This is a genomic window from Tunturiibacter psychrotolerans (genome assembly GCF_051013365.1).
In the GTDB taxonomy this organism is placed as follows: Bacteria; Acidobacteriota; Terriglobia; order Terriglobales; family Acidobacteriaceae; genus Edaphobacter; species Edaphobacter psychrotolerans_A.
This window is the reverse complement of the sequence record NZ_CP132941.1, coordinates 1,494,997-1,552,667: the sequence shown is the minus strand read 5'-3', so window position 1 is coordinate 1,552,667 and position 57,671 is coordinate 1,494,997. Positions and strand designations below refer to the sequence as shown.

Here is a 57,671-nt window from a genome sequence, read left to right as displayed (position 1 = left end):
ACAGTTGCAAACGCCGATCACGAATACGAAGAGAGCCTGTTGGCGTTCTGGAACGCAAAAGCTGAGTTCGAGAAAGCTCTGGGAGAAGAATAAAACAATGACTCGCTTTGTCATGCCGAGTCGCCGTAGGTTTGCAGCTCTTGCGAGTTATCTCGCTCTCGTTGTCACCGCCTGCAAACAGGAAACTCCCACGGCAGCACCTCTGCTGCCTGTGCATACGGCAGAAGTGCAATCAATATCCGCCGACTCCGGCACAAAATACTCCGCCAACATCGTTCCGTACGCACAAGTGGATCTGTCGTTCAAGTCAAACGGCTACGTAGAGCGCATCCATCAAGTTAAGAATCCAAGCGGCGGCATCAGGAATGTCGATCAGGGTGATCGCATTGCACAGGGAACAGTGCTTGCCGTGGTCAGCCAGCAGGACTACATCGATAAACTTCAGCTGGCAGAGGCTCAACTTGCGCGGGGGCAAGCCGAACAAGAAAAAGCCAAGCTTAGCTTCGATCGTGTCTCCTCCCTGTACTCGACGCAAAGCGCTACCAAACCTGACTACGATTCAGCCAAAGCACAGCTGGACAGCACGAATGCCTCGGTCTCAGGCGCGCACGCGCAGGTCAGTGAGGCGAAGGTGGCTCTAGACTATTGCTCCCTTCGAGCCCCTTTCAACGGGTGGCTGGTAAAGCGCAGCGTCGATATCGGAAGCCTCGTTGGCCCAATCACCAATGGCTTTACTCTGGCCGATACCAGCTCGGTCAAGGCTGTCTTCGGTGTACCCGATATCCTCATCAGCCGCGTCAGACTGGGCCAACATCTGGTCGTCTCCACCGACGCACTACCGCACACCGTGGATGGCCGCGTCAGTGCGATCTCTCCAGCTGCCGATCAGAAGAGCCGCGTGTTCTCCGTCGAAGTCACAATCCCAAATCCGAAAGATGAGTTGAAGTCTGGCATGATCGCCTCGCTCAGCCTCGACGGCGGGAGACTGCAACAGTCCGCTCTGGTCGTGCCGCTGGCCGCGGTCATCCGCGATCCCGCGCATGCAAATGGCTTCGCCGTCATGATCGCAGACGGCAGTGGAGATCTCGTGTCGGCGCACTTGCAATCGGTGGATCTCGGCGACACCTCTGGGAACATGATCGTCGTGAAGGGGGGACTCACCTCCGGACAGAGAGTCATAACCACGGGCGTCACACTGGTCAGAAATGGTGATACGGTTCGCGTCATACCGTAGCCAGCACATCGAGTTGGAATAGCAATCAAGGGTGCACGAATGCTATGAGTCACAAGTCTGAAGCCGAATACATCGCTCATACCCACAACACGGCGCGCTTCTTCGTGGAGAACCGGCAACTCTCGCTGGTCATTCTCATCGCGCTCTGCTTGTGGGGTTGGTACAGCTTCCAGCACATGACAAAACGCAAAGACCCGAAGATTCCCGTGCGTGTAGCCGTAGCGTACACACAATGGCCCGGCGCCACCGCGCAGGAGGTCGAACAACTCGTCACTCGGCAAATTGAGCAGACCATGGCGCAGAACTCCTTCCTCAAGCCACCATCTGCCTCCGACTTCAGCATTCGCTCCTTCAGCTTTCCTAATCTTTCGATGGTCTACGTTCAACTCGACGACCAGGTGAGTGATCCCAAAAAACAGTTCACCGACATGAATCTGAAGCTGAACGCGCTCAACAGCAGCTTGCCACAGGGTGCAGGCCCCATTCAGTTCAACAGCGACTTCGGCGACACGGCGGCTCTAATGCTCACCGTTGCTAGTCCCCCAGCGAATGAGGTCGAGGTCGCTTTGCGTGCGAGGTCCATTCGCAGCGCGATCGTGAAAACACGTGCCGCTGAACCACAAAAGTCGCCACAGCCGCGAGTAACCATCGTCAACGCATTCCCCCTCTCAATCTCCGCTTCCTTGATGCGCGACTCTTTTGTCTCGTTTATCCAGTCTGCTGTACAGACGAGAATGATCTCCGATCCCCACTTCTTCGAAGGCAGCGGCTTTATCGGCGTTGATGTCGGCACCGTTCTCACTGACGGAGAACTGCGCAAAGGCGGCGACCAATTGGTATTGGAGAAGCTGCATCGCTCCGAGATCCATCCCGACGCGTGGCCCGCCGTCTTCATCCGCAACCCCGACGACGCGGAAGCGCGACTCTCTGCGGTGGCAGGTGACAGGTACTCGTATCGCGAGCTCGATGACTTCACCGACCTGATAAGCAGGACACTGCAGGGGGCCCACGAGGTCGCGAAGATTGAGCGCAAGGGTGTGCTACCTGAACAGATCTATCTTGATTACTCGCAGGAGAGGCTAGCCCAATATGGCATGACTCCCTCCAAACTTAAGGACATATTGGGCGCTCGTAACACGACGCTGCCTGGTGGCCAGCTTGAGGTCGGCCCCTCCAGCATTCAAATCGATCCTTCCGGAAAGTTCACTGACCCGAGTCAAATCGGCGATGTTATCGTCGGGTCTTCTTCATCCGCCGCGCAGAGTCCGGTCTACCTTCGCGATTTAGTGAATATCTCTCGCGCCTATCAGAGCCCCGCGCGCTATCTGAACTACCTCTCCTGGGCAGACAAGCAGGGCCAGTGGCACCGCAGTCGCGCCATCACTATTGCGGTTCAGGTGAAAGACGGCGAACAGATAGACGCCTTTGGCCGCAGCGTGTCCGACAAGCTCGCCGCCGTAAAGCAATATCTCCCCGAAGATCTCGTCTTCGCCCGGACTTCCGATCAGCCCCTGCAGGTAAAGGAAAACATCAGCCTCTTCATGGATTCACTCTATGAAGCCGTCGTCCTCGTCGTGCTGGTGTCGTGGATTGGCTTCTGGGAGTGGCGCTCCGCGTTGCTGATGGCCATTGCCATTCCTATTACTCTGGCCATGACCTTCGGTGCTTTGTATCTCATCGGTATTGATATCCAGCAAGTTTCAGTAGCCACTCTTATCATCGCGCTTGGGCTCTTAGTCGACGACCCTGTGATAGCCGGCGACTCCATTAAGCACGCCCTCGCCGAAGGCCATCCAAGCCTAATAGCTGCGTGGCTTGGCCCTACCAAACTTGCCACCGCTATCGTGTACGCAACCGTCACAAACATCGTGGCGTACCTGCCCTTCCTCATGATCACCGGCAGCACCGGTGAATTTCTCTTCAGCCTCCCCATTGTCATGACGGTGGCGCTGGTCGCATCGCGTCTCGTTTCGATGACGTTTCTTCCAGTGCTCGGGTATTACCTGCTACGTCCTGAAAAATCGGCCGAGAAATCTCTGGAGGAACAGCGCAAGCACGGCTTCTTCGGCGCCTACGCGCGTGTCGCGAAATACTCCATTGAGCATCGTTGGAAGTTCTTCTTCGCCTCCCTCGTGTTCCTTGCCGCCGGGATCTTCATCTTTTCGAGGCTTAGTACCTCCTTCTTCCCAGAGGATGTGCAGTACTGGTCTTACATCGACGTCTGGTTGCCGAATGATGCCAACCTCGGAACCACTAACGCGACCGCGTTTAAGGCGGAGCAGATCATTCGCGAGCAGGCCGCGCGCTTCACCAAAGAGCACGAGCATGAGCTGAAACAGCATGACCTGCTTCGGTATGTCACTACTTTCGTCGGCGGAGGTGGTCCTCGTTTCTGGTTCTCTGCCTCTCCGCAAGGCCAGCAATTGAACTATGCACAGATCCTGATTGAACTCCGCGACAAAGAGATGACGCCGGAGTTCATCAGGAAGCTACAGCCCGTACTGACCTCTTCTATTCCGGGAGCGCATCTGGATGCGCGTCAGTTGCTGACAAATCCCATGGATTATCCCATTGAAATTCGTGTCTCCAGTACCGCGGACCTGAGCGCGCAACAGGAGATCGAAGACACTCGCAAGCTGCAGGCTGTCGCATCCAAAGTGGAAAATATCTTGCGTTCGATCCCAATTGCGGAGCGCACCCGCAACGAGTGGGAGCAGCCGAATGCGCAGATTGCTCTCACCATCGATCCTGACCGCGCCAACCTCGCCGGGATCACCAACATGGACGTAGCGAACTCTTCGACTGCAGGCATCAGCGGGACGACTGTCGGCGTCCTGCAGGAAGGGCAGAAGCAGATTCCGATCATAGCCCGCCTGCGTATGAATGAGCGTGCACAGCTCTCGGACATTCAGGATCTCTACATCTACGGTTCGCAGGACAACAACAAGATTCGGCTTGCACAGATTTCAGACATCAACCACGATCTGGTGACCGGGCGCATCGTCCGTCTGGAGCAGTTCCGCACCATCAATGTGCGCAGCTTTCCTGTCGCGGGACATTTGAGTTCCGAAGTCTTGAAAGTCGCCATGCCAAAGTTGCGCGAGCTCAAAGCATCGCTGCCACCCGGCTACAAAATTCAGATTGGAGGCGAATACGACAAGACAAAGAACGCTTTCCGCAACCTCGCCATGGTGATGGTGATCTCAGTTGCGTTAGTCTTCCTGGCCCTCGTCTTCCAGTTCAAGAACGCCATCAAACCCGTGCTGGTCTTGGCCGCTGCGCCCTACGGGATGATCGGCGCCTTCGCTGCACTATGGATCATGGGTGAACCCTTCGGATTTATGGCGTTCCTTGGAGTCGCCAGCCTCGTCGGCGTCATCGTCAGCCACTCCATCGTTCTCTTCGACTTCATTGAAGAGCGACGCATCGCCGGAGACAACTTCGAGCTCGCTCTAATCGACGCGGGAATCCTTCGACTTCGTCCCGTGTTGATCACCGTGTTCGCAACTGTGTTGGCACTCGTGCCCCTGGCTATGCATGGTGGCCCGCTTTGGAAGCCACTCTGCTACGCGCAGATAGGAGGGCTCCTAGTCGCGACCGTGGTTACGAAGCTCCAGGTGCCGGTGATGTATGCAATCTTTGTACTCGATCTCAAAATATTAAAGTGGGATGTGACCAAGAAAGAATCCGCCGCTCAAACTACTAATGCCTAACTTCTTTTACAGCCAGATCACAGGCAGGAGCCACAAATGAAAATCCCGACTCTTCTTGTTCTTTTGCTGTCATGTATCGCCGCGCCCCTGTCCGTTCTCAGCCAGGAAAGTCCGAAGTCCTCTGACGCTTCCACGCCGCAGATTCTACGGGAATACGATCAGGCCATCGACCAGGTCGCGGAACGGGCTATGCAGTCAGTTGTCAAAATCGAAGTCACAGGTTTTGGCAAACCCGAAAGCAGCAGCGACGAGGAAGACGACCAGGCTCTGCGACGACAACGCGCGATTGGGTCAGGCGTCATCGTCGATCCCGACGGTTACATTGTCACGAACAATCACGTCGTCGCGGGAGCCCTGCGTATTCGCGTGATCGTCTCCCCAGCAACGGTGGAGTTAGTTACGGGTCATACCCAACTCTCGAATCCTCAGCGCGTATACGAAGCCAAATTGATCGGCACAAACCGCTACGCTGACCTCGCCGTGGTGAAGATCGAGGCTCATGACCTGCCTGCTCTCAACTTACCCGAGTTGTTCAGTGTCCGCTTAGGAGAAACCGTTCTTGCCATCGGAGCACCACAGGGGCTTGATCACACCGTTACCAAAGGGATCGTGAGCGCCGTAGGGAGACAGCCCGATCTCGATCGCCCCATGGTCTACGTGCAAACCGATGCGCCCATTAATCCCGGCAACAGTGGTGGTCCGCTCGTCGACCGCGACGGAAATCTGGTCGGTCTTAATACATTCATCTATAGTTCTGGAGGCGGCAGCGAGGGCCTCGGCTTTGCTATTCCCGAGCCAGTCGTTCGCTTCGTCTATCATGAATTGAAAGCTCATGGATTTGTACTTGCTGTCACCATTGGAGCGCATGCGCAAACCATCACCCCTGATCTAGCTGCTGGACTGAAGCTGCCTCAGGACCATGGTGTCATCGTCTCCGATATTGACACAGGTGGCCCCGCGGCAAAGGCAGGATTGCGGCCCGGCGATATTGTGGAGCGCATCGACGGCGTCCTTATCGACTCGTTTCCAAAGTACACCGCCTTCCTCTATCTTCACAAACGAGAAACATCGCTTCGCATGGACGTCCTGCGTGACGGCAAGCCTGTGGCGCTTTCTATCACGCCAATCGATTCGCTTCCGTTGGTGGATAGCCTATCGGACCTTGCAAATCCGAGGAAAGACCTGATCCCGTCTCTCGGCATCTTTGTGATCGATCTCAACGACGTCATTGCTGCGGCGTTGCCCGGCCTGCGTTCAAAACATGGAGTAGTCGTCGCTGGCGTCTTATCTGGAGAACCAGCGACCCTCTCGAATCTCGACACTGGCGACGTCATCCTCTCCATGAATGGCAAGTCGCTCAGGACTTCCGACGAGTTGCGAAAGCAACTTGCTGATCTCAAACCAGGCGATTCGGTGGCCTTCCAGGTGGAACGTCAATCGCTTGTTCAGTATGTCGCCTTCGAGGTCGAATGAATTCTTGAGAGCTTCAAAGCAGGATTCTCGAGGAGGTTAGGACGGTTTCACCGACTGCTTTTCAGCCGTCGACGAGCATGAGTAGGCCTAATAAAACGACATGGCTTTAGCGCCCCCTAAACCAGACGTGGGTCTATTTGCGGACAAGATATTCCAAAAACGTGGTGCGACGGCTGGCAGATTATGTAATCTCTTGCTTATTGAGTTGTTTTTTTGGGTCAATTCCCTGGCCCTTTGCATTTCTGCCTCTCAGAAAGAGGAATCGACTTCGCTAACAGTCAAATACTGCGAACATTTCGAGGAACATGAAACCTTCGCCTTACACTTCCTCCTTCAAAATGCATCGATCGAATACCCTTCTCGTGTTCGTGAGCGTGGTTCTCTCTGCCTGCAATTCGAGTAATGTTCCTCTCAAGCCAAACGTTCAAATTACGCTAGTGCCCGCTGCTAATCCTGGAGGTCCGGTAGAGCTGGACTTTATCGAAGGGCTAGCGAACGGCGCCAAACCTGGTCAGCAGATCGTACTTTACGCACGCAGCGGTATTTGGTGGATTCAACCATTTGCGAATCAGCCCTTTACGAAAATTCAACCCGATTCGACGTGGAGAAACTCGACCCATCTCGGCACAGATTACGCAGCGATACTAGTTGAGCCCGGTTTTCATCCCGCAACAAAGCTTACAACTTTGCCCGCAGAAGGCAACGGCGTAGTTGCAATTGCTACTGCGACGGGCAAGCCTGTAGCCCCTATTGTTTCTAAGGTCATTCACTTTAGTGGATATGACTGGAGAGTGCGTAACGCGGCGAGCGACCGGGGAGGGCAACCTAACTCTTATGATCCGTCGAATGTGTGGACCGATAAGAACGGCTATCTGCACCTTCGAATGGAGGAGCATGACGGCATATGGACATGTGCGGAGGTAAGCCTGACCCGCAGTCTGGGTTATGGTTCGTACATCTTTGTCGTTCAAGATATCAGTCATTTTGGCCCATCTGCCGCTCTGGGGTTGTATACGAATGATGACTTTCGACCGGATGACATTCGAAATGAACTTGACATCGAATTGAGCCGTTGGGGTATCGCAGACAACAAGAATGCGCAATATGTTGTCCAACCTTTTTATATCCCTGAAAACGTCTCTCGATTCATGGCCCCTGCCGGAGTGCTAACTCACATGTTACGTTGGGAGTCCGGGCGCGCTTCCTTTAAGACTGTCCGCGGATCGGTGATAGGCCCCAGAACGGCGACCGTCAGTGAACACGTCTTTACGTCGGGGGTTCCGACTCCCGCCAAAGAAACGGCTCACATGGGCTTGTACAGTTATCGTCATTCGCAGAGCCCATCCCAACAACCGGTCGAGGTTGTGATTGAAAAATTCGAATTTCTGCCGTGAAAACATGGTGCTGAGGCATCGACTACGTACGGGACTTGTAAGTGGAATCGCGCTCTTGTGTCTTGTGAATGCTGCTTTTGGATTAGACCCGACCCGGAGAATCTCACAGTACGTACATGACAAGTGGGGCGAGGACAAAGGATTCCTTGGAGGAAGGATTTACGCCATCCGCCAATCGTCCGATGGTTATTTGTGGATTGGAACCGAAAGAGGTCTGGTTCGATTCGACGGGTTCAAGTTCACTCTGATTCAGCGACCAGTTCCGAACTCGCCTCCGATTAGTCCCGTGCGCGGCCTCGCTACAGACGCAAGCGGGAACCTCTGGATTCGTCTCGAAGGCCCCCGCATGCTTCTTTATCATGACGGCAAGTTCGAAGATCCATACACCCGGTTTGATCTTCAGGACATCACCTTTACGTCGATCGTTTCCGACTACGAGGGTCGCGTCATTCTGCCCGGGCTCGGGGAGCGGACCTTCCGATACGAGGGTGGGCGCCTGGAGACGATAGTCGGCGCAGAGCAAAGTCCCGGTAATGTCATCTCACTAGCTGTGACGCGAGACCAGAGTATCTGGCTCGGTACACAAGATAACGGTCTCTTTCGCCTCAGCCAAGGGCACTTTTCCAAAGTTGCTAAAGAGCTCAAGGATTCGAAGATCAATGCCCTTCTACCCGCAGAGACTGGCGGCTTGTGGATTGGAACTGATAACGGAATTCGTTTGTGGGAGGGTGGCGGACTGACCAATCTCAACCTTCCTTCCTCGCTTAAGCAGCTCCAGATTCTGGCGATGGCAAGAGACTCGGACGCAAACGTGTGGATTGGAACGAACCATGGCATCGTGCGCATCACTCCATCCGGCGCTGTTTCACTCGACCAACTCAATCCAAAACCTGGGTTCGAAGTAACAGCAATCTATGAAGACCTCGACGGAGATATTTGGTTCGGCGGCTCGCGAGGAGTCGAGCGACTTCGAAATGGGATGCTTACAACGTATTCGACTTCTGACGGTCTTCCGTCAAGCGGCATTGACTCAGTCGACGCCGACTCCACGGGGCGGATCTGGTTTGCGCCACCCTCCGGTGGTCTTTACTGGATGAAGGAGGGACAAGTTGGCCATATAACCGTCGACGGACTGGAACACGATGTTGTGTATTCCATCAGCAGCGGTGACGGTGAAGTCTGCGTTGGCCGGCAACATGGCGGCCTCACGGTGCTGACCGAAAGGGGCGATTCCTTTACTGCCCGCAGCTACACACAGGCGGACGGCCTTGCGCAGAACAGCGTTTATTCTGTGCACCGTGATCGCGATGGGACGATCTGGGCTGGGACTGTGAGCGCTGGCGTCAGCAGATTGCAGGGTGGGAAATTTACGAATTATTCGGACTCCAGTGGACTCCCAGCAAATGCTGTTTATTCCATAGTCGAGAGTTTCGATGGGACAACATGGTTGGCTACCCCAAGCGGTCTGGCCTCGTTCGCGAATGGACACTGGACCAACTACACAGCCAGTGATGGCTTGCCATCGTCAATGGTAAGAACCGTCTTTGAAGACACAAAGCATGTGCTCTGGATCGTAACGTCCGACGGCCTGGCGTTCGTATCCTCCGGAAAGATCAAAGTTCCAGCGAGGCTGCCGGAGGCATTACGGGAGCAAATCTTCGGAGTTGCGGAAGACGGCATGGGTTCGCTCTGGTTCACCACACCAGATCACGTACTTCGGGTGAACCAGGAGAGACTTCTGAGCAGTTCGCTCTCTGACACAGATATTCAAAGCTACGGAATCGACGACGGCCTCTTGGGGTTAGAAGGAGTGGGTCGCGACCGCTCCATAGTGACCGATCGTCAAGGCCGGATATGGATCTCACGTAAGCCGGGTTTGTCCATGGCCGATCCGATGATCTTCTCCAAAAATTCGGGTCCAGCCGCAGTTCGAATCGAATCCATGTTTGCTGGCGGAAGTCAGGTGAATCCGCAGACCCCCATCAAGATTCCCCCTAGAGTCCAGAGCATTACATTGAACTATGGGAGCACGAACCTAGCTGTGCCGGAACGCATCCGCTTTCGCTATAAGCTCGATGGCTCCGATCAAGGTTGGAGCGACACCGTTGCTTCAAGGCAGGTTGTCTATAAAAACCTCGGTCCTGGGGCATATCTTTTCCGCATTATTGCCTCTAACAGCGTCGGTCTTTGGAATGGCCCGGAGACTGCTGTCGCTTTCGTCATCGAACCCGCGTTCTGGCAAACGTTGTGGTTTCGAGTGGCTTGTCTTGCGGGGTGTTGCCTGACCATCCTCGCCATTTATCGGTTGCACATTCATCAATTGACGAAACGATTGAATGTTGGTTTCCAAGAACGGCTCGCCGAACGTACGCGGATTGCGCAGGAATTGCATGACACGCTGCTGCAAGGCGTTCTGAGCGCCTCTCTCCAGCTTGATGTAGCTGAAGACCAGCTCCCAGAGGATTCTCCAGCTAAACCTCTCTTGAAACGGATTCTGCAACTGATGCATACAGTCACTGAAGAAGGTAGAAATACGCTCCGCGGGCTCCGCGCAACCGAATCGGGCAACCAAAGCCTTGAGACTGCCTTCTCGCGATTGCGACAGGAGTTCCCCCTCGACGGCAAAACTGACTATCGCGTTATCGTTGAAAGTGGAACGCGTCCATTGCGGCCGCTGATTCGCGATGAAGTCTACCGCATTGGCCGCGAGGCTGTTTTGAATGCTTTTATGCACGCGCACGCGAACCGTATCGAAGTCGAAGTAGAATATGCGAGCAGACATCTTAGAGTATTGGTGCGCGACGATGGCCGTGGAATCGATCCTCAGGTGCTGCATTCAGGTCTTGAGGGGCACTGGGGACTCGTGGGCATCCGAGAGCGGTCCAAAAGAATTGGCGCGAATCTAAGACTTCGGAGCCGTATTGGCGCAGGAACTGAGGTGGACGTGACCGTTCCTGGCTCGATCGCATTCGAAAAAGATTCGAATGATCCTATATCGCGCTGGTTCCGTTGGCTTAGCCGAGAACGACTCGAGATGCCGAAGCATGACAAAGAGAAGCGAGTACATAAATGAACGCTCCCCCCAGGATTCGAGTCTTCTGCGTTGACGATCATCCTCTCATGAGGGAAGGTATTGCGACTGTCATCAGAAATGAACCCGACATGCAATTGATTGCAGAAGCATCAACTGGACACGATGCCATTCAGGGATTTCGTGAACATCGGCCCGACGTAACACTTATGGATATTCGGATGCCGGATATGGGGGGCATCGATGCATTGCTCGCCATTCGCACAGAGTTCACGAATGCCCGTGTGATCATGCTCACAACGTTTGAAGGAGACGCCGAGATTCAACGCGCACTGGAGGCGGGAGCGCAAGGCTACATGCTCAAAAGCATGCCCCGAAAACAGCTCGTAGATATGATCCGCAAGGTGCATGCGGGGCAGAAACACATCCCTATCGAGGTTGCAGTTCATCTCATGGAGCATCTTGGGGCTGAAACGTTGAGCAAGCGAGAGGTTGAGGTCCTGCAGAAGGTTGCCGGAGGAAATCGAAACAGCGACATTGCAGCACTCCTTTTCATCTCTGAGGAGACAGTAAAGGGACATATTAAGCACATCATGGAGAAGCTTGGTGCAAGCGATCGTACCGAGGCTGTCGCTATCGGAATTAGGCGCGGGATCATACATCTCTAGGTCCACCCTTACTCCAGAGACAAAGTACGAAGAGGCTGCGGTAGTCCCAGAAAAGCACTCGATCTGGGGGTCCAATTCGCGGCGAAAGAAGCTAGTCTCTTGCTGGCACGTTTGTGCCCCGAGGAGGCATTCGCTGCAACGACTCTTTTCCAGCTTCCCGGAGGGTTGGCCAGGCATCGGCCTCATCTTCCTGCGGCTTACGGTTGCAGTTAATGCGATCATTTGCGGAATTGACGCGATCGATGGGCCCAACAGCCACTCGATCAGCGTTTGGGTAGTTGGATCGCTTGCAATCGCTGTTGGATCGGCCATTTTCGTTGGCTTTCTTACACCTGCCGCAACCGCCATGGCGACAGTTGGTTATCTCATGAGGGGCGCTTCGCCGTTTTTGATGACGGAAGCGAACAACCACATCAGTGAGTTAGCTGCTTTCAATCTGGCTGCGATATCCGCCGCGCTTGTCTTGCTTGGCCCCGGCGCCCTTTCACTTGATGCGCGGCTCTTCGGTCGTCGCGAAATAATCATTCCTGAGGGCCGCGTTGACCTCGTCGATGATTCCCGGGAAGATCCCACACTTCATTGAGATTGAACGCAACAGTTGTGCACACCCTTGAGGTATTAAATCCTCCCTCAATAGTGGTGTCGGATGCACCCCAGTCACTAGCGTTGAAAATACCTTCCTTCGCGGGATGCAATCATCAGAGTCTTCCGTCATAGTCACTTCAACAGGATCGAGCACGGAAGACGGATCAGCGGACGGCTCTCGGATGAGGCTTGGTATGCGGCATCGTAAAGGTGCTTCCTAAATGATCTCGGCAAATCTATTGCAATAAGACAGTAGACGGGTTACTAATCTCGACCCCACGCAGTTTCATGATTGCTTTGTAGCCGATCTGCTTGTTGAGTCGGCTGTCTTTCGGGCCTCGAACGGTGGCATGCCGTCGGAGCGGGGAGCCAAACAATGGAAATCGCAGGCGCTTGTCCTTCGATGTATGTCTCCAGATCATGGGGGGAACGGTGAGAACACACCTTAGGAAATCAAAGATTTCAGAACACGGCAATATTCTTGTGTTTGATAAGGGCGTTGGTCTGGACCTGCGAAACGAACCGCAGCGGCCTGCATCACGCCAACTGATAGAGACAGAGAGGATGTCGGCAATCGGCAGGATGGCATGCTCGCTATCCCACGATATGCGCCACTCGCTCACCGCGATCTATGCGAATGCCGAGTTCCTCGAGCGCAGCGATCTATGTGCGAGCGTGCGAGATAATCTGCTGCTCGAAATTCAAGAACAAGTGCTCGAGATGACGGAGCGCATTGATTCCTTACTGCAATTCGGAAGAAGCGGACGGAAAAACCCGTTTGTCCATGCGAGCGTTTCCTCGGTTGTTGAGAAAGCCGTTGCGGCAGTGAAGTTCCATCCAGATGGGCGGGACGTGTCCATCACAGTTGGCGAATTCCCGCCGGCGGAAGCAGATATCGATGCGAGGAATCTTGAAAGTGCCATTTATAATTTGCTGCTCAATGCCTGCCAAGCTGCGGCACGCTCAACTCACGTGCCTGAGGTGAAGGTCCACCTTAGGGAAGTCGATGAACGGATCTACGTCACAATCCTAGACAATGGCCCCGGGATACCTGCCTCTGTCCGGAGGACGTTGTTCGAGCCGTTCGTGACCGCAGGAAAACCCAATGGAACAGGCCTGGGGCTCACCATTGCTCGTCGAGTAGCTGAAGAGCACGGTGGTAGCGTCTGCCTTGAGGAATCGAATCGAGACAGAACGGTATTCGCACTGAGTCTGACGACGAATAAATCGGGACCTTTAGATCTCATTGTTGTAACGCCTACTCTCTCCGATGAGAAGATCAGCGGTTCCTTTCGGGGCATAGAGGCTGGCAACGACAAGCTCGACGGAATAGTTGCGCCAACCTCAACCGGTGACTAGGGCACAAATCGAAGGCTGTCATGCAAGTAGACAGAAGCTCCCGACTGATCTAAAGGGAGAGTGCCTTGATCAATTCAGTACCGGACTCTGATTACGGTTGAGAACGAATTGGCAGCTTTTGTCTCGGCATCACGGCCGAGCAGAGATCCTCGAAGTTAGCGCAGCCGAGGATATCGTTATACCGTTCGCGTTAGGGATTACCACTTTGAAATTCTGGGCGCAGAAAGTATGCGTCCAGTTGCATCTGTGCGTTTTTTCAGCCCTTTCATCCCGGAACGCTTGCAGATCGCCTACTGCTAGTCCAGGAAGTAAGATCGAAAGGATTGCGTGGACCGATGCTCTTCCCATGAGTCCTTCGCAAGAGACTGGAGCGTTTTGGTCGCTTCCTTCGTTGCGAGATCAAACTCTCGCACAGAATGCGCCTGAGCCTCAGATGGTTCTCGATTAACACGGTAGTACCGGTCCTTGAGCAGGGTGCGGCACTGTGCCTCGGCAAGTACTTCCTGAGCAGACAGAGTCGACTGGAAAAGCTCTCTTCTCAGCATCCACGAGATCGTGGACGGACTGCCGGACGTGTCCAAAGCTGCACCTTTTCTCCGCGAGGCAGTTCCCATCCCGAGGACGTAAAGATCCCGCAGGGGCCAACCAAGAGTCCCACACGCTTCGCTGACGGCAAGAACCTCTGGGGCGTTTGCAATGATACCGCCGTCAATCAGAGTCTGATCGTTGACCTTCTGAGGCGGGAAATATGTGGGAGCCGCGGTGCTCGCAAGGACCGCTTCGAGAACAGTCGCATCGGTTGCAGCGGTTCCAGCCAGGCCTTTGGAGCGGAAGATGTAAGGAGCACCCGTCGTGTAGTTTACCGCGACCACTGCAAGAGGCTTCGTCACTGCCTTCAACGAGAGCTGGGCATTCGAGCGTCCAATCGTGTCAACAATCGCCTCTTCGAGAGTCTTCGGAGAGTAGGGCGCGGTGAAAAAGGTCTTCTTGGTCCAGGTAATCATGCGCCTACGGTCAAAGATCTTCGGGCCATGTTTGATGAATTTTCCGGCGATGACCGAGGCCGGAATCTCAAGAGCGAGAGAGACGCCAAGAAGCGCGCCAATCGAGGTGCCAGCGATCAGGTCGAATTTGCTCGATACCGCGCATCCGAAGTGCTTCTCAACATGCTCGAAGAAAGTGGCGCCATAAAGCCCGCGGTATCCTCCGCCGCTAAGGGCAAGAACCTGGATTCGTTTAGGCTTGCGAGGTCTCGGCGCCTTACCGCTGGGCAGATCCAGGTTGATTGCCGACACCACGGCTTGAGGATCTTCCTCAAGGTTGCTCGTCATGGGGCTACTTCGGCGGGATCTTCGAGATCCAGATTCAGCTCGCGATGCGCCTCCTGGCGTCGATCGACCAGGACAAATGGCCGTCCTTCGATTCCTTCAAGCGCTGTCGCGAGGACCAGCTTCTCATGGAAGGTGTACTTGTGCGTCACGCCGGCGTCATCTTTATAGGTTAAGGGTTGGGGAAGGATCTTGCCCCAACGGTCGGCGATCTCCTTGGTCACGGGAGCGATGAGCTCGCGATCAACGAATCGCTGGACGATGGTCTCTACGTTCTCTCGAAGTTGCTGGATATATCCGGAAACGGGTGCCTTGTCTAACGCGCCGAGGAGAATCATCGGGCTCACGGCGCTGATATAAATATCAGTCATGTCGATTCCGCGTTCTTCCGCGGATGCCATCCAGCGCTCTGCTTGCAGATCGGCGTGCTTTGCAATATCCAGCAGGCATTGGACACCCAAAAGATAGCGGCGCATGATCTAGAGGGATAGATCCGGAAGCTCTTCGTCGTTATGACCGTGGGTTATCGAATCAAAATCAACATTGAGTTTTGATAGAGCCGGAATCGAGTGGAGCCCCATGAGAATCTCGGAAGGTGAAGTCCTCTCGACCTGTAACTCCACCGATCTTTGAATCAGCGACATGAAAAGCCGATTGAAATTTTCAAGAGAGATCATCACGGTCGTCCCTTGTTCGTCCTTCACTTCTCCGCGATTGGCGACTAAAGCAACCGATCCGGCGTGAACACGATGGCGCAGCTGAGGAAACACTTCACGCATCTTGCCTACACCTAGCACTTCTATTGGAAGATCGTCCAAGCCCGCCAATAGACGCATCGCGTGTCTGCGAAGAATTGGGTCTTGAACCAAATTTGAAGTGTGTTCCAGTTTCCCAAGGAGCGTGTCCATATTCGAAGATCCTCACGACTTCAATCGTATCTCATGTCGTGTACATAATCAAGCTATCTTGTACATGATGACGTGGGCGAAGCTGTCGGAATTACTTCTAGACTGAACAAGATAGGGAAAATAAACGAAGACTAGACGCTCAGTGGGAGCTCGGATGGCAGTCCGGCTCCAGCAATGGATTACCGGCTTTTAGCAACCCGCTCGGCAGAATATATCCGCTAAAAAATCGGCCCTGCCGAACGTGAGGAGGCAGCGGGACTGCCCCCTCACATCGCGGCGTGCGGTCTAGAACTGTTTCTGCTGCCTACAACCCTTGCCGTCGTTGACGGACGTCAGCACCTGATTCTCGGCTGTGAGCGAACGGCTGAAGCAGTTACCGAGCGAGTCATTGCTGTGAAAGGAAGCACTCGAGTTGCCGGCCGCAGCCGTGATCTGGTCGGCGGCATTGATCGACAAGGTGTCCTTGGAGATCACCTGCTCCTGGGTGTTGCTCTCGAACAGAGGGAATCCGTTGAGAGCCTTTGTATCGGTCTGCTGATTCTGCTGATTCACCGTCGTTGCCTGGGTGAAGGATCCATCGGAGTTAGGAGTGAAGGAAAAATCCACTGTCAGCGGATACGACACATGCTTACTGACTGTCTCCAGCAAGAAGCCCTGCCGTGTCGTGGTCTGCGAATCGACAGTGCTGGTCTGAACAGCGTTTTGTACGTCAGCGCCGATGTTCGGGTTGACATTGAAGGTCTGGGTGCTGAGGAAGTCGACCTTTTGTTCGACCGTGGTTTCGACGCGGCCGTGCGAGGTGTTGACGAAGCCGCTGATGGAGAAGGTGCGGTTGGAGCCGACCGAGACTGTGCCCGTTACGATTCCGGTTGAGCTGGTTGTCAGGTTCTCGTCGACGTGCGGAGTTGGGGCCGCGCTGAGGGTGTTGCTGATCAGCCCACCACTGACCTCGCGGCTGCCGTGGTCGGTGAAGACGAGCAGGTTCGCGGTTGCATTGAAGAAGCTGTCGGCGTTGAAGACGCTGACGGCAACGGTGTGCTGGTTACCATCGCCGAGCACGCCGGCAAAAGGAGTAAGGTCGACGCGATAGGGCTTGAAGTCGAGGGTCTGGACACCGGGGATGGGCTCCCAAAGGAAGGGATCGATGCCGCCGGTGAAGATGAAGGGATAGACAGGCGCGACACCGGCGGGCTTGCCGTCGATGCTGATCTCAGTCTCGCGGAAGGCGGTGTTGCCGCAGCTCTCGAGCGGGCCGGTCTGGTCGTTGGGCACGCAGAGGTACCAGAACTCATCGTCGATCTGGCTCTGGGCAATTACGTCGAGATAAACCTTCTCTACGTTGCGTGGCAGATTGACGGTTTGGCTGACCTGGTCAGCTGTGGTGTTGAGCGCGGCTGGATTGCTGCCGGAGCTGAGACCTACGACGATGTCCGGCGTGGCAGGAGCGAGGGCGAGCGGCGAAGCAGGGAAAAACTCCAGCGCGGCGTTGGCAAAGATGGTGCTTGTGTCGGTGGAGTTGACGATGTTGCCGATAGTGGCCGATCCCGGCTGTGCGGTTTTGAGAACCGCGGTGAGGTCGGTGACGTCGCGTTCAATGTGCCACGAGGGGCTGAGGTTGTTGCGGGGCTCGGCAGTAGTGCCGAAGAAGATGTTGACATCGCCGAGATAAAACCAGGCGGAGCGGTCGAACTGGTTTCCCGCGGAGACGGTGAAGTCTGCCGTAAGGACGACCTTGGCCCAGGGGCCGGGACAAGCTGCGGGCGGTGCGTAGTTGAACGTGGTCGCGTTGAAGTTGTCAAAGGGTGCGTTGCTAAGCAGTGAAACTATGCAAGGTTTGACGTTGGGCCGCGTAACGGACGGTTCCGCGCTGGCAGGATTGGAAGAGCCTACCTGAGGGGTTGAGGGAACGACGACGACTTGCGCCCGAGCAGCGCCAACGCAAGTTAAGGCAAGCAGAAGTAGATTTGAAAGTGTGTGTAGGGGTTTGACGACGCGCGGGCCAGTTACTATTTCCTGCATAGGAACACCATCCTTTGTGTAACGGGAGGACAATAGCACAATGATCTAAAAGGTGACCATATGCCGGGTACGAATTTCATAATCATGAAAGAAAATGAAGAATCTAGGTGTCGCCACGGCATAGGTTACGGGAGTAAAGGTATTCGACCAGGTGGGCAGCCCAATGATCATGCCTCCGGTCGCAAAGGAAACGCCACGCTCGACGGCGCCCTTGGGCGTCCCAAGGAGGGAATCGGTCCGATGTAGCGGAGACGACAACTTCTTCTTACGCCACCCCACCCATTGCAGGGTCCGTGATGCTCGCCGATCCGGTCTCAACGCGCCCAGCGCAGCGCACTTCAACATCATCAACTCTTAACGAAACGTCATACCAACCGTGGCTGTTGCCTGACCGCACCACAACACTTTCCGTCGCACCTGCCGCCACGTTCTTTATCACCGAAGCCGAGCCATAGGAGTAGTCCTTCACGATAACCTGCACTGGAGTCTTTCCTGAATTCCTCAGTTGCAGGACGATATTGCCGCTCAGCTTTCCACCTTGCTTCTCATACAACGCCTGCACCGTCACCGGCACTTTCACAGTTCCGTTGAAACTTCGAAAGAACCCGTTCGGCGCGTGGACATCAAGAGAGTATTTTCCGCCGTTAACCGGGAAGCTCTGCGTCAACGTATCGCCGGCCTTCACCGGATAGGTTCCCGCAACCATAGTCCCGCCATCCCGCAAATACACATTGAACGGAGCCCCCTTCGATTTCGTTCCATGAACTGTCGTTCCCGCCTTCATCGTCAACACAAAACTCTTACCATCCGCACTCAAAACACCATCCGCATACAACTCGTACGGCAACGGATTCGCAGGCCGGGTTCCCGGCTCCTGCTTCGACATCCACTGCGACGCCGACAGCTTCTGGTTCACGTCCGCAACCTGCTCCGCGGTCAATGCCTTGAAGTTCGCAGGCAATTCCTTGTCCTTTGCCTCGCGAATCTGAATCACAAACTTGTCGCGGTTGAGATACTCCAACTTCACGTCATCATTTGTTTGCACTCGGAAGCAGTTCGTCAAATCGCCTGAAATCGCACGCCGCCATGCGCTCACGTTCTCCTCGTACACCGCCTTCCCGGTCTTCTCTTTCACGAAATGCTCGATGAACTGGATCATCGAAGTGTGATCGAATAACTGCGAGTTCACCCACCCACCGCGGCTCCAAGGAGAAGCGACAATCATCGGCACGCGGAAGCCCATGCCAATCGGCCCGTTCCGCGCTTCTTCATGGGTAACGCCTTGGGCCAACTCATCTTCCTTGTACATGTAATCCAGCGACGTATCAATCCCCGAAGAAGCTTTACCCGTTTCAGGGCGCTTCGGATCAGCCGCCACATACGATGGCGCGTGATCGAAATACCCATCATTCTCGTCATAGGTCAGAATGAAGATCGTCTTTCTCCACACCTCAGGATTCTTTGTCAGAATGTCCATCACTTCGGACACATACCAAGCGCCATACCAGGGCGATGTCGGATGGTCCGAGAAATGTTCTGGTGAGCTCAACCATGAAACCATCGGCAATTTATTGTTTTGCACGTCATCGCGGAACTGGTACAGAATGTCCCCCTTCGGCACATTCATCTCATTTCCATCGAACTTCAGCGCTTCAAGCGATCGGTAGTGCGGATCGTTCACATTCACGACAAACGCAGCATCGTGCAACCCCTGTTGCTGCGGCGAAAGCTTCGCATACAGCTCCTTGCCTGTTCCTGACGCTAGCTGCCGAGACAACGCTTCACGGTCCAGCTCATCTCGCTTCAATTTTTGCTCCAGTTTGGCCTTCATCTGCGGATCGGTGTTCTTCGCCAGGAGCTGCTGTGTCTTTAGAATGCGCTCCTCACGAATCGCCAAATCCTTCTGCAAATTAGCCCCGGCATATTCATAGGCCGGCGTGTTGTAAGCCGAAAATGCCTCCAGCACATTCGTTCCAAAGTTCCCCAGCCACGACTGCTCTTCTCCACTCAATCCAGAGGTCTGCGTCAAATCGTTCTGATAGAACTTCCAGCTCACCCCCGCTTCTTGCAGCCGCTCCGGAAAGGTCTTCCACTTCTGCCCACCGATCATAATCTGGTCGTTGCGCATAAACACTCGCGATGCCGCATGCTGCTCATCGCGCACCGTCCCTGTCCAAAAGAACAATCGATTCGGCGTTGTGCTGGTCATAGCAGAACAGTAGTTCTGATCGCACACTGTAAACGCATCCGCCAGCGCGTAGTAAAACGGCAGATCCTCGCGAGTGTAGTGCCCCATCGTGATCGGCATATGTTGATATGCCGGATTGTAGGAGCGCTTAGCGTCAATCCATCGGTCATGGTGACCTTCATTCCACGCATCTACCTGGCTATCTCGGCTATGTGGAACCGAGCCCATCCACGTGATCTTTGTATCCTTGATATCCAACCGCCACGGCGCATAGGTCTCACCCGCCGCATTCGTCTGCAGGAACACAGAATTGCCATTGGCCTGCCGGATCGCCCGTGGATCGTTGAATCCGCGCACACCCTGCAGTGCACCCAGCGCGTGGTCGAACGATCGGTTTTCCTGCATGAGGATCACGATGTGCTCGGCATCCCGATACGTCGATCCCGGCGCTGGTTCAATTGCAAATGCCCGCTTCACCGATTCAGGAATAATCCCCGCCATGCCCGCGCCGCCAGCCAAAAGCGAAGCAGCCTTCAAAAAATCACGTCTGGTTGCCATATTTCTAGATTGTCAATGCAGAGCGTTACGCAACCATAAACAAAAATCGGCCAGTAATCTTTAAGCTGCATCGCAATGCCGACCCGGCTTCGTACGGATACCCTTCCTGCAAAGTTTTCGATCTTGCGCAGGAAGAAGCGCCGTCAATACCGTTATCTGAGTTAGGAATAAAACAGTCGCCGTGTGTTCACTCGTGGCAGCGAAAACGCGAGTCGAAACCAGAAGATATGCAACGACACAGAATCAATGCTATAAACACTGCACCTTAGCTTTGTTCCCGAACGGGTGCCGTGCTGGCTTTTTGCAGGCGCGGGATCGGCAGACAGAGTTTGGTACTCTCCGGGTCCCTGTATATCTCGTTTAGTTGGACACTTTCTATATATCAGCGAGGAGATAGTATGGACATGCTCAAATGGACCACTCAGCACTTAGTAAAGCGGCCGACTCCATGTAGCTTAAGTGGCGTTCATCCGGATTGGGCGATGCACCCTTCCTTGATCGCCGGACTTGAAGGATTGGATGCTTATAACAGCTGGGTTTGTGAAGTGCTTATGCCAATTGCGTTCCAATGGATCGAGGAGCACAAGAGTGATGTGTACAAAGACGTACCAGATGATCTGAAGGATGACGTCGGCGTAGTGATCGCATCGGCCTTCGAGATTGTCAAGACGCTTGACAGCTATAAAAACGGACTGCAAAAAGCCAAAGACTTTGACGAAGCGCTCGCGAGCGAGAAGCTGAATCTCAAGACCATCAATCCGGTCTGGACCGCGATCGCGGAGAACGTTCGAGAGCACACGAAGAGAAGTTTCGGCGCTAAAGCGGAAGTTCTCAAGGATACGATTCGCTAATTTGGAGCCAGCCGGCTATTTGAAGTTCGGGTCAGTTTTCAGGTTGCTGGCAAAGAAGTCGGTTGATTCATCGCCCATGGGTACACGGACCAGGGTGACGACGGTGATGTCGTCATCCTGGCCGAAAAGTACCGCGGCTTCTGTTGCCGTGGCGGCGTCGGGGAGCGTCGCGAAGAGTTCGCGGACCCGGTCGAAGCCGTAAATTTCCCCGGTCTTGTTGCGGGCTTCGAGTAAACCGTCGGTGTAGAGGGCAAGGTGATCGTTTTCCTGCAAGCGCAACCAGCTCTCTTCGTAAGCGACGACAGGAAACAATCCGAGTGGGAAGGAGCCGGGGACTTCGAGCTCTTGATCGTTGAGATAGGGTGGGGGATGCCCGGCGCTGGCTATGAGGCAATTACCTTGAGAATCGACACGCAGGGTTAGACAGGTGGCAAAGCCGTCTCGCAACCGACCGCACAGGCGTCGATTAAGTTCTGTTAGCAGTTGGGCAGGGCTTTGCGTCGTCTCAACCAGGACTCGCACGAGTCCGACGATGAGTGAGACCGCAATGGCGGCCTTGATGCCTTTGCCGCTTACATCCCCAAGGATGACGAGGGTGAAGTCGTCATCGAGAGGAATGACCTGGAAGAAGTCTCCACCAACTTCAAGTGCGGGACGATACGAACTGGTAATTGCGAAGCCACGGATAGACGGAACCGTTTCGGGGATGAGCACCTGCTGAAGCTCACGGGCACTGCTCATCTCCTGATCGAGAAGGCTGCGACGACGGCGGTCCTCCATCGAAGTGCGATAGATCGCATAGACAAGGGCGGCGAGTAAGAAGGTTCCGGTCAGTGTGGGTAAGGACACAGCACTACCGTGGATCAAGAAGATGGGCTCACGCAGTTTGTTGGCAAGAGTCCAGTGCGTGAAACGACTGCCCTGGGGAGCCAAACCCTGAATAACCTGCATCATGCCTGAAAGAAACGCGGCGATAACCAGAAGCCTGCGAGCTAAATCCAAACGGCGCCGTTGTTTGATGGCGAGTGCGACGATGAGAAGCGGCATGGCAGCGGTGATGAAGTAAATCCCCGTGAACATGGCGTCCAAAATCTGGATAAGCCAGAACCATCCCACGCTGGCATCCAGCAGGGACAGAAGGCCATCGAGGATGGTTGCGCACAAACTGACAACGGCGCAGCGGCGGATGAGGCGAATCAATGTCGGGTTGTGGCCGAGATGAAGAAGCCAGATCAGCAAAAACCAAAGAGAGATGTCGCGGATTGAAGAGACGGGAGGCCCCAGAGCGTTTGATAATCCGACGGGCCACGCGATGCGTAATCCATAGAGGGCTAGCCGGATCAGAGGACTCAGGGCGAAGCCGGTCATCCATAAGAGAGTTCGCTGCTGCCGGTCCCGAAGCCAGGAGAGGAAGCTGAGGAGACCAGCGATTCCGTATAGCAGATACTCGCTGAAAGAGACCAGGTTGGTGCGGAGCCACTGGTAGTCCAACGTGGTTTTGTAGGCGGCGACGGAGTCGGGAGTGCCGACTACCGGGGCTCCCTCGAACCCCCCGGATAGCCCGGAATCGTCGGAGAAAAGAGGCGCTTTCCAAACGCGGATGGCGAGGATGCCCTGAAGTTCGCGCTCCGGCGACTGAGTGGTTCCGGGGCTAAGAGTGTAGATTGCGGGCTCGGCAGAGGATCTGTACCAGATCGGATAGGGAGGAAACCTTCCGCTGCGGCCTATGGAGCGTCCATTCCAGTAGACCTCGTATACATCGTCAAGGTGCGGCACAAGCAGGGCGAAGTCGCTGCGATTGTCCGAGGCAGAATTGAGCGAAATGTGCAGGCGGTACCAGGCGAAGCCGGTGTAACTGGGGTGCCCTTGCTCGCCCCAGGGTCTGAGTGCCATTTGTTTTTCCCACCGGGAGTCGTCGTAGGAGGGGAGGGCCCAGAGCGGATCGTCGCCCAGATGGAACTGCCAGGGACCGTCGAGAGGTGCGACCGCTCTACCTAGTCCTTCGATCAGCGTAGGGGTTGAAGATGTCGTGGGTGCTTGTCCTGCCGACGGCTCGGGCAGAGCTACCAGGAGGGAGACGACGTAGAGCAGGAGTGTGGACAGGCAACGCGAATGCGACGGGCGCCAGCCAGGCGGAAGCATGTGGTCAGCATACGCTGGGTCGTCGATCCCGAGATATGCAAAGCTATTTTTTGCGCTGGCCATGTCTTTATAAAGCGGCATTTCCCGCGCTTGATTTCACTCGAAAATCAGAGTCTTGATTTTTATTGCAAATTGCTATATAAATATTGCGATTTGTAATACCCATGAAGCTACATGACAAAATCCGTTATCTTCGAGAGGTCGAAGGTAATCTTCGCGGTCTCAACCGCGCCATGACTCAGCAGGAGTTGGTCCGCGCGATTCAACAAGAGAATGGCACGGGCAAAAAAAAGATAGGCAAGGCGACGATCAGCCAGTCCTATCTGTCGCAGATCGAGAGCGGTGCACGTCCTCATCTGACAAATACAACGCGATTGCTGCTGGCGAAGTTCTTCCAGGTGCACCCCGGCTACCTCGTTGATGATCCGGAGGGCTATCACTCTGAGTTGATCTCCGACCTGCGTACTGCTGAGGACAAACTCGACCTCTGGCTCGTCGCCGGCGCGGAGCGCTTTCGTCGCGATCCGGCGCTCTGTCAGGCGTTGCTGGCTCTGGCGAACCATAGCGATTCACGACGCTGCTTTCTTTTGATCGAGAGCATTCTCGAGACCCCCGCTTTGCTGGATCGCCTCTTCCACGTCCTGCGGCCCGATGCGTCTTCGCTTGCGGCTGCATCAACTCAACCCGTGCCACCAAAGGCTGCCAAACGGAGAACCAAATAATATGGACTCCTTCTATCTCATCTGTTTCGGTGTTGGTCTGATCCTTAGCCTGATCTCTGTCGTCGGAGGTTTTGCGCATCTGCATATCGGCCGCTTTCACGTTGGTCATATGGCTCATGGTCACTCGGCCCACGGGGGGACACATCGCAGCTCAGGACTCTCTGCTGTCAATGGGTTCACACTTACTGTTTTTCTTTGCTGGTTTGGGGGGGCAGGTTATTTGTTGCATCATTCCAGCATCTTTAGTGGACTGCTGGTTTTGATTATCGCTCTGGTCAGCGGCTTTGCCGGAGCCATGATTATCTGGGTGATTCTCTTCAAGCTGCTTCTCCCGCGCGAGCGTGTATTGACGCTTGAAGAGACCGAGATGGCTGGTGTGCTGGCTCAAGTCAGCGATTCCATTCGGGACGGCAATGGCATTGGCGAGATCATCTTTTCGCAGTCTGGAGCTCGCCGCGCCTCTGCTGCGCGCAGCGACGACGGCAGCGCGATCGAACGGGGAGTCGAGGTTGTTGTGATTCGTTACGACCGCGGCGTTGCCTACGTTCGTCGATGGGACGAACTTACGAATGGGCTACCGTGACGCATTCATGACTCTTGAATTCTTTCGGCACAGGCGGCCTCACTTGCCGAGGCACTCCCCCGCCACCTATCTCTTTGAGGCAAGCAAATAACACGCTCTCTCGTCCTTCACGGACAAAGGAACGATATGCCGAACTCGGTCATCCTTATTGTTGGTCTGGTTGTTTTTGCCACTCTTGCACTGGCGCTTCTGATGGCCAAGATGTTTCGCAAGGCGGGCCCAAACGAAGCGATTATTGTGTACGGATTTCGCGGCCCGCGTGTCATCAAGGGCGGCGGCGCCGTAATCTTTCCCGTCGTAGAGAATTCTCGGCAGCTCTCGCTTGAACTGATGAGTTTCGATGTAGCGCCGCAGCAGGATCTCTATACGAAGCAAGGTGTCGCAGTAACTGTAGAGGCAGTGGCGCAGATTAAGGTTCGCTCTGATAAAGAATCCATTCTTACGGCAGCGGAGCAGTTTCTTACGAAGTCTCCGGACCAGCGTGAGGGACTTATTCGACTGGTGATGGAGGGCCATCTGCGCGGTATTATCGGTCAGTTGACGGTGGAGCAGATTGTGAAAGAGCCGGAGATGGTGGCCGAGCGTATGCGCTCTACGTGTATGGATGACATGAGCAAGATGGGGCTCGAGGTGATCTCCTTCACGATTCGCGAGGTGAGGGACAAAAATGAGTACATCACTAATATGGGGCGTCCCGATGTTGCACGCATCAGACGCGATGCGGAGATCGCCGCGGCAGAGGCGGAACGTGACACTGCAATTCGACGTGCCATTGCACTGCGCGAGGCAGCTGTTGCCAAGGCGTCTGCCGATCAGGATCGGGTAATCGCCGAGACGGCATCGCTGGCGAAACAGGCCGAAGCTCAGCGTGACCTCGATATTCAAAAGGCACAGTTCACCGAACAGAGTCGTAGGCAGGAGGCACAGGCGGATAAGGCTTATGAGCTTCAGACCAATGTGATGCAGCAGAAGGTCGTCGCCGAACAGGTGAGAGTGCAGCAGGTTGAGAAACAGGAGCAGGTAAAGGTGCAGGAGGCTGAGATCCTGCGTCACGAGAAGGAGCTTATTGCGACGATTCTCAAAGGTTCTGAGATCGAGCGTCAGCGAATCGAAAATATCGCTCAGGCGGACAAGGCTCGCATCATGATGGAGGCCGAAGGCCGCGCCGCCGCTACGAAGTTGCAGGGTGAGGCGGAGGCGAACATCATCTTCCAGAAGGGCGAGGCGGAGGCGAAGGCAATGAACGTCAAGGCTGAAGCCTACCAGGAGTGGACGCAGGCGGCGGTCGTCGACAAGCTGATCACCAATATGGCAGACGTCGTGCGCGCTATGGCTGAGCCTCTCGGCAAGGTCGACAAGATCACCATCGTTTCTACCGGGAATGATGGAGCGACGGGTGCGAGCAAGGTCACCGGTGAGATGACTAAGATCGCAGCCCAAGTTCCTGCGCTCTTTGAGGCTCTGTCGGGAATGAATCTTCATGACCTCATGGCGAACGTCAAGGCGATGAAGCCTCGTGAGAACGGTGACGGCCCCCAGGCTTGACCTACAAATCGGCGCGGAGACTGCTTCCGCGCCGAATGCAGCATCCGCAGCAAAGGAGGAATTCCATGGCACTGCTCGAACGTGTAGGAACGCTCTTACGAGCCAACATTAATGATCTCATCGAGAAAGCTGAAGATCCCGAGAAACTCGCAAAGCAACTCGTCCTGGATATGGAAAATCAGCTTCTCCAGGTCAAGACGCAGGTCGCCATCGCCATTGCTGACCAGCACCTTCTTCAGAAAAAACTGAAGGAGCATGAGGACGCCATGAACCAGTGGAATCGAAAGGCCGAACTCGCTGTTCAGAAGCAGCAGGATGATCTGGCCCGCGCTGCGCTCGAGCGTAGTTTGAGCAGCCAGCAACTCGCGGCAAGCTTCTCTCAGCAACTCGAAGATCAGACGGCGGAAACAGAGACTCTTCGCAATGCCTTTGGGCGCCTTCAACAGAAACTGTCTGAGACGCGATCCACTTGCGAGATGTTGATAGCACAGCACCGCCGCGCCCGAACTGCAGGCAAGGCGAATGCCGCCCGCACGCTCGCCGCCTCGCACGAGAGATCGAACGTCCTGAGCCGACTGCGTACTACCATCCAGCGCAACGAGGCAACGAATGCTGCTAGCCATGTGATCCTCGAAGCCCAGTCTCTTGAAGACCAACTCAACGGCTTGGAAAAGGAGGATAGGATCGAGCGTCTTCTTGAAGATCTCAAAAGCCGTCAACCGCGGCTCACTTGAGTCGAGAGCTGTTGCGAGTATGAATATTCGTTGAAGTGGAGAGAACCCATTTTGGTACGAGTTATCCACTGCTATTTGATAAGGTTAGATGACTTAGGTCTTGATTGGCGCGGGGTTCGAGGGCATACTCCAGAGAGAGTTCGATGGATGAATCTCTAAGACGGTGCCAACTGAGACACACCTGTGAACCGATATAGCCGTCAAGACGTAATCCGGATCCTTCACTTGCAGGCACGCCAGTTAGCGGCGTGGGAGCGAGCGGGATTGATCTCTCCCAACGACGATTACTCTTTCGAAGCTCTGGGCCAGTTGCGCAGACTGCGCGATCTGCAGGCTACGACGCGGATCTCTGCGAAAAGTATTCGTGCGTCGGTCGATGCGATGCAGCGATTGGGAGGGGTACGAAACCCACTGCTTGAGGCGAGCTTCGTTCGCCGTGGATCGCGGCTGAGCTTTCGGCACGGTGGTGCGTTGATGGATCCGCTCACGCAGCAGCTTGCCTTTGACTTTGAGACTGCGCCGGCTCGTCAGCTTCGTGTAGTGGGGGCTGGTGATATTGCTCTGCGCCAAGCCGCTGAAGTGCAGGAGATGTTCTTGCGGGCAGTGCAGTTGGAGGAAACGCCGGCTACGATCCAGGAGGCTGCCGAGATCTATGACGCGATTCTGGTGATACGACCGCAGCACGCGCCGGCGTTGATCAACCTTGGGACGATTCACTACAACCTTCGCCGATTTGAAGAGGCCGAAGGGCTTTATCGGCGCGCTACATTGGCCGATCCCGAATATGCACTGGCGTTCTTCGATCTGGGCAACGTGCTGGACGAGATGCAGCGACTGGCCGAGGCAACAACGGCTTATCAGAAAGCTGTAGCACTGGTGCCGCAGTACGGTGACGCGCACTACAATCTGGCGCTGGCGTATGAGCGGCAGGGACAGCGTCGGAGAGCGTTGCGGCACTGGCTGGCCTATGTGCGGCTCGATCCGGTTGGGCCATGGGCCAATCACGCGAAAGAACAGGCTCGCAAGATTTTGAATACCGAGAAGCTTTCGATTGTCAGCCGCCGCGGGCGATCAGTAAAAGTTGCCGGATAGCGATTTATCCTTCGTCCATGCAGGCTTGGACGGATTCGCCGTACGCTCCCAGACTGAATGAATGGCTATTCAGTTGCGTGTTCAAGATGTTAGACTCACCTTTTCCCGAATACGGTTTGAGGTGAGTAGATGTCGCAGCAGGTTGGTCCGATGGCGTTGACGCAGTTGGGGCAAGACGAACAGCTCTTTCGTGACACGATAAGACGCTTTGCGGTGGAGCAGATCGGCCCGCTGGTACGCGGGATGGATGAGTCGCAGCAGATGGATGCCGGGCTTATCCGTAAACTCTTCGAACTCGGGTTGATGGGTATTGAAATTCCCGAAGAGTATGGCGGGGCAGGCGGAACATTCTTCAACGCGATCCTTGCGGTTGAGGAGGTCTCAGCGGTTGACCCATCGGTCGGAGTGATGGTTGATGTGCAGAACACACTGTGCGTCAACGCGCTTGTGCGCTGGGCCAATGAAGACCAGAAGAAGAAATATCTGACGCGGCTTGCGACCGACACCATAGGATCTTATGCGCTTAGCGAAGCTTCGTCTGGATCGGACGCGTTTGCTTTGCAGGCACGGGCGGGGAAGCGGGGCGACGACTATGTTCTCAACGGCCAAAAGCTCTGGATCACCAACGCGAAGGAGGCTGGACTGTTCATCGTCTTTGCGACGATTGATCCGACGGCGGGGTACAAGGGAATTACAGCGTTCCTCGTGGAAAAAGGTGCGCCGGGATTTACGCTTGGCAAGAAAGAAGACAAACTTGGCATCCGCGCTTCGAGCACATGTGAGCTTATCTTTAATGATTGTGTTGTGCCGGCTGCGCAAGTGTTGGGCGAGCCAGGCAAGGGGTACAAGATAGCGATCGAGACTCTGAACGAGGGCCGCATCGGCATCGGCTCGCAGATGCTGGGGCTAGCGGCGGGCGCCTGGGGTCATGCGGCGAAGTGGGCCAAGGAGCGCAAGCAGTTTGGCAAAACGCTGGTCGAGTTTCAGGCCATGCAGTTTCAGCTTGCCGAGATGGCGACGGAGATCGAAGCGGCGCGGCTGATGGTCTATAACGCGGCGCGACTCAAAGATGCGGGACTCGATTTTTTGAAGGAGGCGGCGATGTGCAAATACTTCACGTCGCAGGTGGCGGAGCGGGTTGCCAGCCTTGCCGTGGAAGTCTACGGAGGGTCAGGTTTTGTGAAGGATTACCCCGTCGAGAAACTGTATCGAGACGCAAAGATCGGAAAGATCTATGAGGGAACCTCGTTCATGCAGTTGGCTACGATCGCTAAGTTGACATTAGGAAAGATTTAGCCTCTTCGTACGATCCGCGCCCACTGGTCCAATCACTTCCCAGGTTCTACACTAGGGGAGAGCATTGGTATGACCACTTCTACGGTTTCGACAAAATCCGGACCAAGAGCACCTCTCCCTTTTCTAGGACTTGCCTGCGCCGTCGGCGTTTCGACGATGTACTACAACCAGCCTCTTTTGCTGGAGATGAGCCATAGCTACGGGGTTACCGCGGGACGTGTCGGCTTCGTTGCGGTTGCGACCCAGGTTGGCTATGCGGTCGGCTTATTTACCTTCGTTCCGCTAGGCGATGTGCTGGAGCGCCGCGCGCTGATGATGCGAATGTATGGCGCGGTGACAGTTGCTCTGTTGCTGGCCTCGGTTGCTCCCGGACTCGGCTGGCTCATCGCAGCAAGCTTGCTGCTCGGGCTCTTCGCCTCGGTCACGCATATTGTCCTTCCGATTGCACCCGATCTGGTTTCGCAGGAGCAGCGGGGGCGCGCCATTGGTACAGTCATGACCGGTTTGCTGCTGGGAATTCTGCTGGCGCGCACCTTCGCGGGCTGGGTAAGTGGAATTCATGGCTGGCGGTGGGTCTTCGTAGTGGCTGCGGTGATAAACGCGACGTTTGTTCCGCTCATCTGGAAGGTGATGCCGAAACTTCCTCCGAAGCAGCAACTACGCTATGCCGACGCGATGAAGTCGCTTTGGACGCTGTATCGTACTCAGCCTCTTTTGCGCGAATCTTCGATTGTCGGCGCGCTTGTATTTGCGTCTTTCAGTTGCTTCTGGACTACACTCGCTTTTCTGCTCCAGAGCCATTACGGACTTGGCGCGGGTGTTGCGGGAACTTTTGGCGTGGTTGGCGCGGCGGGGGCGTTGGTCGCGCCGCTGGCAGGTAGGTTATCCGATCGTCACGGATCGCGCTGGGTTATCTCGCTGGGCATGGGGTTGCTGGCGTTCTCGTACGTTCTACTTTGGGTGGAGGAGCCGGCGGGGATTTCGACCACGTTCCACATCATTGCGCTCGTAGTCGGAGTGCTGGTGCTCGACGTCGGTGCGCAGATGACGCAGGTGGCCAATCAGACGAGAATCTTCGGTTTAGTGCCTTCAGCACGCAGCAGGCTTAACACGGTTTATATGACGGTGTACTTTACCGGGGCCGCAGTCGGGTCGGCGTTGGCGACGATGGCCTGGGCGCATTGGCAGTGGAACGGAGTCTGCTGTCTGGCGATCGGCTTCATCGCGCTGGCTGGGCTGCGGCATGCGATCGGTAGCCGACATGTTCGGGAAGATCATCCTGTGACTTCGGAAGAAGATCTTTTGCTGGAGGCTTAGGTGCCGCGGACACCTGGAGCGGGTGGTGGGCGAGGCGGGGATCGAACCCACAACCCCGAGCTTAGAAGGCTCGTGCTCTATCCAATTGAGCTACTCGCCCGCGCGTGTCCTGTTCTGATTGTAGCGGGATCGAGGGGCTTCGGACTTCAAAAATTGGTGGGGCCTAGCCTAAGGCAAGATCCTTACTGCGCAATAAGGCGACTACCGCGTCCAACGCCGAAGCCCAGTTCTGCTCTGCGGTTTGAGAATCGTGGCCGAGAGCTTTTATGTAAAGGCTTACGGCGAAGCCCTCCTGCGGGCCGGTAAGGTCGACCAACGCCGGGCGGATTACGCAGTCGAGCATGGCAAGGGGATGGTCCAGAGGAGAAGAGTGTCGCGTAAGGCGGTGCATCATCTGCTCCATCTGATGATAGGAGGCGAAGAGAGATCGCTCGCGCCAAACAGTGTCGATATAACTGCCGAAGCCAACGGGGCCCTCATCGGAAGTTACGTCGAGATTCGCGCGAAGGTCGTTGAGCTGCTCTTCGTCGAGCGGCCACGCATCGCACTTGGCGGTGAAGACGGGCGATCTGGAGGCGTTAAGCGCGCGCAGAGCATGCATCAGGGGCGGATGCTGTTCAACTTCGGGAAGATGGTCGAGATCGTAAGGGTTTTCGCGCAGATCGATAAAGCGGCGATTGCCAGAGGGGTCGGAGGGGTCAGACCAGGGAACGACAAGCACGGGATCGTCTGAAGAACATTCGGCAGACCAGTCAGAGAGCATTAGCAACTATCTTAGCGTCACCGACCGCCAGATGTTTGGAGTGCGGGCACTGAGTTCGCAAGCAGGAAACGCAGCAGCGTGTGCTCAGCCCAGTAGCCGTCGTAGCCGGTGTCGGCGTCTGGTTGGGCGAGAAAGGCGCAGTGTCCGCCGTGATGGGTGGTAATCAGATGAATATTTGGGTTTGCTTCAAGTCTGCTGCAACTCTCGTCGGTGATGCGAACGAAGGGATCGTCCAGTGCGTGGAGGATGAGCGTTGGTACGGCGATCTGGTCGATGACGCGGGCGGCGGCGGCTCGGTAGTAGTAGTCGGCTGCACCGGTGAAGCCGGAATATAGTGCGGTGATGCGGTCGTCCAACTCACGGAGGGAGCGGATACCAGTGGCCAGATTTGGATCGTAGACATGTGGAAACAACGCGACCTTGCGACGATATCGCATCAGAAGAGCGCGAAGGAACTTCAGTTCGTAGACGCGGTTCTGTGGGCGATGAAGAGCGTCTGCCGAGGCGCCGAGATCAAGCGCGGGGGATACGCCGATAACTGACCGGAGTTCTGACGGCGCTGAGGTGCCCAGTTCGCCCGCAAGTTTGAGAACGAGATTTCCTCCCATCGAATACCCGATGAGGGACATCGACTGCAGGCCGTGTTGCGCGACAAAGAAGTTCATCACTTCGAGCACGTCGTTTGAGAGGCCCGAGTGATAAAGCGTTGGCGAGAGCGCTTCGGTGCCTCCGCAGTTGCGCATGTTCATGCGGATGATATTGCAACCGGCACGCCACAGCTTGTTCGAGTTGCCGATGACATACTGAGAATTCGACGAACCCTCCAGTCCATGCACAAGGATGGCTGTCGGCCGCGATGCACGCACCTCTTCTGGCTGCCAATGGCAGTGGCAGAGGACTTGGCTTGCAATTTGCGTGGAGGTAGCAGGTGATACTTCGACCAGCGTTGCCTCAGGCGTGGGCAGCCCGTTTATCCGAGGCAGGTAATTGCCCATGATCGTTTGCAGATGCCCATTGATGATGAAACGCCGGGGCTGAAACTCTGCCGCGTGGCTCGCGATACTTTCTATCTCGCCTGTCTCCATTACTGTTTCCCCGCCTGAGCTTGGATGCGAGCGAGAAATTGTACGGCGTTAAGCGCTCCGGTCGGTTCGTCCTCGTGCTTGAAGTAGATATAAACGTCGCGTTGTTCGGCGAGTGCTAAGAAGCGTTGCGCGAAGGCGTCGAGTTCGGTCACGGAATAACCTTGGCTTCTACGGAGCCGGTAACTGGTATGAGTCGCGGCCGTCTGCACCTCGGGAGTCAACAGTTCGTCACTTTCGGCAATGCAGAGTGCCGCGTTGTGCTCGCGTAAGACCGTGTAGATACTCTCGCTGAACCACGACTCGTGGCGAAATTCGAATGCAATCTGCGGAGCGCTCGCTCCGTGAAGCTGGGAAAGAAAGAGGAAGGTACTGAGAAGCTCGGCGTCAGCTTTGAAATTAGGAGGAAGCTGGAAGAGCAGGAGGCCGAGTTTGCCTGCCTGACGGACCGGCTCAAGGATTGACACGAACTGAGCCACCAACTCCTCGCAACCGCGCAATCGCTTGAGGTGGGTGATGCGTTGCGGCGCTTTGAAGCTGAAGCGAAAGTCAGGTGGAGTCGCGGCAAGCCAGTCTTCGAGCATCTTGGCTGTCGGCAGGGCGCGGAAGGTGTAGTTCACCTCGACCGAAGTCAACTGTGTTCCGTAAAACTGAAGGAATTTCTTCGCGGGTGTGCCGGCAGGATAGAACTCCGGCTTCCAGGTCGGATACGCCCAGCCTGAGGTTCCAGCATAGAGATGCACTGGGAGCTTAGCAGCGGCGACCGGGACGGGCGTAGAGGAAGCTTGGGGTACGCGGGACAAGGTTGATCCGCAGTCTGAAGATTTGAGAAGTTTGGGGCGGCTAGTGGGTTTCGAACCCACGACATCCGCTGCCACAGAGCGGCGTTCTGCCACTGAACTATAGCCGCCGTATACTGGAATTATAGCACTGGCCGCCAACCGGGCAATCTCTGGGCGGGGCGGGAAGGGGTCCGATGCCATTTACCGCGAAACCCGAGGTTTTGTCGCCCCGATTGAAACGCGGTGGGCGAGCTTTCGATGACGAAAACCTCGACCTGTTGTCGCACGTGCTCGACGATTTCATCAGAATTCCCGGCACCTCGATCCGCTTCGGTCTGGACGGGATTGTGGGCCTCATCCCTGGCGTCGGCGATCTGATCGGCGGAATCGCCTCCTGCATCATTATTGTCGCGGCCTGGGTGCGCGGTGTTTCCTATGTCACGGTAACGCGCATGGTGGCGAACGTCGCAATCGAAGTGCTGGTCGGCTCAATCCCGGTTGTCGGCGATATGTTCGACATTGCGTGGCGTGCAAATCGCCGCAACTATGCGCTGTTGGTGGGCAGCGTCGATGAGCCGCGAAAGCATACACTCCAAAGCTGGCTCTTTCTCGGCGTGGTGTGTCTCGTGCTGGCGGGACTGGTCATTTTGCCGTTGCTTCTGCTCACCTGGGTCTTTGACGGCCTCTTCCATGCCCTCTTCGGTACCAGCAGCCACGGTCTCTTTCACACGCTTTGATCGCGGTAACCGACTTGATGCGATAAACTAAAAAAAGTCGGGGCGTAGCGCAGTCTGGTAGCGCATCTGGTTTGGGACCAGAGGGTCGGGGGTTCGAATCCCTCCGCCCCGACCATTGATAGAACAACTTACGGCCATAGTGCCTTCCCTCGAAAATCGAATGTAGCGGAAATTGTAGCGGCTGGCTGTCTTTCCGTAGGATCTTCGTGTCGCAGCAACTTGTCTACTGCACGTCGCCGAGGAGCAGCTTCGGGGCTTGTAGTCGATCGAAAGCATTCATGACAGCGCTTTCGCTGGGATGGACTTATCGTTCACACATCGCAATTGATGAGTGACCGGCGATTCTCGCCAGCGTCCATGCATCGCATCCCGCCTCACCCAAACGTGTCAGAAATGTATGACGAAGAGAGTGGATGACAAAGGATCGCACGCCACTGAGGCGCGCAACGCCTTCTGATGCTGCTTCTTTGCAATCGCCAACTGAGAACGGAACAAGATCGCTGGTCTGCCGTGCTAATTCTCTATTCATCGCAGGAGGCACGACGTCAAGCGGGGGCGGATAGTCATGAAACGCGGGTGGCAACCGACCGTTTTGAAGCCAGTTCTTTTTCGTTTAGATGGCACGGAGTTTATTACAACGAATATTCACACTACGAAAGCTCAGAAGAGCGCGGTGCAATTAATACCTCGGATCGCGACTAGGCTATTGAGAACAGAACAATTGGGCTCAGAACTATGCGCAGAGACACAGGAAAAACAAGACCTTCACAAGTTGTAATAGTCGGGGCGGGACCGGGGGGACTGGCAGTGGCGATGCTCCTGGCGAAGTCGGGAGTTCAAGTTACGGTACTCGAGAAGCGCAACCAAGTTGGAGGTAGGACCTCGACGATTGAACGGGATGGCTTCAAGTTCGACTTTGGACCAACGTTTTTCTTGTACCCAAAAGTCTTAAGGGAAATCTTCAAGATTGCAGGATACGATCTGGATGTCGAAGTGCCAATGACTCGGCTTGATCCTCAGTACAGGTTAGTGTTCGGCGCTGGAGGGGAGTTGTTGGCAACGCCAGATGCTGAACGCATGAGGCAGGCGATTGCCACGATCTCGCCGCAGGATGCGGCTCGCCTCGATAAGTTCATGACGCAAAATCGAAAAAAGCTAACTAGCTTTATGCCGTTTCTGCAATCTCCCTTCGAGAGCTGGAAGGATTTGGCCAAACCAGGAATGATCAAGCTTCTGCCTTTGCTGTCCCCGTGGAGGTCGCTAGATCAAGATCTGCAGCGACACTTTAAGGACGAGAGGATCCGACTCGGCTTCAGCTTTCAGTCGAAATACCTGGGAATGAGTCCATTCCAATGCCCTAGTCTCTTTTCTATTCTTTCGTTTCTCGAGTATGAACATGGAGTATTTCATCCAACAGGCGGGTGCGGGGCCGTCACGCAGGCAATGGCCAGAATCGCTCGTGAGCTGGGTGTAAAGATTTTACTCAACGAGCCGGTAGAGCGAGTGTTGGTGGAGAACGGAAAAGCGATCGGCGTGAAAACAGCGCGCCACAGCCTGCCTGCGGATGCCGTAGTGGTGAATGCAGACTTCGCAGGTGCGATGCGACAGATGGTTCCGAATCATCTGCGAAAGAAATGGACAGATGAAACGCTGGCCAAGAAAGATTACTCATGTTCGACGTTCATGATGTATCTGGGAATCGATGGGTGCTACGACGCGGTATCACATCACACGATCTACCTGGCTGAGAATTACAGGGAGAACCTTCAAGATATTGAAACGCTACACCGGCTCTCAGATAACCCGTCGTTTTACGTTCAGAATGCTAGTGTCACAGACTCAACGCTGGCCCCGAAGGGTAGGAGTACCCTCTATGTACTGCTACCAGTTACACATGAGACTGGATCAAAAGGGAGCAACTCTGTGGATTGGGAAAAGGAGACCCCACGGTTCCGAAAGCTAGCCTTTGAACAATTGGAGAAGATCGGAATCACAGATGTAGAAAGACGAATACAAACAGAGAAGATTATGACCCCATCCGGTTGGAGCAGCGAGTTTAATCTTTACAAGGGAGCGACCTTTAGCATGGCGCACTCGTTGAAACAGATGCTTCATCTACGTCCTCACAATCGATTCGAGGACATCGGACAGATGTACCTGGTCGGTGGAGGAACACATCCGGGCAGTGGATTGCCTGTCATCTTCGAATCGGCCCGAATTACATCACGACTCTTGCTGCAGGACATGAAGATTGAGCCGCGCTGGGAGGAGTCCGCATCCCCGATCTCCGACGATGAGCTGGTCGGCGTGGCGTCATAACGATGTCCATCTCTACGATTGGGGATGAGGCGACTCACAGTAGATCATCGTGTAGGGACGAAGCCGCGGAAGTCACCGTCATTGAATCTTCACGTCACGAAGCGCAACTGACATGGGGCAAGTTGCCGATTAAGAAACGACTTGACGTGCTGCAGCGTGCCCGGTTTGCGATGTCGCGCATGACCGAAGCATTCTCTGACGCAATACCATCTCAATTGTCGCGCACGCCCGCAGATACCAGAGTCGCAGAGATGTTGCCACTGCTAGCGGCGTGCCGATTTCTGGAACAAAGAGCAGAGAAGATTCTCAAGGCCCAACGATTGGGTAGCCGAGGGCGTCCTTTTTTCCTAACGGGATGCATCAGCGAGGTTCAGCGCGCGCCCTACGGAGTTGTTCTTATTTTGGGACCAGCGAACTATCCGCTTTTCTTACCCGGAGTACAGACTTTGCAGGCATTAGCTGCGGGCAACGCCGTCGTGTTTAAACCTGGGCATGGCGGCCGTCCGATAGCGAAACTTTTTGCCGAAGCGCTTTATGCTGCGGGCCTCCCACGTTCTTTGCTGGAGGTGACGGATGATTCGATCGAGGCGGCAGAAAAGGCTTTACGGTCTTCCGTAGATAAGGTGATCTTCACGGGGTCTGCTCAGACTGCGCGAACAGTACTGCGAGTATGCGCGGAAAAGATAATTCCATGTGTGATCGAGGCATCGGGATGTGATGCTGTCGTGGTGCTACCTTCGGCCGATTTGAAGCGAGTTGTGAGGGCTATAACGTTTGGTATGCGTCTGAATGGCTCGGCTACGTGCATGGCACCGCGCAGACTATTGCTGCTAGGTGCATCCGAGGCTCGAAAGAAAACACTGATAGGCATGTTGTCCACTGCGTTCAATGAATGCGGCCCGGCGCATCTCAGCGAGACCGTGCGAACGAACTTGGGCCAGATATTGCACGAAGCAGAGCGTTTGGGCGCTTGGGTGCACGGTTCTATCAATCAAGAGCAGCGGCCCATTCTGGTGACTGAAGTAAAACCCGGGATGCGTCTTGCTCAGGCCGATCTGTTCTCTCCCGTGTTGTCGGTGATCGACCTATCGAGCGAGACAGAATTGCTGGCGGCGCAGGATGCCTGCCCTTTCGCGCTGACGGCGTCCGTATTCGGCGATGAGCAAGAAGCCAAACGTTTGGCATCGGTGCTCAACGTCGGCAATGTACTGATTAATGACATCATCGTTGCTACTGCGGATCCACGGATCCCGTTCGGCGGACGAAAAGAAAGCGGCTATGGAGCCACCCGAGGCGCTGAAGGGCTCCTCGAGATGACTGTCGCCAAAGTGGTCACGGTGCAACGTAGTAAGAGCGTCCGTTCCTACGAAGTAACAGGAGATCAGCATCGCGAGTTGTTCGATGGAGTAATCCTGGCATTGCACTCGCAAACGATACGTCAACGAGGTCAGGGCTTAGCTAAAGCAGTCGGAGCCGCAATGCGGCTCCGACAAAAGTAGCCAAAGGAAGAGCATGCAGGACGGCAAAATAAAAGTTGGAGTGATCGGTAGCGGATTGGCTGGGCTGGCGGCGGCTTGTACGCTGGCTGCCCGGGGATACCAGGTGGAGGTGTTCGAGAAGAATGCATGGATTGGGGGGAAGGCTGCACAGTTGCGTGCCGCCGGCTTCCGTTTCGACATGGGACCGACGATTTTAATTCAGCCTTCGGTGCTGAGAAGAATCTTCGAAGAAGCTGGACGACGCATGGAAGACTATGTGCCCATGGTAAGACTCGATCCACAGTGGCGATGCTTCTTCGAAGATGGAACAAATATGGACTTGCGCGACGACGCCTCCAAGATGGCGAAGGAACTGGAGGCTCTCTGGCCAAGGATGGGCGCCGGCTACCTCAAGTTTCTTGAGACTTCAAAGCAATTGCACTCAATCAGCGACCGGTTCTTCTTTTGGCGATCGATCGGGTCGATGAAAGACACGATGGACCTGGGCGGAGCGTTTGACATCAAGGTTCTTAAAGATGTGATGAGGATGAGGCTGGGTAAGACGGTTGCGGGCACAATCCGAGAGTTCATCCCGGATGCGAATGTGGCACAGATGCTCGATCACTTTGTGCAGTATGTGGGAAGCTCACCCGATGCTTCGCCTGCGATCCTTTGTGCAATCGGACACATGCAGATGGAAGAAGGAATCTGGTACCCACTCGGTGGAACACGTGCGGTGCCAGAGGCTCTGGTGAAGCTGGCTGGCGAACTTGGTGTGGTGTTTCATACAGAGACAGACGTATCACGGATTCTAACGGACGTCCCTCGGCACGGAGGACGAGCCGGCGGTAAGGTAACTGGGCTCGTGACGACGCTGGGCAAGGTCCATCATTTCGACGCTGTGGTCTCGAATGAAGACGCGGTGCGAACCCACCGTGAACTCGTCGGCGGAGCCGCCGCACAGCAATTTGAACATAAGCGACACTATGAGCCAGCGTGCTCCGGCGTAGTACTCTATCTCGGGCTGAATAAGCGGTACGAACATCTGGCGCATCATGACTTCGTCTTTTCGCGTGACCCTCATGAGGAATTCCACTCAATCTATGAGGTGGGTGAGCCCGCTCCCGATCCCACGTGTTATCTTGCCGCAACGGCTTCGACCGATCCAACCAGCGCTCCTGAAGGCGGCGAAGCGTTATACGTACTCGTACACACACCGTATCTGCGCGAACATCATGATTGGTCCAAAATGCTACCTGAGTATCGTCAGGTGATCTTGAATAAGCTAAAGCGGACCGCAGGCCTCGAGGATATCGAAAAACGTATCGTCTTTGAAGCGGCGCTAACCCCTCAGGATATTCATGAACGATACAGGGTGCTGAACGGAGCGATCTACGGGATCTCAAGCCACGGTGTCTTCCAAGGCGCGTTCAAGCCGGCCAACCGCAGTAAGGAACTGGCAGGAATGTATCTTGCCGGGGGAGCCGCACATCCCGGCCCCGGAATGCCTATGGTAATGATGTCGGGATGGATCGCGGCGGATTCACTCGATCATGATGCTCACCGATGACGAATGCGCCAGCTATTTCGATGCCAGCCCTTCGATTCTTCCGAAGAATCGTTCGCGGCTACTTTCGAAGGCACTTTCATGCCATAAGGATCAGCGGAGCGGATAGATTTTCCGCGCTGGCGCATTCAGAGGCTGGACCTGTGATTGTGTTTGGAAATCACAGTTCATGGTGGGATCCGATGGTTTCGATCTATCTCGCGGAGAGACTCATGGACACCCGGCGGCACTATGCTCCGATGGATGCAGTTGCTCTCGAGCGATATCCAGTTTTGAAGCGGGTAGGCATCTTTGGAGTCGAGATGAACTCAGCTCGTGGAGCGGTGACCTTTTTGAGAACCAGCGAAGCAATCCTGGCGTCGGGCGGAGTTGTATGGATAACACCGCAGGGACGCTTCGTTGATAGCAGGGCGCGGCCGCTAGAGTTCAAGCCGGGTCTCTCTGCTCTGGCGTCGAGAGTAGCTGCAAGCACCGGTTGGTGCACAGTAGTCCCGCTCGCCATCGAGTATCCTTTCTGGGATGAGCGTTTGCCAGAATGTTTGCTGCACTTTGGTGAGCCACTTAGGGTTGACTCACCACAGGATTTGGAGAAGTTGCAACTGGAATTGATGCAATCGTTGGAGACGGCGATGAACACTCTACGCTTCACCGCCATGCAACGCGATGCACGAAACTTCGATACCTTATCGCATGGAAAGCTCGGCACGGGCGGTCTATATGGAGGATGGCAGAAACTGAAAGCCTCCTTGACCGGACGGCCTTATCAAGTGGAACATACGGTCCTGCCAGAGTGCGGTAAGGATCTTGCCTCCTGCAAGGAGCGTAGCGATGATGTTTGACGTCTTCACAATAGCGGTGATGCTCTGTTCTTTGGCGCCCGCGGTATTGTTTTGCGTAAACTGGCGGCGATATGTGCCTCCTCCGCAAGCCGGGTCCTTGTCCCTGCCCGCGATCTCTGTTCTGATTCCAGCGAGAGATGAGCAGGATGGAATTGCCGCCGCAGTGGAAAGCGTTCTTGCAAGCACCGGCGTGGCGTTCGAAGTGATCGTGATGGACGATGGCTCGACCGATCGAACGGCTGATATCGTCGAGGCGATCGCGAAGAAAGATGCGCGGGTCAGACTCGAGCGTACTCAAACGTTGCCGATCGGTTGGAATGGCAAGCAACATGCGTGTTGGGACCTGGCGCATGCTGCCAGGCACGATCTGCTCTGTTTTGTCGACGCGGACGTAAGACTAAGCCCGGAGTGCCTTGCTCGTGTGGCAGCGGTCCTGATACGAGGCCAACGGGGGTTAGTCAGTGGTTTCCCTCGGCAGATAACAGAGACCTGGCTTGAATGGCTTCTGCTACCTCTCATTCATTTTGTCCTCCTCGGGTTTCTTCCGGTCGAAAGAATGAGAAACACTACCGATCCGTCGTTCGCGGCGGGCTGCGGGCAGTTCATTCTCGTTCAACGCAAAGATTACTTTGCATGCGGTGGCCATGCGGCTATCAAGACAACGATGCACGACGGGCTTCTTCTTCCGAGGTTGTTCCGGCAATGCGGATATCAAACAGATTTAACCGATCTCACTAATCTTGCAACGTGCAGAATGTACCGCAACGCTTGGCAAGTGCTGCAAGGGCTCGCCAAAAATGCAACGGAGGGACTCGCGGCGCCGGTAAGAATTTTGCCGATCAGCCTGCTTTTGTTCCTGGGTCAGATAGTCCCTTTCGCGCTGGCAGCATGGCTATGGCTGGTGGGAGGATCTTCCGTTGCGGAGAGTGTCTATGTGCTGGTCGCAATTGCTGGAGCGTGGCTGCCACGTTTTCTGGGGGCATACCGATTTCGCCAGAGCTGGCGCGGGGCGTTGTTGCATCCCCTCGGCATTGGAATACTGCTCGCTATCCAGTGGTACGCTCTTACGCGAAAATTAGCAGGCGGAAGTGTTACATGGAAAGATCGATCTTATTCTGAATTATAAGAATAAGGCACCTAGACAGGATCTTTTTGGGTACGAGTCTGCGAGACGTTCAACCATGATCCGCAATACCTCGCGAAGCTGGTTAAAGACTTGCGCAGCATTCAGACGCATCTGCCCGACCCAGTACCTGCCGGCATCGACAAAAAGACCTACTTCACCAACAACTATCAAAAACTAGGCACCGATCCAATGGCCTGCGGATGGTGCCAGTTGCAGATGGTGCTGATCGCTCGCGATACCACGCGACCCCGATGCGGTTGGCGGCTACTTCTCTCCCCGACATGTGGCCTGCCTCGTTCTTGGCGGTAACCAAGTATTCAGAAAACTAATCAGCAGTTGACATTTGCCGAGATCGTTGGTTACTCTCCAATTTCAAACGATTTAATAGTGCGATTGCCGGCGCGAGGAGGTTCGCAAATGACGCTGCTTAATCACCATTCATCCGTTTGCCTTCAAGGGTTAAAGACCGGTCTCTTTGCGTTGACGCTTTCGCTATGTGCTTGCGTTGCGAGTGGCGAGTCGGCGTATGTACGCGTGAATCAGGTTGGCTACGAAGCGGGGGCTCTTCCTGCACGTGCGTATTTGATGTCGACCGCGTCTGAGGCTGGTGCCCTGTTCGAAGTGATCGATGACGCGGGCAACGTCGCGTATCGCGGCAAGGTCGGCGCTCTCTCGGGCAATTGGTCGAATAGCAAGAAGCTCACTTATCAGGTCTACGCGCTCGATTTCAACGTTCCATCCGGACACAGCTATTCCATCAGTGTCTCAGGACCGGTGCCGGCGAGCTCGCCCCGTTTTGCGGTCGACCGACCGGAGGTTCTTTATCCCGGGCTGCTGGTGAACTCGCTTTTCTTCTTTGAAACGCAGCGCGACGGGCCGGACTTCATCCGCAATGAACTGCGCACCGCTCCCGGACACCTGAAGGACAAGAGTGCCCAGACTTATCTGACTCCTCCGCTGGACGACAATGACTTCATCAACAATGTGCCTCCGGTTCCGCCCCTGAGCCCGGCTAGCTCGTCGAAGATCGATGCCGCGGGTGGCTGGTGGGACGCTGGCGACTACGAAAAATATGTGCAAACCGTCAGCTACACCGCGGCTCTCATGCAGATCGGTGTCCGTGACTTCCCCGATCAGATGGGAAGGTCTGCCCAGTTCTATCCGCCAGCCCCGCCGAACTCAGTTTCTTATGCGGGAAACAGCCACGGTGGCCCTGTCTCCTCAGATTTCAGCTCCGAGGCGAAGTTCGGCGTCGATTGGCTCTTGAAGATGTGGGATGATTCGACGGGAACGCTCGCCTACCAGGTCGACAATTCGCAGGACTGGAACTACTACGGAGAAGGCGATCCTTCGTCAGCGAGCGGCAATTGTGGAGGGACCTACAACACTCCCTACTGCCTGATCACTGAGTACGACATCTGGACGCTTCCCCAGGCCGCCGACAAATTCCAGCAGCCTGGTGACCCGCAGCCGTGCGATCCGCTCACTACTTTCTATATCTGCAACCGACCGGTATTCGTTGCGCCGCCGTCGGCCTCCAAAATCAGCCCGAACCTCGCTGGACGCCTCGCGGCGGACTTCAGCCTGTGCTACCAACTCAATCGCAAGCAAGATCCGGGGCTCGCCCATCGATGCCTGAAAGAGGCCGAAGATGTTTTTGCGCGTGCGGACACGACCTATCCCGATCCCGCACCTTCTGACGGGGGCGGCTCATGTCCAACGTGTCTGCTGACCATCGCACCCTTTGACGGCTACCCGGAGAGCGTCTGGGAAGATGACATGGAACTCGGCGCTACGGAACTTTACTTCGCGCTACGTTCCGCGGCAGAGGAGCAAGACGTCCCCCCAGGATTGCCGCAGGTCGATGCAAGCTTCTATCTGAGACAAGCGGCGCAGTTCGCTAAAAACTATGTTGTGAACATCTACGAGCCGGGCTTCACCGATACGCTCAACCTCTACGATGTCAGCGGCCTCGCTCACTTTGAACTTTACCGTGCTATGCAGCTGGCTGGTGATCCGGGCGGCCTGGCACTCTCGAAGTCGGCTATCCGCAGCCAACTACTCCGCCAGGTGGACGACGCCATCGCCCAGGCTGACTCCGATCCTTGGGGCTTTGGCGTCCAATGGAGCGCGGGTGATACGACATCGCATGGGGCCGGTCTGTCGGTGATGGCAAGCGAGGCATATGTGCTTACGAACTCTCCCCGCTACAACCAGTATTCACAGCGCTGGCTAGCCAATATCATGGGCGCTAACTCGTGGGGATCCTCTTTCATCGTTGGCGACGGCAGCACGTTCCCCAACTGCATTCAACATCAGGTTGCCAACCTCGTGGGAGCCCTGAATGGGACGTCCGGAGGAACTCCGATTCTATGGGGTGCTGCAACTGAAGGCCCGGCCAGCTCTGCGACCAGCGGCGTCGTGGGAGACATGATTCTCTGTCCTGCCAACGGAGTGGATACCTTCAAGAAATTCAATGGGAATAGTGGCACGTTTAACCGATCCCAGGCTGCGGTCTTCCAGGACAATGTGCAGTCTTACAGCACGACGGAGCCGGGTATCGACCTTACTTCGACGTCCTTCCTCATGTGGTCATGGAGATTGGCAAAACACCCTCAATTCTAGCGATTCATCTCTTCATTCTTACCAGCACACGCTCCAGGCCGTGAACCAATCTCTCGTTTTCTGCTTCCGACCGCACTGCGATCCGTAGATGCACCGGTGCCAATCCTTCAAAGTTAGCGCACGAGCGAAGCACAATTTGTTCCTCCGCGATCATCTTTTCCCAGAGCAGTTGCACGTCCACATCTGCAGCGAATCGAAGCAGCAAAAAATTTGTGCTCGAAGGATAGGTAAAGATCTTCAAGCGAGCCAGCTCTCGCTCCAGCCACACTCGTCGCAGATGATTCTCTCGACGGGTCTCCTCGATGTAGGCGTCGTCATGGAGAGCGACCGAGACAGCCTCTGAAGCCAAACTCGAGACCGGCCATGGAGCAAGCCTGTTATTCAGGTTCTGAATAGACGAAGCCCCACCGACCGCGTAGGCCACGCGCAGCCCGGGAATCGCAAAAAATTTCGTTACCGAACGAAACACGATTAGATTTTCGAACTCGATCGCGGATCGGATTAGGGAGTGGGTCGGAACATAGTCGATGAAGGCTTCATCGAGCAGCACCTTGATTCTGTGCTTTGCTGCCATTTCGATCAGGTCTCGCATCCTGCGGGCCCCGCAAAGTGCGCCAGAGGGGTTCTGCGGATTGGCCAACAGAAGTACATCGCAATCACCTTGCAACGCAGCTCGTAGCAGCGTTTCGGGCTGGTAGGAAAATCCCTCGTCCTGGGCCAAATGATAATGAGCAACCTCGACGCCAGCGTTCGTGAGTGTGTGCCTATACTCGCTGAACGATGGCACAGGTAGAAGGCACCGAGCAATCTTGAATGAACGCAGAGCTGCTTCGAGGAGTGGCACAAAACCATTTGCGACTGCGATATTTTCGGGGAAGATCCCCGAGGCTTCTGCCAAAGCTTTCTTGAGTTCGGTCAATTCAAGATCGGGATAGGCAACTAGAACGGCAGGATCAGCGAGAGCCTGCTGAAGTGCGATGAGCACCGACGCAGGAGGACCAGCTGGATTGATGTTGGCGCTGAAATCAATGAGCTGCCCCGGCTCGAACCCATACCGGGCAGCGATCTGACGAAGTTGACCGCCATGCGCTGGCAGCAAAATCTCCGTGGGTGGCGTCATCGTTGTCCTCGGTGCAGCAACAACGCAGTAAGTGCTCCGACTACTGAGACAACTGCGACCATTCGAATTGACTGCTTCGCCTTCTGTACCGTTGGTCCTGCAAATTCCTCTCCAATGAGAGGCGAAGCTAAGAGCTCGCCCGCGTAATAATTCTCCCCGCCCAAACGAACCTGGAGTGCGCCGGCAATGGCGCTCTCCGGTTGTCCGGCATTCGGACTTTTGTGTTTGGCACTGTCGCGACGCCATGTTTCAAGCGCAGCTGTGGGACTCGCATCTTCTATAAGAGCGGCCGTGATAATACCTAAAGCCGTCAGCCGGGAGGGGACAAAGCTGGCAACGTCATCCAGTCGCGCAGCAATTTTGCCAAAGTGAAAGTATCTGTCGTCTGCATGACCGATCATAGAGTCGAGCGTGTTGACCGCCTTGTAGGACATGGCGAGCGGAACCCCTCCGAGCGCCAAATAAAAGAGAGGCGCGATGACACCATCCGAGCAACTCTCTGCGACGGTTTCGATCACTGCGCGGCTAATCTCCTGTTCGCTCAGCGACTGAGTATCGCGACCGACGATTCTCGAGAGACGTTGTCGTGCCAGAACGATGTCGTGTTTTTCAAGAGCGTTCACTACAGCAGAGGCCTCATCGTGCAGACTGCGCGATGCGAGGCATGTCCAAGCCAAAAGCGTCTCTGCGACAAAGCCCAACCGCCTGTCTCGCTCCTTCATCCATGCGATGGTCTTCGCCGCACTCAGATAAGCCACAACGACCATGCCCAAGGTCAGCACCCCGCCCGCCGCAAGCTCAGCTGCGTGAGTCTGCCCAGGGCGTCGTAAAACTCGCTCTCCCTTGTCGATTCCTCTACCGATCAACCGCACGGGATGCGGGAACCATTCTGGATCGCCGGCAATCCAGTCGAATAGATATGCCGCAGCAAGAACGCTTCGACTGCTCATCTTGCCACACCTTCACCTCGGAGTGAGAGCATGTCTTCCGAGAGAGGCGGATCATAAGTGAGGCCAGCCCAAGCGAAGATTGCCCGCATGTCGAGCGTTCTTTCGACCTCGCAGGCGAGTCGATTCAGTGAGTCTTCTCGAAGGTGTTTCCATAAATTCACTTTAGGCGGTGACGAGAGTTTGTAAAACCCACGAGCCGCGCTAAGAAACTGATGCCGAAAACTATCCTCTTCAAAGATTCCATGCAGGTAGGTGCCGAAAGTGCGCGTGTCGGCACTTATGCATCCGTCTCTGCTTGTGTTTGACCGCTCGTCTTTACATGCAAGGCTAGAGAAGTGTTTTGCTCCCGCTTCATAGTCGGTATGCCCGATGTGAATCTCGTACCCTGCAAGCTCCTTTTGTGTAACTTGCTGTCCGAATAAAACCTTGGTGGCCATCTCTCCTCGCGCGTTGCGAGTTACCTTCTCCGTTTGCATAGTAGTGCGAATAGGCAATAAGCCAAGTCCCGAAACCGATCCGCTATGCTCCATTCCGGAGGGATCACTAATTGTCTTGCCGAGCATCTGCATGCCTCCGCAGATACCGACAATAAGACCTGTATGGGCGTACTCTTGCAAGGCAATATACAAGCCGGATTCTTTCATCCAAAGGAGATCATCCACGGTCTGCTTGCTGCCCGGCAAAATGATTACATCGGCCTGGGCAATTGCCTCAGCAGTTCGACAGAACAGCAAAGACACAGACGGCTCCGCTCGCAAGGAATCAAAGTCGGTAAAGTTCGAAAAAGAGGGCAGCGCAATCACGCCTATCCGCAAAGCACGGTCAGCGGAACTGTTTACAGTTTGCTCTACGGTCCACTTAGTCTGGGTTATAGTCGGCAGGCCAAGACTGTCTTCTTCTTCGAGCATCAACGAAGGTAAATACGGAACGACACCCAGACACGCCTTGTTCACTCGTTCTTCCATCATTCGAATGCCGGGCTCCAGAAGCGTTACGTCACCGCGAAATTTATTAATCGCGAATCCCCGAACGCGCTCCCGTTCTTCAGTGTCCAGTAGTTCGAGCGTGCCAAGCAGAGAAGCGAAGACTCCTCCACGATCGATGTCGCCGACCAGCAGGCAGCTGGCATCTGCCATCTCAGCCATTCGCATATTCGCGATGTCATGCTGCTTCAGATTGATCTCTGCGGGCGAACCGGCACCTTCCAGAATGATGACATCGAACCGGGAGGCAAGGTAGTCATAGCTTTCGCGGACAATCGGCAACAGCTCTTCGATGCGTCGTCGATGATAGTCGGCCGCAGTCACACGCCCCCAGATCTTTCCGCGCACGACAACTTGTGAGGATTGATCTCCTGACGGCTTGATGAGAATAGGATTCATGTGAACCGATGCCGCAACTCCAGCGGCCCCCGCCTGCAGTGCCTGGGCACGGCCAATCTCCAACCCTTCAAAGGTGGCCGCAGAGTTCAACGACATGTTCTGCGATTTGAACGGAGCAACGCTATAGCCATGCTGCGCAAAAATCCGACACAGAGCTGCGGTCAGCAACGACTTGCCGACATGCGAACCCGTTCCCAGAACCATAATCGCTCGCGCTCTCGTCAAGCTAATCCTCCCTCACCCCAATCGCTGTTGTACTCGTCGAACGAGAGCACGCTCTTCAGCGGTGTTCTCTTTTCCCAGCCTGCACGTTCCAAATCCGGCTCTTTCGAAAACGCGTCAACATAACCAAGGCACAAATAAGCTACTGGTGTAATTTGCTCTGGAATCTTCAGCGTGCTGCGCAAGGAATGTGGCTCCAGAATGCTCACCCACCCAACGCCGATTCCCTCAGCTCTTGCGGCGAGCCACAGATTCTGAACCGCGCAGACGGCCGAGTAGATCGCAGTCTCAGGCATCGTACGTCGCCCCAGCTGATGCCCTTGATTACTCTGCGAATCACAAACGATGCAAAGGTTTTGTGGCGCTTCGAGAATTCCTTCGAGCTTCATGCCCGAGTAGTTCTGCTGTTGTTCTCCTTCGTAATTCGCCATCGCCTGTTTATTTGCTTTGAGAAAAATCTCATGTACCTTCTGTCGCACAGCGAGATCACGCACAACAATAAATCGCCATGGCTGCATCAGACCGACGGAAGGTGCGTTATGCGCGGCGTCAAGCAGTCGATGCAAAAGCTCGTCTGGAACAGGCTCAGGCAGAAAGCCACGACGCACATCCCTCCGCTCGCGGATGGCGCGGTAGACAGCATTCCGCTCATTCTCATCGAATCCTTCAGCTCTGGTCATTTCCAGGCCCTTGACCACTTCGGTCCTGCAGTATCGCCACTGCGCAGCCTAGCATCCACGCCGGCCTTAACTTCAATGAGTCTGCCGAAGAGCCAGATCACATCCGACAGCCGATTGAGATATGCGAGTATCTCAGGCTTTAGCTCTACTCCACTGTTTGCAAGCCGCACAGCATTGCGTTCTGCCCTGCGGCAAACCGTGCGAGCCACCTCGTACGCAGCCGACTCAGTATGTGCCCCAGGTAACGACCAATCAGCGAGGATGCCGTCAGTTGCTTCGATCTGATGCACCAGCTTTGTTAGTGCTTCGACATCCTCCGGCAAAACAGACGGCGGAGATTTCTTGCTCTCGGGAGGAGTAGCTAGTGCCGATCCTACCCGAAACAGCGTGCGTTGAATCGTTTCGGTCCAGTCGCAGATCTCTTTGTCCGTGCAGATGCTTCGGGCAAATCCCAGAGTTGAGTTCAACTCGTCAACTGTGCCGTAAGCCTCTACTCGCAGATCTGCTTTCGAGATGCGTATTCCACCAGCCAACCCGGTCTGTCCGCCATCTCCACGTTTCGTTGCAATGCTCATGATCTTTCTCCTATTTTCCTTCGGTCGCGTCAAATGGTTCCAGCGATTCTTCGATATGAATTCGAATGACCTTACGAAGAGCTGTCCTCTCGTAGCGCAGGATCAGATTGTCATCGAGAAAATCAGTGACCTGCGGAGGACGATCAGAAAACAACTGTTCCTCATTGAAAAACCATGGGGCAGTTGCCCCCACCTCCTCGATGCTCCGGGCATAGATCACCACAGCCGGCACGCGATCGACTCCCGCCTGTAGCAGATGGTAGGCGCGATGATAGCCATCGCGCAAAAACCATCGTCCGCGAAACTCTGTCACCTCGAAGAAGGGACTGCCCCCGTAAAGCGAAAGCGGCAAACACTCACCTGGGCTCGTCTTCGGATGAAACCGCAATCGCAGGTCCGGGTTGCTCGAATGGAGACGAATCTCCAATCGATCGTCTTCGCTCAGGTCATGAATCACAACATGCTCGGTGCTTCTTTGGGAGCCAATCGCCATCGAGATCAATTGTGGCCAGTCATGCCGTTCTGGAGTGACTAAGACCTTCGACCCGGAACTGAAGACCAGTCTGCGCTGAAAAGCCAGCAGGCAGCGCAGGTCGATCACGGCTAAGGTCCAGTCAAGATTTTCGTACTCCTGCCGCAAATCCTCCCGTTGCGCGGCAACTGTAAGCAGATCTTGAATGTCTTTGGTCTCTCGTTCGAGCAGTGCAGTGGTCCCCGCGTATAGATCTCGTTCGGCCAATTTGGCGCTCGCACGCTCAGTTCTTTCGCGCAACTCTGCTGGGCCAAAGCCTGCGGCTGCATCCCGATAGGGGTAGTCATCCAAATCCCAGGCGATCAGTTCACGCACGATAACCTTCGCGGCGGTCATGAGCGCGCCTTCACGAAATGCATTTGAGGCGGTGCCACAACAGTATGTCGAACGATTGTGCAGTAAGGCTTCGTCTGTCGCCACGCATCTTCTTCGCTGTATTGATGGAGTGAGCACAGCACAGTACGTAGTACCCCTGCGTGAGTCACAACCGCAATACTTCGCTCTGCGGCTTGCGCAGCTAAGAAAGTAACTTCCCCGAGGACACGCTGTTCAAAATCGCGAAAGGTCTCGCCTTCGGGCGCTGGTACCAGAGGATGTTCGGCCATCCACCGACGAGCATAGGCTACATCTCGCTCCTCAATCTGTTTCCAGGTGAAACCTTCCCATTCGCCGAAATTGATCTCGCGCAGTGCTCGACGCGTTATGCATTCGACTCCGTATGCGCTGGCAATGGCTTTTGCCGTCGTTTGTGCTCGACGCAGATCACTCGTGTAGACGGTATCGATCTCTTCTGAACGGAGTTTATCGATCAGCTCAGCAGTTTGCTTGTGGCCGCGTGCATTCAGATCGGGGTCGGAGTGGCCACAGAAGGTTCCGGCCATGTCCGTCTCTGCGTGTCGAATGAAAAGGATGCTGTTCATACGATCCATACTCCGCAGAAATAAATCGCGATCTCCGTAAGCTGATTGGTTGCACCGAAGCAGTCGCCAGTTATACCGCCAATCTTTTTGTTGTAGAACCACCCACTCACTAAAACGATAAGTGGAGCAACAAGAAGAGGAGCCACGGAAGATCTCCGCAGCGCAAAGATAACGATCGCGGTGCTCAAAGCAGAGCCGAACAGAAGCGAGGAGAATGAGGTCAATTTGGCAATACGTGCCCCCTGCCCCTCCTGTTCGCGCGCTGGAGGGAGAAAGTAACTTAGCGGCAGCGAACTCCACCGGCACAGGACATGCGCAGAGATGACGTACGCGATAAAGCGCTCCATAGGTAGGGAAGCGAGAAGCAGGTATCGCGCCAGTAGAGATAAGACCAGCGCGATCGCTCCGTAGCTTCCAATCCTGCTGTCCCTCAGGATGGCCAATACGCGCTCTTTGGTCCAGCCTCCCCCAAATGCGTCCGCCGTGTCCGCGAGTCCGTCCTCGTGCAGGCACCCGGTGATCAACACGAGATAGGTCAGCACCACGAACGTAGTAAGTGGGCGAGCCAGGTGGACTATCAGGACACTCTGCAGCAGCGCTGCTCCAGAGCCTACGGCTAAACCGACCAATGGAAAAAATTTAACTGACCGTGACAGCGAATCCTCTTCGAATGTTGCCGAGGGCATGGGGAGTCGCGTAAGGAACTGGAAGGCAGTTGCCAGCTCCCATCCTAAGTTGCGAATCTGTCGCGTTGCACTCAATCCTTCGCCTCACTGACGCCGGCTGATTCAAACGTCGCCATCTGGTTATAGAGGCACAGCGCAGACTCGAGGATCGGCATCGCCAGAACGGCACCTGTTCCTTCGCCGAGCCGCATATTTAGCGCGAGAATAGGCTTCAATCCAATGTATTCAAGCAGCACCCGATGGCCTGGTTCTTCCGATTGATGCCCTGCAAAGAGATAGCCGCTTACCTGTGGCGCGATTGCAAATGCGATCGCCGCGGCTGCAGCAGAGATGAACCCGTCCACGACGACTGCGATCCGATGTCTTGCCAAACCCAGTATGAAGCCAGTCATCGCGGCAATCTCCAGACCGCCAACACAACGCAGCACGTCGAGTGGGTTAGCAGGGAGACTATCAAAATGCTTCGCTAGAGCAGCTTCGATAACCAGACACTTGCGTTTGAGGGTCTCGGCGTTCAACCCCGTTCCTTTGCCCGTGATGAGATTAACCGGCTCGCGCGTGAGTGCAGAGGTAATTGCACTGGCTGCCGTCGTATTGCCGATCCCCATCTCTCCGACTGCAACCAGATTGTAGCTGTTCTCCATCGCAGAATCCGCAAGCTTGGAGCCAACATCGAGCGCTTCGGACAACTCATTCGCACTCATCGCCGGCTCTCGCATCATGCTGCGTGTTCCTCTGCGCACTTTATGGTGCAGCAACCCGTCGATGCGGTCGAAGTCGGCATCGACACCAACATCCACGACGTTGATATCGACTCGATGGAGCTTCGCGAGCACATTGACTGCAGCTCCGTGAGAAAGAAAGTTGAGCACCATCTGCCGGGTTACCTCGCTCGGATAAGCGCTGACACCTTCAGCTGTAACTCCATGGTCCGCGGCAAAGACGTAGACTGCCTTTCGCATCGGCTCAGCAAATGCCTCCCCACGGATCGACACCATCTGCGCCGCAAGATCTTCAAGTGTGCCGAGGCTGCCCAACGGCTTGGTCAACTGATCCAAACGCGCTCGTGCCCTCATTAGCCATTGCTGACTTGGGGGCTCAATGGTCAACATGATTTTAGAGTCGATCATCTGACTTGATGTGTTCACACCGTCCCTCCGGTCTCCAGGTCCGCTCACGCCGTCACCGTCTGCAAGGTGCGCGCCCGTCGGATCGCAGCGACAAAATCTCGCGCTATTGTGGGATTTGCGCGCAGATGCAGATGAACATAACTCGCCAGAACATTCCCTTGCCGGAATCCTTCAAACTCCTCTTTCCCCGACATCGAGTACTCCACGCAATAGCTCGTCGCAATGTCTCCGCGAGAGACGATGGACGAGTAGTGAAAGCTGTGTCCGCGGACGGTCGTTCCTTTGGGGCCCAGGAGACAGTCTTCGGTAAACTTCACCCTGACGTATCCGAACTGCACAAGTTTGCCGGTCATCTTTATAGAAAGTGGCAGGACTCCAGCCATCTCGTAGTTCATGCCTTCGGCGGTCTTAAGACTCTCGGAGAGGTAAATCATCCCACCGCACTCCGCATAGATGGGTCGTCCCGAAGCAGCAAAAGCACGAACTTCCTCGATCATCTGACGATTGCTGCTGAGTCGTTCTGCATGAAGCTCCGGATATCCTCCGCCGAGGTAAAGCGCATCGAGCCCCGTTGGAAGAGACCTGTCGCGCAGCGGACTGAACCGAACGATCTCAGCGCCCTGTTCGCGAAGAAGATCCAGATTGTCCTCATAGTAGAACGAGAAAGCGTGATCAGATGGAACACCGATTCGCACGCCTTCAGCCACTCGCGAACTTTCTATTCCGGCAACTCCCGTTTCATCCAGATCCAACTCACAATGCAGCTCAACCAATCTATCAAGATCGAAATATTTCTCCGCAAGCGCCGCCAGCGTATCAATTGCAGCATCATCTTCTACCGCAGCTTCAGCCGCTCCTTGCAGACCGAGATGGCGCTCGGGAATCGTAATCGCCGGATCACGTGGCAGCCAGCCTAGAATTCTCGTCTTGCACGAAGTCTCAATCGCCGCGCGTAGCATCTCGTAGTGTCGTTCTGTCGCGACGCGATTCAAAATCACTCCTGCAAGCCGCAGCTCTGGGTCGAACATCTCGAAGCCGAGCACCACCGCCGCGATGCTCCTGGAAGTCTTTGCCGCGTCTACGACGAGCACGACAGGCAGCTTCAAAAGCTTGGCAATCTCCGCAGTGCTTCCAGTCTCCGTGTTCCCGCTCTTTCCATCGAACAACCCCATCATGCCTTCAGCGACGAGAACATCCGCGCCACGCGCGGCATTTTGCAGAACACGTCGATTCGCCTCTTCGGTCAGCATCCATGTATCTAGATTTCGAGCCTTTCGCCCGCATATCCTCGTGTGGTGGCCAGTGTCCAAAAAGTCAGGCCCACACTTGAATGGCTGCACCGCAAGGCCGCGTCGCCGCAGACCAGACATGATCGCCAGCGCGACCGTCGTTTTTCCCACGCCACTCGCTGTGCCTGACACTAGTAGAGCTCTCACAGGGTCACCTCCAGGTGTCCCTTCAAAGCGAGCGGAAGTCCAGCCACCATCAGCACCACATCATCGGCGATCCTTGCTACGCTCTGATTGATCTCGCCTAGCAGATCGCGGTATCGACGCCCCAGGGGATACGCCGGTACCACTCCGCTGCCCACCTCATTGGACACCAACACAACGGAGCAACTCGCCGATTGCAACGCGACACACAAAGCCCCAACACGTCGTTCGATGGCATCCTGGTCGTCGCCTTCAGTCTCTAGAAGATTCGCCGCAAAGACCGTCAGACAGTCCACAACCATCACATCGCAGTCGCGTGCTCGCTGCTCCAGCACCTGAACCAGTTCCAGCGGCTCTTCCACTGTGAGCCACTCCGCAGGGCGTTCTCTACGATGCCGCTCGATCTTGTGATGCATCTCGTCGTCGGAAGCCTTCGCTGTCGCCACAAAGATCACGTGGCTCTCTCGCTCTGCAAGCTGTTGCGCGTAGCGGCTCTTGCCGCTGCGAACGCCGCCAAGTACGAGAGTGATGGAACTGTGGCGCATCTCCTGCATCGTTAGCTCCTTGCCCGGCATCTTTCGAAGCAATCGAGCAGAGCGGGAATGTAGTTAGGCAGCGCTCGTGCAGACCCTGAATGCAGTCGGCGAGAATGCTCTTCAGCTCTCCCAGCGAAGCTGAATCAGCCTGATCGGCCCTGGCAGGTCTCCTGACTTACGCTTCAGCGAATCTTGACTTACCTTCCCAGGACGCATCCCAGTGGCTTAATACCAATCGCCAAAACTCTCAGCGTTTACAGTTACGGGGTAGCGACGGATTTGCACCGTCTTCCCAACACCAGATGTAGAAAAGACTATCCCGCTCAACCCGCCGGGTCAAATCTTTACAATTCCGCGACTTTCGCGGCATCTCTTCTCATTCTTCCGCGATCTGTCTCGCCGCAGTTCTCGCATCCCGCACCAGATCCGGCACTCCCACGCCGCGATATCCATTACCAAGCAGCCACAGTCCCTTGATCGCTCTCACTCGCCCATCGAGTTTCTTCATCCTCTCCAGATGCCCCACGGCATACTGCGGAAGACTGCGCGGCCACCGACGCACAACGGTCACTTGCGGCTCAGGCAAAGGCCCCAGGACTCTTGCCAGCTCCATCCGCGCCACTGTGGCTGTCTCGTCATTCCCGCATCGCATCAATCGTTCGGCAGCTTTGCCTCCGAAGAAAGCTCGCAAAAGCCGCCCCCCCTGGGGCACGCGGCCTTCAAACTTCTGATCGACGAAGGTCGCTGCGAGCAGCAGGCTATTCGATCCCGGAGGCACAAGAAAACCGAACCCCTGCGGCAAAGACACCTTCGCGGCGTCTGGAAATCCGAATCCGACCACTACCGCAGAGCTGGCATCCATCTCCATCAACGGAGCCATCTCGGCGTCAACCGGCTGCAGAAGAGAACAAGCGACGTCAACCGGCGCCGCCATCATCACAGCATCGAAACGCTCTACGCCTCTAGCAGTTCCGACGAGCCACCCTTCTTCGCCACACGAAATGAACTGTACCTCCGCAGCAAGTCGAATCCAATCCTCGGGAATCGCTGCGACCATGCGATCCACCAGAGTTCCCATTCCGCTGCGCAACGTTGTAAACACTGAACTCTTCCTCGCTACAACACTCCTCGCCCGCAGCGCGTCTATCAGACTGCCGTGTTCTCGCTCCATCATGACAAACGGAGCCATAACCGCCTGCACGCTCAACTTCGTCACATCGCCACCAAAGACGCCGCTCAGCAGCGGAGCACCGATCTTCTCCAACACCTCGTCTCCAAAGTGGCGTCGAACAAACTCCGCAACACTCTCGTCTCCTACAGGAGCCGCCGCTCGCAACTCCTCCGCTCTGCCGGGCTCTTCGCGATAAGCCCGCTTGGCCTCTGCGCTGAACAGTTCGGACTGATCTAAAGCATCGAGGTCAGCCGGCACCATCATCCGCATGCCATCCGGCATAGCCTGCAGCTTCTTGTCGATCAGCACATACGTCTTACGCGTAGCGTCATTCGAAGGCATCACTTCATCAGCCAATCCAAGCTCTTCTGCGAGCTCGCGCGCCCACGGCTTTTCCGTCAACCAGGCATCCGGCCCACACTCAATCACAAACTCACCCTCATGGACCGTCTCGATGATTCCACCCAGACGCGTCGAGGCTTCGAACAACACTCCCTGCAGCGGTACGCCCTTGCGAGCCTGCTGCGCCAGCTCATACGCTGCCGTCACCCCGGCTACCCCACCGCCCACAATTGCAACCCGTTTCATCGTTTCTCCAGAGATTCCCGCAAACAAAAGCGGAGGCCAGAGCCCCCGCCTTCAGCCCTCATGACAGCCTATACCTACGCCGGAACCATGACCTCGTCGACAGTCGCTTTATATCTCCCGGAGACGACCTCCACCAGCGCCTCCACCAACCCCGGGGAGTCGTTCAAGCTCTCGGCTCGCCACAACTTCAGGCCCAACTCGTTTGCGGTCTGCCGGAATGCGATGTCGATGTCATAAAGGATCTCCACGTGATCACAGAGGAAGCCCACTGGCTGCATCACCACGCCCACATGTCCTTCCGCCTTGATCGCTTTGAGTGTGTCCTCCACCGTTGGACCGATCCACGGACCACCGCTCATACCCTGACTCTGAAACGCGAAGTACCAATCTTTGTCACCAAATCCAGCCGGGGCCATCCGCTCCGCCACCATCTGCGCAGTCCGCTTAGCCTCCACCGGATAGGGGTCCGGAGAATCCTGCACAGGAGTTCCCGGCCGCGCGCCAGCGACAGAGGCTTCGCCCGTCATGATCGTTCGACACGGCACGCTATGAGCTGTGAACAAAACTGGCACGCGCTGTCCCACTTCAGCGCAAGCCTTCGCCCACACAGGCTGCAGCTTCTCCGCGAACGCCTCCGCCAACAGAGGACTCTCAGCCCAACCCGCGACGAACTCAACCTCCATCCCCGTGGCCGCAGCGTGCACGGCCCTGCGATAAAGCCCCACGCTCGTCCGCGAGTTCTGCGGAGCCAGGCACACTGCCTTGATGTGCGTCACGCCATCCAACCGCATCTGTGCCACCACATCAGCGATATAGGGGTGCCAGTTTCGCATCCCTACATAAACTTTTCCGGCATCCAGCGCGTGCTCCAGCATGTGCGCCTGCACCAGCGTCCACTTTGTCAGCGGCGGCGGCTCCATGCCCGGCGACTCTTGCAGCCCAATCTGCGCATACCGATGCTGCAGCTCCTGCACAACCTCCTGCGGCATAGCTCGGCCGCCGGTCACTTTGCTCAGATACTCCGCCATCTCGCCCAGCATATCGGGCGTTCCATGCGCGAGCAGCAGCACCGCACTCTTGCTTGTCTCAGAGCTCATCGCGCGCTCAACTCCCTGACCCACTCCACCACGCGGATCACACTCTCAACCGGGGTTCCCGGCACAATGCCGTGGCCAAGATTGAAGATATGTCCAGGCCGTCCCGCAGCCGCATCGAGAATCTCGCGTACCTGCTCCTTCAACACATCTTCCTGCGCAAACAGCGCAATCGGGTCAAGATTTCCTTGCACCGAGCAGCCGGCACCAACTGCCTTCCAGCCCACTTCCAGTGGCGTCCGCCAGTCAAGCCCAATCACATCTGCACCTGTCTCACTCATCGCCGGCAGCAGGGAAGCGGTCTCGACCCCAAAGTAGATCACCGGCACACCCAGCGCCTTGATTCGCTGTACCAGCTCGGTCGTCCAGCCAAGACAATATTGTCGATAGTCACGAACGCTCAGCTTGCCCACCCAGCTATCGAAGACCTGAATTACATCTGCGCCCGCTTCAACCTGCTGCTTCGCATAAGCAACCAAAACGGTAACAATCTTCTCCATCAGCAGCGACCACGCAGGTCCATCCGAGTACATCATCTTCTTGGTCTGGATGTAGTTGCGATCTCCACCGCCCTGCTTGCCACCTTCGATCATG

At 55.5% G+C, this 57,671-nt stretch carries 48 protein-coding genes, 3 tRNA genes and 1 riboswitch (2 of these 52 only partly in view); of the genes, 25 read left to right on the top strand and 26 right to left on the bottom strand.

Going from position 1 to position 57,671, the window contains the following annotated elements:
- The 9 genes from RBB76_RS06330 to RBB76_RS06290 all read left to right on the top strand — a co-directional run.
- Positions 1 to 93, top strand: the 3' end of a protein-coding gene (locus RBB76_RS06330; protein ID WP_429628247.1) for a TolC family protein. Its footprint begins 1,254 nt before the window's first position; 93 of the gene's 1,347 nt are visible here — the last part of the coding sequence; its start codon lies beyond the left edge, outside the window; it ends in the stop codon at positions 91 to 93.
- A 4-nt stretch (positions 94 to 97) separates the two neighbouring features.
- Positions 98 to 1,234, top strand: a complete 1,137-nt coding sequence (locus RBB76_RS06325) for an efflux RND transporter periplasmic adaptor subunit (protein ID WP_429628248.1) — start codon at positions 98 to 100, stop codon at positions 1,232 to 1,234.
- A gap of 44 nt (positions 1,235 to 1,278) precedes the next feature.
- Complete coding sequence (locus RBB76_RS06320) at positions 1,279 to 4,947, top strand: efflux RND transporter permease subunit (protein ID WP_429628249.1); 3,669 nt, start codon at positions 1,279 to 1,281, stop codon at positions 4,945 to 4,947.
- A gap of 36 nt (positions 4,948 to 4,983) precedes the next feature.
- Positions 4,984 to 6,420 (top strand): trypsin-like peptidase domain-containing protein, encoded by a 1,437-nt coding sequence (locus RBB76_RS06315; protein WP_429628250.1) that lies wholly within the window; start codon positions 4,984 to 4,986, stop codon positions 6,418 to 6,420.
- 305 nt (positions 6,421 to 6,725) lie between these two features.
- Positions 6,726 to 7,814 (top strand): hypothetical protein, encoded by a 1,089-nt coding sequence (locus tag RBB76_RS06310; RefSeq protein WP_433963524.1) that lies wholly within the window; start codon positions 6,726 to 6,728, stop codon positions 7,812 to 7,814.
- 4 nt (positions 7,815 to 7,818) lie between these two features.
- The gene (locus RBB76_RS06305; protein ID WP_429628904.1) at positions 7,819 to 10,887 is read left to right on the top strand and encodes a two-component regulator propeller domain-containing protein; all 3,069 of its coding nucleotides are present in this window, start codon (positions 7,819 to 7,821) and stop codon (positions 10,885 to 10,887) included.
- A complete protein-coding gene (locus RBB76_RS06300) occupies positions 10,884 to 11,513 on the top strand; it encodes a response regulator (protein WP_429628252.1) in 630 nt (209 codons plus the stop codon). Before RBB76_RS06305 ends, RBB76_RS06300 begins: the two co-directional genes overlap by 4 nt.
- A 391-nt stretch (positions 11,514 to 11,904) precedes the next feature.
- Complete coding sequence (locus RBB76_RS06295; protein ID WP_433963523.1) at positions 11,905 to 12,096, top strand: hypothetical protein; 192 nt, start codon at positions 11,905 to 11,907, stop codon at positions 12,094 to 12,096.
- 395 nt (positions 12,097 to 12,491) lie between these two features.
- On the top strand, positions 12,492 to 13,457 hold the full coding sequence (locus tag RBB76_RS06290) for a sensor histidine kinase (protein ID WP_433963522.1): 966 nt from the start codon (positions 12,492 to 12,494) through the stop codon (positions 13,455 to 13,457).
- 296 nt (positions 13,458 to 13,753) lie between these two features.
- Here the strand turns inward: RBB76_RS06290 and RBB76_RS06285 are convergent, their stop codons facing one another.
- From RBB76_RS06285 to RBB76_RS06265, 5 genes are all read right to left on the bottom strand, one after another.
- Positions 13,754 to 14,788 (bottom strand): CBASS cGAMP-activated phospholipase, encoded by a 1,035-nt coding sequence (locus RBB76_RS06285; RefSeq protein WP_429628255.1) that lies wholly within the window; start codon positions 14,786 to 14,788, stop codon positions 13,754 to 13,756.
- Complete coding sequence (locus tag RBB76_RS06280) at positions 14,785 to 15,261, bottom strand: hypothetical protein (protein ID WP_429628256.1); 477 nt, start codon at positions 15,259 to 15,261, stop codon at positions 14,785 to 14,787. Before RBB76_RS06280 ends, RBB76_RS06285 begins: the two co-directional genes overlap by 4 nt.
- Positions 15,262 to 15,264: 3 nt before the next feature.
- Positions 15,265 to 15,693, bottom strand: coding sequence for a hypothetical protein (locus RBB76_RS06275; RefSeq protein ID WP_429628257.1), 429 nt, complete (start codon positions 15,691 to 15,693; stop codon positions 15,265 to 15,267).
- 285 nt (positions 15,694 to 15,978) lie between these two features.
- Entirely contained in the window at positions 15,979 to 17,712 is a 1,734-nt protein-coding gene (locus RBB76_RS06270; protein WP_429628258.1) for a peptide-N4-asparagine amidase, read from the bottom strand.
- 265 nt (positions 17,713 to 17,977) lie between these two features.
- Positions 17,978 to 20,458, bottom strand: a complete 2,481-nt coding sequence (locus RBB76_RS06265; RefSeq protein WP_429628259.1) for a phosphocholine-specific phospholipase C — start codon at positions 20,456 to 20,458, stop codon at positions 17,978 to 17,980.
- Positions 20,459 to 20,856: 398 nt separating this feature from the next.
- On the opposite strand from RBB76_RS06265, the gene RBB76_RS06260 reads away from it, so the two are divergent.
- Positions 20,857 to 21,309: a hypothetical protein gene (locus RBB76_RS06260; RefSeq protein ID WP_429628260.1), complete on the top strand. Its 453-nt coding sequence runs from the start codon at positions 20,857 to 20,859 to the stop codon at positions 21,307 to 21,309.
- A 15-nt stretch (positions 21,310 to 21,324) separates the two neighbouring features.
- Here the strand turns inward: RBB76_RS06260 and RBB76_RS06255 are convergent, their stop codons facing one another.
- Positions 21,325 to 23,532, bottom strand: a complete 2,208-nt coding sequence (locus RBB76_RS06255; RefSeq protein WP_429628261.1) for a SpoIIE family protein phosphatase — start codon at positions 23,530 to 23,532, stop codon at positions 21,325 to 21,327.
- A gap of 83 nt (positions 23,533 to 23,615) precedes the next feature.
- Between RBB76_RS06255 and RBB76_RS06250 the strand changes: the two genes are divergently transcribed.
- The 7 genes from RBB76_RS06250 (at position 23,616) to RBB76_RS06220 (ending at position 30,740) form a co-directional block, all read left to right on the top strand.
- Entirely contained in the window at positions 23,616 to 24,173 is a 558-nt protein-coding gene (locus RBB76_RS06250) for a helix-turn-helix domain-containing protein (RefSeq protein ID WP_429628262.1), read from the top strand.
- Position 24,174: 1 nt separating this feature from the next.
- Complete coding sequence (locus RBB76_RS06245) at positions 24,175 to 24,756, top strand: hypothetical protein (protein ID WP_429628263.1); 582 nt, start codon at positions 24,175 to 24,177, stop codon at positions 24,754 to 24,756.
- Between the two features lie 126 nt (positions 24,757 to 24,882).
- On the top strand, positions 24,883 to 26,301 hold the full coding sequence (locus RBB76_RS06240; protein WP_429628264.1) for a flotillin family protein: 1,419 nt from the start codon (positions 24,883 to 24,885) through the stop codon (positions 26,299 to 26,301).
- Between the two features lie 65 nt (positions 26,302 to 26,366).
- On the top strand, positions 26,367 to 27,035 hold the full coding sequence (locus RBB76_RS06235; protein ID WP_429628265.1) for a PspA/IM30 family protein: 669 nt from the start codon (positions 26,367 to 26,369) through the stop codon (positions 27,033 to 27,035).
- A gap of 225 nt (positions 27,036 to 27,260) precedes the next feature.
- On the top strand, positions 27,261 to 28,127 hold the full coding sequence (locus RBB76_RS06230) for a tetratricopeptide repeat protein (RefSeq protein ID WP_429628266.1): 867 nt from the start codon (positions 27,261 to 27,263) through the stop codon (positions 28,125 to 28,127).
- Positions 28,128 to 28,256: 129 nt separating this feature from the next.
- Positions 28,257 to 29,423 carry an acyl-CoA dehydrogenase gene (locus RBB76_RS06225; protein WP_429628267.1) on the top strand — a complete coding sequence of 389 codons (1,167 nt, stop codon included), beginning with the start codon at positions 28,257 to 28,259 and terminating at the stop codon, positions 29,421 to 29,423.
- Positions 29,424 to 29,492: 69 nt separating this feature from the next.
- A complete protein-coding gene (locus RBB76_RS06220) occupies positions 29,493 to 30,740 on the top strand; it encodes an MFS transporter (RefSeq protein ID WP_429628268.1) in 1,248 nt (415 codons plus the stop codon).
- 23 nt (positions 30,741 to 30,763) lie between these two features.
- On the opposite strand, the gene RBB76_RS06215 is transcribed toward RBB76_RS06220, so the two are convergent.
- From RBB76_RS06215 to RBB76_RS06195, 5 genes are all read right to left on the bottom strand, one after another.
- Positions 30,764 to 30,840 (bottom strand) — tRNA-Arg (locus RBB76_RS06215).
- Between the two features lie 63 nt (positions 30,841 to 30,903).
- Entirely contained in the window at positions 30,904 to 31,503 is a 600-nt protein-coding gene (locus tag RBB76_RS06210; RefSeq protein ID WP_429628269.1) for a hypothetical protein, read from the bottom strand.
- Between the two features lie 17 nt (positions 31,504 to 31,520).
- Positions 31,521 to 32,588: a YheT family hydrolase gene (locus tag RBB76_RS06205; protein WP_429628270.1), complete on the bottom strand. Its 1,068-nt coding sequence runs from the start codon at positions 32,586 to 32,588 to the stop codon at positions 31,521 to 31,523.
- A complete protein-coding gene (locus RBB76_RS06200) occupies positions 32,588 to 33,388 on the bottom strand; it encodes a DUF72 domain-containing protein (RefSeq protein ID WP_429628271.1) in 801 nt (266 codons plus the stop codon). The genes RBB76_RS06205 and RBB76_RS06200 overlap by 1 nt, the downstream gene beginning before the upstream one ends.
- Positions 33,389 to 33,420: 32 nt before the next feature.
- Positions 33,421 to 33,495 (bottom strand) — tRNA-His (locus RBB76_RS06195).
- Between the two features lie 105 nt (positions 33,496 to 33,600).
- Here RBB76_RS06195 and RBB76_RS06190 point away from each other — a divergent pair.
- Positions 33,601 to 34,104 (top strand): DUF4112 domain-containing protein, encoded by a 504-nt coding sequence (locus RBB76_RS06190; protein ID WP_429628272.1) that lies wholly within the window; start codon positions 33,601 to 33,603, stop codon positions 34,102 to 34,104.
- Between the two features lie 38 nt (positions 34,105 to 34,142).
- Positions 34,143 to 34,219: transfer RNA gene (locus RBB76_RS06185), tRNA-Pro, on the top strand.
- Between the two features lie 189 nt (positions 34,220 to 34,408).
- Here RBB76_RS06185 and RBB76_RS06180 read toward each other — a convergent pair.
- Positions 34,409 to 34,633 (bottom strand): tyrosine-type recombinase/integrase, encoded by a 225-nt coding sequence (locus RBB76_RS06180; protein ID WP_429628273.1) that lies wholly within the window; start codon positions 34,631 to 34,633, stop codon positions 34,409 to 34,411.
- Between the two features lie 206 nt (positions 34,634 to 34,839).
- On the opposite strand from RBB76_RS06180, the gene crtI reads away from it, so the two are divergent.
- The 6 genes from crtI to RBB76_RS06150 all read left to right on the top strand — a co-directional run bounded on the left by crtI (position 34,840) and on the right by RBB76_RS06150 (position 44,058).
- Positions 34,840 to 36,423, top strand: a complete 1,584-nt coding sequence (crtI, locus tag RBB76_RS06175; protein ID WP_429628274.1) for a phytoene desaturase family protein — start codon at positions 34,840 to 34,842, stop codon at positions 36,421 to 36,423.
- 2 nt (positions 36,424 to 36,425) lie between these two features.
- Positions 36,426 to 37,922 carry an aldehyde dehydrogenase family protein gene (locus tag RBB76_RS06170; RefSeq protein ID WP_429628276.1) on the top strand — a complete coding sequence of 499 codons (1,497 nt, stop codon included), beginning with the start codon at positions 36,426 to 36,428 and terminating at the stop codon, positions 37,920 to 37,922.
- A 13-nt stretch (positions 37,923 to 37,935) separates the two neighbouring features.
- A complete protein-coding gene (locus tag RBB76_RS06165) occupies positions 37,936 to 39,471 on the top strand; it encodes a phytoene desaturase family protein (RefSeq protein ID WP_429628277.1) in 1,536 nt (511 codons plus the stop codon).
- On the top strand, positions 39,468 to 40,307 hold the full coding sequence (locus tag RBB76_RS06160) for a lysophospholipid acyltransferase family protein (protein ID WP_429628278.1): 840 nt from the start codon (positions 39,468 to 39,470) through the stop codon (positions 40,305 to 40,307). The genes RBB76_RS06165 and RBB76_RS06160 overlap by 4 nt, the downstream gene beginning before the upstream one ends.
- Positions 40,297 to 41,433, top strand: a complete 1,137-nt coding sequence (locus RBB76_RS06155) for a glycosyltransferase family 2 protein (protein ID WP_429628279.1) — start codon at positions 40,297 to 40,299, stop codon at positions 41,431 to 41,433. Before RBB76_RS06160 ends, RBB76_RS06155 begins: the two co-directional genes overlap by 11 nt.
- Positions 41,434 to 41,850: 417 nt before the next feature.
- Positions 41,851 to 44,058: a glycoside hydrolase family 9 protein gene (locus RBB76_RS06150; RefSeq protein WP_429628280.1), complete on the top strand. Its 2,208-nt coding sequence runs from the start codon at positions 41,851 to 41,853 to the stop codon at positions 44,056 to 44,058.
- 4 nt (positions 44,059 to 44,062) lie between these two features.
- Here the strand turns inward: RBB76_RS06150 and RBB76_RS06145 are convergent, their stop codons facing one another.
- The 14 genes from RBB76_RS06145 to hemE form a co-directional block, all read right to left on the bottom strand.
- Positions 44,063 to 45,178 carry a pyridoxal phosphate-dependent aminotransferase gene (locus tag RBB76_RS06145; protein ID WP_429628281.1) on the bottom strand — a complete coding sequence of 372 codons (1,116 nt, stop codon included), beginning with the start codon at positions 45,176 to 45,178 and terminating at the stop codon, positions 44,063 to 44,065.
- The gene (gene cbiB, locus RBB76_RS06140; protein ID WP_429628282.1) at positions 45,175 to 46,128 is read right to left on the bottom strand and encodes an adenosylcobinamide-phosphate synthase CbiB; all 954 of its coding nucleotides are present in this window, start codon (positions 46,126 to 46,128) and stop codon (positions 45,175 to 45,177) included. The genes RBB76_RS06145 and cbiB overlap by 4 nt, the downstream gene beginning before the upstream one ends.
- On the bottom strand, positions 46,125 to 47,735 hold the full coding sequence (locus RBB76_RS06135; RefSeq protein WP_429628283.1) for a cobyric acid synthase: 1,611 nt from the start codon (positions 47,733 to 47,735) through the stop codon (positions 46,125 to 46,127). Before RBB76_RS06135 ends, cbiB begins: the two co-directional genes overlap by 4 nt.
- Positions 47,732 to 48,412: a 5,6-dimethylbenzimidazole synthase gene (gene bluB, locus RBB76_RS06130; RefSeq protein WP_429628284.1), complete on the bottom strand. Its 681-nt coding sequence runs from the start codon at positions 48,410 to 48,412 to the stop codon at positions 47,732 to 47,734. Before bluB ends, RBB76_RS06135 begins: the two co-directional genes overlap by 4 nt.
- Positions 48,409 to 48,987: a cob(I)yrinic acid a,c-diamide adenosyltransferase gene (locus RBB76_RS06125; protein ID WP_429628286.1), complete on the bottom strand. Its 579-nt coding sequence runs from the start codon at positions 48,985 to 48,987 to the stop codon at positions 48,409 to 48,411. The genes bluB and RBB76_RS06125 overlap by 4 nt, the downstream gene beginning before the upstream one ends.
- A gap of 10 nt (positions 48,988 to 48,997) precedes the next feature.
- Positions 48,998 to 49,855 carry a hypothetical protein gene (locus tag RBB76_RS06120; protein WP_429628287.1) on the bottom strand — a complete coding sequence of 286 codons (858 nt, stop codon included), beginning with the start codon at positions 49,853 to 49,855 and terminating at the stop codon, positions 48,998 to 49,000.
- Complete coding sequence (locus RBB76_RS06115; RefSeq protein ID WP_429628288.1) at positions 49,852 to 50,439, bottom strand: histidine phosphatase family protein; 588 nt, start codon at positions 50,437 to 50,439, stop codon at positions 49,852 to 49,854. The genes RBB76_RS06120 and RBB76_RS06115 overlap by 4 nt, the downstream gene beginning before the upstream one ends.
- Positions 50,436 to 51,200 carry an adenosylcobinamide-GDP ribazoletransferase gene (cobS, locus tag RBB76_RS06110; protein ID WP_429628289.1) on the bottom strand — a complete coding sequence of 255 codons (765 nt, stop codon included), beginning with the start codon at positions 51,198 to 51,200 and terminating at the stop codon, positions 50,436 to 50,438. The genes RBB76_RS06115 and cobS overlap by 4 nt, the downstream gene beginning before the upstream one ends.
- Positions 51,197 to 52,237, bottom strand: a complete 1,041-nt coding sequence (gene cobT, locus RBB76_RS06105; RefSeq protein WP_433963559.1) for a nicotinate-nucleotide--dimethylbenzimidazole phosphoribosyltransferase — start codon at positions 52,235 to 52,237, stop codon at positions 51,197 to 51,199. Before cobT ends, cobS begins: the two co-directional genes overlap by 4 nt.
- A 62-nt stretch (positions 52,238 to 52,299) precedes the next feature.
- Positions 52,300 to 53,691, bottom strand: coding sequence for a cobyrinate a,c-diamide synthase (locus RBB76_RS06100; protein ID WP_429628291.1), 1,392 nt, complete (start codon positions 53,689 to 53,691; stop codon positions 52,300 to 52,302).
- Entirely contained in the window at positions 53,688 to 54,242 is a 555-nt protein-coding gene (gene cobU, locus RBB76_RS06095) for a bifunctional adenosylcobinamide kinase/adenosylcobinamide-phosphate guanylyltransferase (RefSeq protein WP_429628292.1), read from the bottom strand. Before cobU ends, RBB76_RS06100 begins: the two co-directional genes overlap by 4 nt.
- A gap of 125 nt (positions 54,243 to 54,367) precedes the next feature.
- Positions 54,368 to 54,542, bottom strand: a riboswitch (cobalamin riboswitch).
- 58 nt (positions 54,543 to 54,600) lie between these two features.
- A complete protein-coding gene (gene hemG, locus RBB76_RS06090; protein WP_429628293.1) occupies positions 54,601 to 55,983 on the bottom strand; it encodes a protoporphyrinogen oxidase in 1,383 nt (460 codons plus the stop codon).
- Positions 55,984 to 56,057: 74 nt separating this feature from the next.
- On the bottom strand, positions 56,058 to 57,080 hold the full coding sequence (gene hemH, locus RBB76_RS06085; protein ID WP_429628294.1) for a ferrochelatase: 1,023 nt from the start codon (positions 57,078 to 57,080) through the stop codon (positions 56,058 to 56,060).
- Positions 57,077 to 57,671 carry the 3' portion of a uroporphyrinogen decarboxylase gene (hemE, locus tag RBB76_RS06080; protein WP_429628295.1) on the bottom strand. It continues 515 nt past the right edge of the window, so only the last 595 of its 1,110 coding nucleotides appear in the window; its start codon lies beyond the right edge, outside the window — the gene reads right to left on this strand; it ends in the stop codon at positions 57,077 to 57,079. The genes hemH and hemE overlap by 4 nt, the downstream gene beginning before the upstream one ends.

What these genes read in the sequence shown, in the direction of transcription:
- bluB (WP_429628284.1), bottom strand. Translation starts at nt 48,412, where the DNA reads ATGACCAGAGCTGAAGGATTCGATGAGAATGAGCGGAATGCTGTCTAC.
- RBB76_RS06255 (WP_429628261.1), bottom strand. Translation starts at nt 23,532, where the DNA reads ATGCCGCTTTATAAAGACATGGCCAGCGCAAAAAATAGCTTTGCATAT.
- RBB76_RS06170 (WP_429628276.1), top strand. Translation starts at nt 36,426, where the DNA reads ATGTCCATCTCTACGATTGGGGATGAGGCGACTCACAGTAGATCATCG.
- RBB76_RS06325 (WP_429628248.1), top strand. Translation starts at nt 98, where the DNA reads ATGACTCGCTTTGTCATGCCGAGTCGCCGTAGGTTTGCAGCTCTTGCG.
- cbiB (WP_429628282.1), bottom strand. Translation starts at nt 46,128, where the DNA reads ATGAGCAGTCGAAGCGTTCTTGCTGCGGCATATCTATTCGACTGGATT.
- RBB76_RS06280 (WP_429628256.1), bottom strand. Translation starts at nt 15,261, where the DNA reads ATGCGCCGCTATCTTTTGGGTGTCCAATGCCTGCTGGATATTGCAAAG.
- RBB76_RS06225 (WP_429628267.1), top strand. Translation starts at nt 28,257, where the DNA reads ATGTCGCAGCAGGTTGGTCCGATGGCGTTGACGCAGTTGGGGCAAGAC.
- hemH (WP_429628294.1), bottom strand. Translation starts at nt 57,080, where the DNA reads ATGAGCTCTGAGACAAGCAAGAGTGCGGTGCTGCTGCTCGCGCATGGA.
- RBB76_RS06235 (WP_429628265.1), top strand. Translation starts at nt 26,367, where the DNA reads ATGGCACTGCTCGAACGTGTAGGAACGCTCTTACGAGCCAACATTAAT.
- RBB76_RS06155 (WP_429628279.1), top strand. Translation starts at nt 40,297, where the DNA reads ATGATGTTTGACGTCTTCACAATAGCGGTGATGCTCTGTTCTTTGGCG.
- RBB76_RS06210 (WP_429628269.1), bottom strand. Translation starts at nt 31,503, where the DNA reads ATGCTCTCTGACTGGTCTGCCGAATGTTCTTCAGACGATCCCGTGCTT.
- hemG (WP_429628293.1), bottom strand. Translation starts at nt 55,983, where the DNA reads ATGAAACGGGTTGCAATTGTGGGCGGTGGGGTAGCCGGGGTGACGGCA.
- crtI (WP_429628274.1), top strand. Translation starts at nt 34,840, where the DNA reads ATGCGCAGAGACACAGGAAAAACAAGACCTTCACAAGTTGTAATAGTC.
- RBB76_RS06300 (WP_429628252.1), top strand. Translation starts at nt 10,884, where the DNA reads ATGAACGCTCCCCCCAGGATTCGAGTCTTCTGCGTTGACGATCATCCT.
- RBB76_RS06125 (WP_429628286.1), bottom strand. Translation starts at nt 48,987, where the DNA reads ATGAGCATTGCAACGAAACGTGGAGATGGCGGACAGACCGGGTTGGCT.
- cobU (WP_429628292.1), bottom strand. Translation starts at nt 54,242, where the DNA reads ATGCAGGAGATGCGCCACAGTTCCATCACTCTCGTACTTGGCGGCGTT.
- RBB76_RS06165 (WP_429628277.1), top strand. Translation starts at nt 37,936, where the DNA reads ATGCAGGACGGCAAAATAAAAGTTGGAGTGATCGGTAGCGGATTGGCT.
- RBB76_RS06245 (WP_429628263.1), top strand. Translation starts at nt 24,175, where the DNA reads ATGGACTCCTTCTATCTCATCTGTTTCGGTGTTGGTCTGATCCTTAGC.
- RBB76_RS06295 (WP_433963523.1), top strand. Translation starts at nt 11,905, where the DNA reads ATGACGGAAGCGAACAACCACATCAGTGAGTTAGCTGCTTTCAATCTG.
- RBB76_RS06275 (WP_429628257.1), bottom strand. Translation starts at nt 15,693, where the DNA reads ATGGACACGCTCCTTGGGAAACTGGAACACACTTCAAATTTGGTTCAA.
- RBB76_RS06205 (WP_429628270.1), bottom strand. Translation starts at nt 32,588, where the DNA reads ATGGAGACAGGCGAGATAGAAAGTATCGCGAGCCACGCGGCAGAGTTT.
- RBB76_RS06180 (WP_429628273.1), bottom strand. Translation starts at nt 34,633, where the DNA reads ATGAATAGAGAATTAGCACGGCAGACCAGCGATCTTGTTCCGTTCTCA.
- RBB76_RS06270 (WP_429628258.1), bottom strand. Translation starts at nt 17,712, where the DNA reads ATGCAGGAAATAGTAACTGGCCCGCGCGTCGTCAAACCCCTACACACA.
- RBB76_RS06150 (WP_429628280.1), top strand. Translation starts at nt 41,851, where the DNA reads ATGACGCTGCTTAATCACCATTCATCCGTTTGCCTTCAAGGGTTAAAG.
- RBB76_RS06220 (WP_429628268.1), top strand. Translation starts at nt 29,493, where the DNA reads ATGACCACTTCTACGGTTTCGACAAAATCCGGACCAAGAGCACCTCTC.
- RBB76_RS06320 (WP_429628249.1), top strand. Translation starts at nt 1,279, where the DNA reads ATGAGTCACAAGTCTGAAGCCGAATACATCGCTCATACCCACAACACG.
- RBB76_RS06145 (WP_429628281.1), bottom strand. Translation starts at nt 45,178, where the DNA reads ATGACGCCACCCACGGAGATTTTGCTGCCAGCGCATGGCGGTCAACTT.
- RBB76_RS06115 (WP_429628288.1), bottom strand. Translation starts at nt 50,439, where the DNA reads ATGAACAGCATCCTTTTCATTCGACACGCAGAGACGGACATGGCCGGA.
- RBB76_RS06265 (WP_429628259.1), bottom strand. Translation starts at nt 20,458, where the DNA reads ATGGCAACCAGACGTGATTTTTTGAAGGCTGCTTCGCTTTTGGCTGGC.
- RBB76_RS06285 (WP_429628255.1), bottom strand. Translation starts at nt 14,788, where the DNA reads ATGACGAGCAACCTTGAGGAAGATCCTCAAGCCGTGGTGTCGGCAATC.
- RBB76_RS06160 (WP_429628278.1), top strand. Translation starts at nt 39,468, where the DNA reads ATGACGAATGCGCCAGCTATTTCGATGCCAGCCCTTCGATTCTTCCGA.
- RBB76_RS06315 (WP_429628250.1), top strand. Translation starts at nt 4,984, where the DNA reads ATGAAAATCCCGACTCTTCTTGTTCTTTTGCTGTCATGTATCGCCGCG.
- RBB76_RS06310 (WP_433963524.1), top strand. Translation starts at nt 6,726, where the DNA reads ATGAAACCTTCGCCTTACACTTCCTCCTTCAAAATGCATCGATCGAAT.
- RBB76_RS06260 (WP_429628260.1), top strand. Translation starts at nt 20,857, where the DNA reads ATGGACATGCTCAAATGGACCACTCAGCACTTAGTAAAGCGGCCGACT.
- cobT (WP_433963559.1), bottom strand. Translation starts at nt 52,237, where the DNA reads ATGTTGACCATTGAGCCCCCAAGTCAGCAATGGCTAATGAGGGCACGA.
- RBB76_RS06240 (WP_429628264.1), top strand. Translation starts at nt 24,883, where the DNA reads ATGCCGAACTCGGTCATCCTTATTGTTGGTCTGGTTGTTTTTGCCACT.
- RBB76_RS06250 (WP_429628262.1), top strand. Translation starts at nt 23,616, where the DNA reads ATGAAGCTACATGACAAAATCCGTTATCTTCGAGAGGTCGAAGGTAAT.
- RBB76_RS06120 (WP_429628287.1), bottom strand. Translation starts at nt 49,855, where the DNA reads ATGACCGCCGCGAAGGTTATCGTGCGTGAACTGATCGCCTGGGATTTG.
- RBB76_RS06305 (WP_429628904.1), top strand. Translation starts at nt 7,819, where the DNA reads ATGGTGCTGAGGCATCGACTACGTACGGGACTTGTAAGTGGAATCGCG.